Here is a 55975-nt window from a genome sequence, read left to right on the forward strand (position 1 = left end):
CCTTGTCGAGATGTTGATTGCGCTCTGTGCTCTGTGTTATCTTGGTATCGCTCTGGGTCACTCGCCGATGATCACTAATCTGATGCCAGGTCCGATCCGCCTGATCAAGCAAGGCGGGGAAGCCGAGGTGTTCTACATCTCCGGTGGTTTCCTTGAGGTTCAGCCGAACATGGTCAAAGTGCTTGCCGATACCGTGCAACGCGCCGCCGACCTGGATGAAGCTCAGGCTCAAGCAGCTCTCAAGGCTGCCGAGCATGCTCTGCATGAAAAGGGCGCTGATTTCGACTACAGCGCTGCGTCAGCTCGTCTGGCCGAGGCTGCAGCTCAGCTGCGCACCGTCCAGCAGATCCGCAAGAAGTTTGGCGGTTAATCCGTCAGCCGCTTGTTGTGCGATTGATAAAAAAGGGTAGCCTCGGCTACCCTTTTTTCTTTTTCCGAATTCAAACCCGGTCGCAGTTGCTGACCACCCAGGATTGGTAGCCAGTCATGTCTCTTGAAATCGTTATCCTCGCGGCCGGTCAAGGCACTCGTATGCGTTCGGCCCTGCCGAAGGTTTTGCACCCGATTGCCGGAAATTCCATGCTGGGCCATGTTATCCACAGCGCCCGCCAACTCGATCCACAACGCATCCATGTAGTCATCGGTCATGGCGCCGATGTGGTGCGCGAACGTCTGGCGGCTGACGATCTGAACTTCGTTCTGCAGGACAAGCAGCTCGGCACCGGCCACGCCACCGCCCAGGCTGTGCCATTCATTACTGCTGACACCGTGCTGATCCTTTACGGTGACGTGCCGCTGATCGAAGTCGAAACCCTGCAACGTCTGCTCAAGCACGTAGTGCCGGGGCAGATGGGTTTGCTCACCGTCGAACTCGACGACCCGACCGGTTACGGCCGTATCGTGCGCGACTCTGACGGTAAGGTCGCGGCCATCGTTGAGCACAAAGACGCCAGCGAAGCGCAGCGCGCAATCACCGAAGGCAACACCGGCATTCTCGCCGTCCCGGCCGATCGTCTGGCCGATTGGATGAGCCGCCTGTCGAACAACAACGCTCAGGGCGAGTATTACCTTACTGACGTGATTGAAATGGCGGTCAGCGATGGTCTGGTAGTGGCCACCGAACAACCGCACGACCCGATGGAAGTGCAGGGCGCCAACGATCGCAAACAACTGTCCGAGCTGGAGCGTCATTACCAGTTGCGCGCCGGCCGCCGTTTGATGGCGCAAGGCGTGACCCTGCGTGACCCGGCGCGTTTTGATGTGCGCGGTGAAGTGACCGTGGGTCGCGATGTGCTGATCGACATCAATGTGATCCTCGAAGGCAACGTTGTTATCGAAGACGACGTGGTGATCGGCCCGAACTGCGTGATCAAGGACAGCACCCTGCGCAAAGGCGTGGTGATCAAGGCCAACAGTCATATCGAAGGTGCCGTAATGGGCGAGGGCAGCGATGCCGGTCCGTTCGCGCGTCTGCGTCCGGGCACCGTGCTTGAAGCGCGCGCGCATGTGGGTAACTTTGTTGAACTGAAGAATGCGCACATGGGCGAGGGCGCCAAGGCCGGTCACTTGACCTATTTGGGCGATGCCGAAATCGGTGCGCGCACCAATGTGGGTGCTGGCACCATCACCTGCAACTATGACGGCGCCAACAAGTGGAAAACCGTGTTAGGTGCAGATGTGTTCATCGGCTCCAATAACTCGTTGGTCGCGCCTGTGGATATCTCCGACGGTGCAACCACGGCGGCCGGCTCGACGATTACGCAGAATGTGGATAACGCGCAGTTGGCGGTTGGTCGCGCGCGGCAGAAGAATATTGATGGCTGGAAGCGTCCGGTGAAAATCAAAAAAGACTGAGTTATCCACAGCGGCTTTTTGAAGATCAAAAGATCGCAGCCTTCGGCAGCTCCTACACGAGCTCCCGGGGCTGCGATTTTTTTTTGTTGGGCGGGTTGACGATTTATAGCCAATAGGTTTTGATTGCTTCCGTTATCTTTCGAATCGAAACTTAAGCCGCCATGTCGAAACGCAACACGCCCCAACGCCGCCACAACATTCTCGCCTTGCTCAACGAGCAGGGCGAAGTCAGTGTGGATGAGCTAGCCAAGCGCTTCGAAACCTCTGAAGTTACGATTCGCAAGGATCTCGCCGCACTGGAAAGCCATGGCTTGTTGCTGCGCCGTTACGGCGGGGCGATCACCATGCCGCAGGAGCTGGTCGCGGAAACCGCGCAGAGCGTTTCCAAATACAAACAGGCGATTGCCCGCGCGGCGGTGAAACGCATCCGCGAGCACGCGCGCATCATCATCGACAGCGGCAGCACCACCGCCGCGATGATCCCCGAACTTGGCCAGCAGCCAGGTCTGGTGGTGATGACCAATTCCCTGCACGTCGCCAATGCCTTGAGCGAACTCGAACACGAACCGGTGTTGTTGATGACCGGTGGTACCTGGGATCCGCATTCGGAATCCTTCCAGGGCCAGGTTGCCGAGCAGGTACTACGCTCTTACGACTTCGACCAGTTGTTCATCGGCGCCGACGGTATCGACCTGGTACGCGGCACCACGACCTTCAATGAACTGCTCGGTTTGAGCCGGGTCATGGCTGACGTGGCGCGGGAAGTTATCGTCATGGTCGAGGCCGACAAGATCGGCCGCAAGATTCCCAATCTGGAGCTGCCATGGAGCAGCGTCCATACCCTAATTACCGATGATCGCCTGCCTATCGATGCACGCGATCAGATCCAGGCCCGCGGTATCAACGTGATTTGCGCGGCTGTCAGTCAGGAGAAATAAGCATGTGTGGAATTGTCGGCGCAGTCGCTGAACGCAACATCACCGCCATCCTGCTCGAAGGCCTCAAGCGCCTCGAATACCGTGGTTACGACAGCGCCGGTGTGGCGGTGTACACCAATGACGAAACCCTCGAGCGCATGCGTCGCCCGGGCAAAGTCAGCGAACTCGAAGCCGCGTTGGCCGAGCACCCGCTGGTGGGTCGTCTGGGTATCGCCCACACCCGTTGGGCCACCCACGGCGCCCCGTGCGAGCGTAACGCTCACCCGCATTTCTCCGGCGACATCGCGGTGGTGCACAACGGCATCATCGAGAACCACGAAGCTTTGCGTGAACAACTGAAAGCGCTGGGTTACGTGTTTACCTCGGACACCGACACCGAAGTCATCGCCCACCTGCTCAACCATAAACTCAAGGATCAGCCTGATCTGACCGTGGCACTCAAAGCCACCGTCAAAGAACTGCACGGCGCTTATGGTTTGGCGGTGATCAACGCCAAGCAGCCGGATCGTCTGGTGGCCGCGCGCAGTGGCAGCCCGTTGGTGATTGGTCTGGGCCTAGGCGAGAACTTCCTCGCTTCCGACCAGTTGGCGTTGCGTCAGGTCACTGACCGCTTCATGTACCTGGAAGAAGGCGATATCGCCGAGATTCGCCGCGATAACGTGCAGATCTGGGATGTCGATGGCAAAGCAGTCGAGCGCCAGACCGTGCAATACACCGACGGTGCCGAAGCTGCCGACAAAGGCGAATTCCGCCACTACATGCTCAAGGAAATCCACGAGCAACCGGCCGTTGTCCAGCGCACCCTCGAAGGTCGACTGAGCAATGATCAAGTGCTGGTGCAAGCTTTCGGTCCGCAAGCCGCCGAGCTGTTCGCCAAAGTGCGCAACGTGCAGATCGTCGCCTGCGGCACCAGCTACCACGCCGGTATGGTCGCGCGTTATTGGCTGGAAGAACTGGCCGGCATTCCGTGCCAGGTCGAAGTCGCCAGCGAATTCCGCTACCGCAAAGTCGTGGTGCAGCCGGACACCTTGTTCGTGACCATCTCGCAGTCCGGCGAAACCGCCGACACCCTGGCCGCCCTGCGCAATGCCAAAGAGCTGGGTTTCCTCGCCAGCCTGGCGATCTGCAACGTCAGCATCAGTTCGCTGGTGCGTGAATCCGATCTGACCCTGCTGACCCAGGCCGGCCGCGAAATCGGCGTCGCTTCGACCAAAGCCTTCACCACGCAACTGGTCGGCCTGCTGCTGCTGACCCTGTCGCTGGGTCAGGTTCGCGGCACGTTGGCCAAAGGCGTTGAAGCCACTTTGGTCGAAGAACTGCGCCGCTTGCCAACCCGCCTCGGCGAAGCACTGGCGATGGACAGCACCGTGGAAAAAATCGCCGAACTGTTCGCCGAGAAAAACCACACCCTGTTCCTCGGCCGTGGCGCGCAATTCCCGGTCGCGATGGAAGGTGCCTTGAAGCTCAAGGAAATCTCCTACATCCACGCCGAAGCCTACCCGGCCGGCGAACTGAAACACGGCCCGCTGGCGCTGGTGGATAACGACATGCCAGTGGTCACCGTTGCGCCCAACAACGAACTGCTGGAAAAGCTCAAATCCAACCTGCAGGAAGTCCGCGCCCGTGGCGGCGAACTGATCGTGTTCGCCGACGAAAAAGCCGGGATGACCAACGGCGAAGGCACCCACGTGGTGCAAATGCCGCACATCCACGACATCCTCTCGCCGATCCTCTACACGATCCCGCTGCAGTTGCTGTCGTACTACGTTGCGGTGCTGAAGGGCACGGACGTGGATCAGCCGCGTAATCTGGCGAAGTCGGTGACGGTGGAGTAATTGGTCTTACGCGGGGGCGAGAATTTTCTTGCTCCTGCGTTGCTTTTTAGGCTCCAACACTCTCGCTATTTATCTTCAAAAAATCCGCAAATAAATCCGCGTACTACTCGAAGTTCCGACTATTCCTACATTACCTATGGCTAGGTAAACCGGGGGTTGTGGCGTACTCTGAAATCCGCGAGAAAATCCGCGAATCTTGGAGGTCGAATGAGCGCTGAAGCTATCTTGGGGAATCATTGGCTGGAGCCGCTGGTTCCGACATTTCCCAGTGAAATTCTGCAATTGGCAGAGCAAGTGCCATTTCAGGCAGGAAAACTCAGCGCCATCGTTGCTCCGCAAATGGTTCGGCGAGTGGGTGGATTGCTGCGGGTCACCAGCAGCTTTTACAGCAATTTGATTGAGGGCCAATTTACTGAGCCGGTAACGCTTGCGCCGACAGCCCCGAGACGTAATCCCAAAGAGCTGACTGAGCTGGCGGTGACGCATATCGGTACACAGCAAGCTTTTGAACGAGCGCTGTCACTGCACAACAAACTGCCTTGGGAGGCAATGTTTAGCAGCGCATTTGTTTCCCGGGTACATAAGCGCCTGTTTCAGGGGGCCAGCGGTGACCAATTGCATTTGCGCGACGCAAGTCGATTGGTGCCTGGCCAGCTTCGAGATGTAGCGGCCCAGGAAGTTCTCGTCGGCAATCATGCCGCGCCGTCCAGTCAATCCGTAACACCGATGCTCAATCGTATGCAGCAGGTCTACGGCCGCTTGCCCGATGCGCGGAGCCGCTTGCTCGCGGTCATGGCTTATCACCATCGATTAGCCTGGGTGCATCCTTTCGTTGATGGAAACGGTCGCACCGGCAGGCTGATCACCCACCTGCAACTGCAGAAACTGGGACTTGTATCGCCCTTGTGGTCGTTATCGCGAGGACTTGCTCGCCAGCAGGATACTTATTACGCGCGTTTGGCCAATGCGGACAAATCGCGTCGCGGTGATCTGGATGGGCGTGGTCAACTCACCCAAGCCGGGCTGTTCGAATTTGTCGGTTTCATGCTGGAGACCTGTCTGGATCAGATGCGCTATACCGAGCAGGCTCTGAACGTCTCCAACATGCGTGAAAGACTTCACACCATTTTTGCGTGGGACGAGCGTATTAAAAGGGCCGGTCTCAAGCCCGAGGCAGCGCGTGCTTTGCACATTCTGCTGACTCAGGGCGTGCTGAGTCGGGCGGATTTCAAGATATTCACCGGACTGTCTGACCGGGTCGCGACTGATCAACTTAGAAGTCTTGTCCAGCTGGGACTTGTGGAAAGTGCTACGCCTAAAGCCCGAGATCTTTATCCGGGATTGCCCGTGTGGTTTGCACAGCTTCTATTTCCGGACTTGCATCAACGAATGATGGCTGCAAGCTAAGGAGTTGTTGGATGGATCGCTTCCAGGAAATGCACATCTTCACCACCGTAGCTCAGGAGCAAGGCTTCTCTGCGGCCGCACGGCGTCTGGGGTTGTCGGCCGCCAGCGCCACGCGGGCGATGGCGGCGCTGGATTTGAGAATCACCACGCCGCCGATAGTCTCGCCCTAGCCATCGAATTCGGTGATGCCACGACGAATTCCTGGCCCTATTTCAAAACAGGTATTTAAATAAAAATGGGCGCATTAGGTTTTTTAAAGAATAAGAACGATAACCTATTTTATTCCCTATCAATTTTTATGAGCTTGGATGTTCAGAGAAGTTTATTTGTACTCTATTTGCTGCAACTTGGAATTACACAGGGAGAAATAGGTATTCTCCAGTCTTTTTTGTTTTTTTCTGCCGTAGCGTTAGAAATTCCATCTGGTTTGCTCGCCGATCGGTTTGGTCGTAAAGTTTCTCTTATAATCGGTTTCTTAGGGTTATTTATAAGCGGTATCGGTTTTTTGTTGTTTTCAGATTTTGTTCCTTTCGCCATTGTATTTTGCCTGTTCGGCGCCAGTATTGCTATGGGTTCCGGTTCAGACAGGGCGTTATTGTATGATAACTTGCTAGCTGAAAATCGGGCTCAAGAATATCCTAAAATAATATCGCGTGCCCGTGCTGTTGGCGCAATATCATTAGGGTTGTCTATGCTACTGGGTGGCGTATTACAAGATACTTGGTCATGGAATGCCGTGTATGTTTTCTTTGCGATATCAAAACTTATTGGCGCTATTGTTGTTACATTCATTCCCGAAACCAAGCTCCCGTCTATTTCTCAGGTTGCCCATAAGGTAAACACTGTTAGCGACGAAAAAACAGTGGGGGTTCTTACGTCATTAATTACCTTTTTTCGCTCCAAGAAAGGCGCTTTCCTTATGCCTTTATTTGTTGGATATGCTTTATTCGAACTTTCTACGATCCCGTTGTTTATCTATGGTCAGCCATTTTTTTCAATGCAAGGCTTAGAGATTCCTGTCATTGCAGGGATTTATGCTGCCGTTGAAGCTCTCTCAGCAGGTATGTTCGTAGCTGCGGGCTTTATTTGTTCCAGATTCTCTCTCGGGACTATTGCTTTCACTACCACTATTATTGCGGCTTTCCTTCTTTTTATTTTGTCGTTGAATATCGGAACAATTACTTCTGTCGTGACTTTTCTACTGATCATGTCACTCCCTGCAATCTACGAGACCTCATATGAAACTTATATTCATGATAATGTCGAGTCGCGTATCCGCGCATCTTGTATCTCTGTAGCAAACTTGATTAACTCAGTTGTTATCGGCATCTCCTATACTGTATTCGGTGGTTTATTGGATCTATATGGTTTCTCGTTGACGTTGATTGTAGTTGCAGTCACGTGTTTTGTTGGCTTGTTTGGTGTAGCTACAACATTGCTTTTAAGTGAGAAAGAACGCCCTTTAAAAAAACAAGAAGCTTAAATCGTCTCGAATTTTCCAGGCACCTTCCGCTGGTGTAATCGTTTTGAAAAAGCCTATTGCCCACAGAGAGGTACTAAATGGATCGCTTCCAGGAAATGCACATCTTCACCACCGTCGCCCAAGAGCAGGGCTTCTCCTCGGCCGCGCGGCGTTTGGGCCTTTCCGCGGCCAGCGTAACGCGGGCGGTGGCGGCGCTGGAGTTGCGCATTGGTACGCAGTTGTTGATTCGTACCACGCGCAGTGTGCATTTGAGCGAGGCGGGGCAGCGTTATCTGGAGGATTGTCGGAGAATTCTCGCGGAGGTGCAGGAAGCCGAGGATTCGGCGGCGGGCAGTCATGCGCAGCCGCGTGGGCAATTGACGGTGACGGCGCCGGTGTTGTTCGGCGATCTGTTTGTGACGCCGGTGATGGCGGGTTATCTCGCGCAGTATCCGGAAGTCACGATCAACGCGGTGCTGGTCGACCGGATCGTCAACATGGTCGAAGAGGGTATCGATGTGGCGGTGCGCATCGGTGATCTGCCCGACAGCAGCCAGCATGCGATCCGGGTCGGTGAGGTGCGTCGGGTGATTTGTGGTTCGCCGGACTATTTCGCCAGGCACGGTCGGCCGATTCATCCTCATGCGCTGGCAGGCGTGCCCGTTGTGGCGACTTCAGCAATTGGCCAGCAACGCACCTGGCCGTTTCTCGATGGCGGCGAACCGTTCAGCGTGCGACCTGAACCGCGTCTGATCGTCACGGCCAATCAGGCTGCGATTACGGCAGCGGCCATGGGCTTGGGGATGACGCGGGTTTTGTCTTATCAGGTGGCGAGCAAGGTGGCCGCCGGTGAACTGGAAATCGTCCTCGCCGAATTCGAACTGCCCGCATTACCGATCCATGTGGTCTATCAGGGAGGGCGGAAGGCGCCGGCGCGGATCCGCAGTTTTGTCGATTTCGCGGTACAGGCTTTGCGCGAACATCCCGCGTTGAAAAATGCAGCGTTATTGCACGAGCTGAAATAATCGTTTGCAGTTACTGGTGATTCTGTTGTTTTCGCGATCAGGGGAAGATGGCCCCCTCGGCGCGCTCATCCCCGCAGCGGCGCCCCTGTTCAGCGGAGTCGACCATGCAAGCGATCAAACTCTACAACTTCCCGCGTTCTGGCCACGCTCATCGCGTCGAGTTGATGCTGTCCCTGCTGCAATTGCCGACCGAGCTGATTTTCGTCGATCTGGCCAAGGGTGAGCACAAGCAGCCCGCGTATCTGGCCATCAACAGCTTCGGCCAAGTCCCGGCGATTGATGATGGCGGCGTGGTGCTCGCCGATTCCAACGCTATTCTGGTGTATCTGGCGCAGAAGTATGGCAACGGACGTTGGCTGCCTGCGGATCCGGTCGGTGCCGCCCATGTGCAGCGTTGGTTGTCGGCAGCCGCCGGGCCGATTGCTTTCGGCCCTGCTGCCGCACGCTTGGTCACGGTATTCGGCGCGCAACTGAATGCTGATGAAGCCATCACCCGTGCGCACAACCTGCTGAAAGTGATGGACATCGAACTGGGCAAAACTCCGTATCTGGCCGGCGAAGAACCGACCATCGCCGACGTCTCGGCCTACAGTTACATCGCTCATGCGCCGGAAGGCAATGTGTCGCTGGATGATTACGGCAACGTTCGCGCCTGGCTGGCCCGGGTCGAAGCCTTGCCCGGTTTTGTCGGCATGCCGCGCACCGTCGCCGGCCTGCAAACCGCAGTCTGATTCCCGCAATCCACACTGTGCCGACGGTGCAGGGGAGAGGTCGTGATGGAACGTTCACCGTGGCACGCTGGCGAGCAACAGTTGCAGGCGAAAGTCGGGGTTGCCGAACGCATGGAGGCGTTCGGGCGTAAGGTGATTCGCACGTGGATGCCGGATCAGCACCGTGAGTTCTATCAGCAATTGCCCTTCATGTTGTACGGCGCCGTCGATGCGCAGGGCCGGCCGTGGGCCAGTGTGCTTGAAGGTGCGCCGGGCTTTGCTCATTCGCCGGATCCCGAGCACCTGCATTTCGCCAGCCAAACCTCGGCCGATGACCCGGCGCAACTGCGCAATGGCGAGCCGATCGGTTTGCTCGGCATCGAACTGCACACCCGCCGGCGCAATCGCCTCAACGGTCATGTCGATAATCTGACCGCGCAGGGTTTCGACGTCAGCGTGGATCAGGCTTTCGGCAACTGCCCGCAATACATTCAGTTGCGCCAGTTTCAGCGCGTGCCACTGACGGATCCACAGACCCGCCCGGCTCAGCATCTGGACGCTCTCGATGAGACGGCCACGGCGTTGATCGAAGGCGCCGACACGTTCTTCGTCGCCAGTTATGTCGATGTTGATGGTCAGCGCGCGGTGGATGTTTCCCACCGAGGCGGCCAGCCAGGTTTCGTACGGGTGGAAGGGAATCGTCTGACCATCCCCGACTTTGCCGGCAACCTGCATTTCAATACCCTCGGCAATTTATTGCTAAACCCCAAGGCCGGCCTGCTGTTTATCGACTTTTCCACAGGCGATGTACTGCAACTCAGCGGGCGCACCGAGATCACTCTTGAAGGGCCGCAAATCGAGGCGTTTCAAGGCGCGGAACGCCTGTGGACATTTGCTGTGGAAAACCTGGTGCGGCGCCCGGCGGCATTAGCCTTGCGCTGGCGCTTCGACGGCATGTCGCCGACCAGTCTGTTGACCGGTAACTGGGCCGAGGCGGACGCACGTTTGCAGGCGCAGGCACTCGGCAATCAATGGCGGCCGCTACGGGTGACGAAGATCGAAGCGGAGAGTCAGCACATTCGCTCGATCTATCTGGAGCCCGCCGATGGCGCCGGTTTGCCGGTGTTTCTTGCCGGTCAGCATTTGCCGCTGCGTTTCACCGTGGATGGCGAGGTACACATTCGTACTTACAGCCTTTCGAGTGCGCCATCGGATGGTTTCTACCGGATCAGCGTCAAGCGTGAGGGCCTGATTTCGTCGCATCTGCATGAGCAGATTAATGTTGGCGATGTACTCGAAGCGCGTGCGCCGCAGGGGCATTTCACCGTCGCACCGCTGGAGCAGCGACCGTTGGTGCTATTGGCTGCTGGTGTGGGAATCACGCCGTTGCTGTCGATGCTGCGCGAGGTGGTGTACCAAGGCTTACGGACGAGGAGGATTCGTCCGACGCTGTTGTTGCAGAGTTCACGCAGCCTGGCCGATCAACCGTTTCGCAAGGAACTGGATCGCTTGCTGGAAACGTCTGGCGATGCGGTGCGGGTGTTGCGTTTGCTCAGCCAGCCGGAAGCCGATGTGCAGGAAGGTGCGGACTTCGATTTGCCGGGGCGGATTGACGGCGAGGTGTTGAGGAATGTGCTGGAGGTCGATGATTTCGACCAGATCGATTTTGTCCTGTGTGGCCCCGGTGGTTTTACCCAAGGGCTGTACGACACCCTGCGCGAACTGGATGTACGCGACGCGCAGATTTATGCGGAAACCTTTGGCCCGTCGACACTGAAACGTCAGGCCGATCCGGATGCAATCGTGATTGAGCAACCGCCCGTAGCGACCACTTCGGTTCCGGTGGTGTTCGAGCGTTCGGCGAAAGAGGCGCGTTGGCAGCCGGATGGTGGCAGTTTGCTGGAACTGGCGGAGAGCCGTGGATTGCGTCCGGAGTTCAGTTGCCGGGGTGGTTCATGTGGAACCTGCAAGACGCGGCTGGTCAGCGGCGCGGTGAATTATCCACAGGTGCCGGCGGATATGCCGGAGGCGGGGCATGTGCTGATTTGTTGTGCGGTACCGGCGCAAAGCAGCCAACCCTTGGTCTTGGATTTATAAACCGATCCCTGTAGGAGCTGCCGAAGGCTCGGGCCGCGATCGGACGATCTTTTGATCTTGAAAACAAAAGTCAAAAGATCGCAGCCTTCGGCAGCTCCTACAGTGGAATGTGTTTCAGGCCGAAGTCAGGCGTAGGACAGGGATTTTTCTTCGAGCAATTCCTGATACAGCTCCGTCCATTTGCGGCCCATTTCATCGGCTGTGAATAACTGCCGATACCGCGCTTCCGCTTTTACCCCCATCGCCGCCGCGCGCACCGGATCATCCCAGAGCGTACGCATCGCCTCGCGAAATGCCTGTGGATGACTCGGCGGCACCACCAATCCGGTCTCGTTGTGAATATTGATGTAACTGGTACCCGTGCCAATCTCGCTGGAGATCATCGGTTTGCCGTACATCGCGCCTTCCAGCAGCGAAATACCGAACGCTTCCGAACGCAGGTGCGACGGGAAGACGATCGCGTAGCTCAATTGCAGCAAGGCAACTTTGTCTTCATCACCCAAGCGCCCGAGGAAATGAATGTTGCGCAGTCCCAACGCAGCGGCTTGCGCATGCAACTCTTGCTCGAGCGGGCCGGCGCCGACGATCACCACCGGGTAATCCACGTCTTTCAGCGCATCGAGCAGGATGTGCAGGCCTTTGTAATAACGCATCACTCCGACAAACAGGAAAAACTTATCCCCAAGCTGCTGGCGCCAGCGGTTCATGCGCTCGCTATCGGCCTGTGGATAACCGGCCTTGTTCAAACCGTAGGGGATGACTCGAGTCTTGTCCTGAAACTGCTGCAGCACATCGCTGGTGTGCAGGTAGTTTGGCGACGCCGCGACAATACGATCGGCGCTGGCGAGGAAGCGGTTCATCAGTGGCCGGTAAAGTTTCAGCAGGTGCTTCTGGCGAATGATGTCCGAGTGATAGGTCACGACGCTGGGTTTGTGCGTGGCGCTGGCGAAATGCACCAGATCCATGAACGGCCACGGGAAGTGATAGTTGACCACGTCGGCCTCGGCGGCCATTTCGCGAAACTGTTTGAACACACTCCAGGAAAAACCGGTGGAGGCGAACTGAATGTCGAGTTTGGCGCGGTGCACTTCGTGGTGACCGAGTTTGACCACGGGCGGTGTCGGGTCGCTGCTGAGTGTCAGCACCTGACCATCGATACCGTGCTGGGCGCCGCTTTCGCAGAGCTGGAAGATCACTTGTTCGATGCCGCCGACCGAGTCAGGCAGGTACGTTTTGAAAAAGTGAAGTACGCGCATATCAACCTCCCATGGCCTGGCGGTAGGCACCGGCCGTGGCCTGTGCACAACGCTCCCAGGAAAAAAGCCGTGCCTGCTGCAATCCGGCTTCTCGGCATGCCTGCCAATGTGCTTGATCGTCGATCAAAAGGCTCATCGCATCGCGCAAGCCTTGTGCATCGTCAGCTTGAATATAGTTGCCGGCCGGGCCCGCTACTTCCGGCATCGCCGAAGAACCGGTGACCACCACCGGCGTGCCACTGGCCATTGCCTCCAGCACCGGCAGACCGAAACCTTCGTACAGCGAAGGAAAAATCAGTGCCCGTGCACCGGCGAGCAATTGCGCCACGTGTTCATCGGGCAAGTAACCGAGCAGGCACACATGACCGCTGGCCAGGGCCTGACGCAACTCGTCACTGAATTGATCGCGCTGCCAACCGGCCATGCCGACGATCAGCAGCGGAAAGCGCTCGCGCACGGCTTCTGGCAACAAGGCGTGGGCGCGCAGGGCCAGCGTCAGGTTTTTGCGCGGCTCCAACGTGCCGACGCAGAGGAAATACTCACGCGCCGTTACCGCGTGCGTTTTGAGCACCGCGTCGATCGCCAATGGCTCACGCGGACGAAAGCGTGCCGCGACGCCCAACGGGGCGACCACAAAGCGCTCGGCCGGCAAGCCGAAATAATCCTGAGCCTCATCGGCGATGGCTTGCGAGTCAGTGAGAATCAGCTGCGCCTGCGCAACGCCGATCGCCAGTCGTCGCTCGATTTCCTTGAGCCGCGCGGCGGGCTGTGTGTCGGGGAAATGCAGGTGCGTGAGGTCGTGCAAAGTAATCACCGTCGGGCCGTCGAAGGCCAGCGGCCACAGGCTCGGCTCGTGGTACAGATCGATGCCTTGCGCGCGGCCCTGATCGAAACTCTTCTGCTCCAGCCAGCGCCGCGCCTGATAGGCTCCGGGGATTTGCCGCAGCAGTGGCGTCAATCGCGAGTAACCGGGCATGGCCGCTTCCGGCAACGCCGAACTCCAGCCCCAGCCGTGGAACAGCGTGACTTCGACGTCGGGCTCATTGCGCAAGGCGTTGACCAGTTCGGCGACGTAATGGCCGATGCCGGTACGCGGCGCCTGCAGAATTCTGGCGTTAAGCGCTATGCGCATGCTGCTTCTCTTCGGTAGGCAGCGATGTGTTCAGGTTGCGCTCGATCCGCTGAACCAATTGCGCGCTCGCTTCGCGCCAACTGAGCCAACGCCATTGTTCAAGGCTCAGGGCGGCCGGAAACTTGCCGGAGTGCTCCATACCGGTCACCAGATCGGTCAGGCTTTGCGGGTCGTCCAGATCGAAATAGGCCATGTAGTCGCCGCCGATTTCGCGGAACACCGGAATATCGCTGGCCATTGCCGGTAATCCACGTTGCATGGCTTCCACCAGTGGCAAGCCGAAACCTTCGACGTAAGACGGGAACACCAGCGCGGTGGCGTGGGAGTAGGCATGTTCCAGACTTCTGTCGGACAGTGAGTTGTACATGAACAAGCGGCGGTTCAGTTCAGGGTGCTTGCGAATGCGCTCGACCAAGGCATCACACTTCCAGCCAATTTTCCCGACAATGCACAAGCGTGCCGTGGATCCCGTGGCCCAGGCGCGTTCGAAGGCATCCAGCAGATAAGCGTGATTTTTGCGCGGCTCGATGGTGCTGACCATGAGGAACACCGGCTCTGCCGTTTTGAACATCTGCAGCAAGGCTCGATCAACCTCGGCACCGGCATCGCTCAGATCCAGCTCTGAACCCAGGTGGAAATAATCAAACCAGCGTTGTTCGACTTGTTGCGCGCCAATCCGGCGCAGCATCTCCTCGCGCACTTGGTCGCGGATAGTCGTCGAAATCGCCACGTAGCCATCGGCCGTGCGGGCGATCCAGTCGAACCAGTCGTTGAAAACCTTGACCAGGCCGGCATCGCAGAACTGCGGATGGGTCAGGGGGATCAGGTCGTAAATCACCGAGATGATACCGACGCCGTCACGCTTGAGTTGCTCGGCCAAGGGGAAAAAATTGGCGTGCCATGACGAGTCGAGCAACACCAATTGATCGCCCGCCCGGTGGGCTAACGGGACGCAACGTTCGGGAATGGTTTTACCTTTCAGGACTCGTTCGAGCACGCGCATAGGCAAACTGAAACAGGCAAATGCGCTGAGCCGGCAGCCGACGTAGAGCACTCGGCGGGCGAAATGCGACTGGCTGAACGGACGACGTCGCTCCAGTGCACGGTGGCGCAGCCAGAAGGTGTTGGCCCATTGCTCCAGCTTCACGCGCAGGCTCACCAGGTCGAGCTTGGGTGATTTCAGCGGGGCCAGACTTTTCACTTCATAAAGACCGCCATCAATCATCACCACCGGGATGCATTCGACGGTTTCATCGGCCGCCGGCAGTTGCTGGATGACGTTGCGCACCACGCGTTGAATGCCGGAGTTGGCGGTCGGGTGTTCGAAAACGTAAGTGCACTCCACCAACAGTCGCGTCATCGCAAGATCTCCATATCGGGCGTTTGTACAAGGGGTTCACTGGAGCGGGTGATGTCGGTTTGCGCTTGCAGCCACGAGCAGCCGACGAAGTCTTCCTGGCGATTGTTGATGACGTGGAAGACCAGGCCGTAATCGCGCCATTCGAAGTTGCGATCCAGGTGCGAGTCGAGACGTGACAGGCTCAACGCGACCGAATAACTGCCCTTGCCCAGACGCATGTCGAAGGCGAAGCGGAAGGTCACGCGCTCGCCGGCGCTCAGGTCGGTGACGGCTTTGTCGAGGCGATGGGTGTTGATACCGTAGATGGCCTGACCCAGGCGATCCTTGATCATGAAACCGAGAATCAGCCGTTCGATGTCTTTACGAACTTCGGTCTGCACCTCCAGCACCACAGGCTGACCGACTTCTGCAACTTCCAGACTGCGCCCGCGTGCATCGAGCAGGCGCACGCTGATAATCCCCGCTTCACCGGTGCCGGAAATGGTTTGCACCTGACCGTTGGCAAGCATTTCCTGGCGTACCGTCTGCCCCTCGCGCTGAGCGAGCATGGCGTTGTAATAGTCCATGACTTCTTCGGGTTTGCCGCGCATGGCCAGACGCCCGTTTTCGAGAAGAATGGCGCTGTCGCAGATCGACTGAATGGCCGAGCGGTCATGGGAGACGATCAGCAGAGTGGTACCGGCCGCGCGGAAGCTGCGTATGCGTTCGAAGCTTTTGTGCTGGAAGTAGGCATCACCGACCGACAAGGCTTCGTCGACGATCAGAATGTCCGGGCGTCGCGCGGTGGCGACACTGAACGCCAGACGCATCTGCATCCCGCTGGAATAGGTGCGCACGGGTTGATCGATGGCTTCGCCGATTTCGGCAAAGCTTTCGATTTGCGGCATCAGTTGTTCAATCTCTTCGACTTGCATGCCCAGTAACTGACCTGACATGAAGGCGTTCTGTCGGCCGGTGAAGTCCGGGTGAAAACCCATGCCCAGTTCCAGCAGCGCGGCAACCCGGCCTTCCAGTTGAATGTGGCCACAGGTCGGCTGGGTGGTGCCGGTGATCATTTTCAGCAGGGTACTTTTACCCGCGCCGTTGACGCCGACGATGCCGACGGCCTCCCCGGGTTTGATCTCGAAGTCGACGTCTTGCAGGATCCAGTGCTGATGGTGGCGGGTTCCGGAAAACGGCACCAGCCATTCAAACAGGCGGCTCCAGCGATTCGGGTACTGTTTGTAGGCCTTGCCCAGGCCGGTAACGCGTATATGTCCCATCAGAGCTCGTCCACCATTTCACCGACGCGATGACGAAACAGCCGCAACGCCATGGCACAGAGCAACAGACCGATGATCAGCAGCGGAATCAGCGAGGACCAGTCCGGCCATTGGTTATAGAGAAACACATTCTGGTAACTGGTCATCAGGGGGGTCATCGGGTTCAGTCCGATAACGTGTTGAATGCCCGGCGGCAGAATCGACAGCGGGTAAACGATCGGTGTCAGCCAGAACCAGAATTGCAGGCAAATTCCGAACATCTGACCGACGTCGCGAAAGAACACGTTGAGAATGCCAAGCAGCATCCCGAGCCCGGCGGCGAAGATCACTTGCAGGATCAGCAGCGGGATCAACGCCAGCAAAGCCATGCCAGGCAAGCGTCCGCTGATCAGCAGGAAGCCGAAGAACAATCCCAGAATGATCGCGAAGTTGATGCCGGCATTGAGGAGCGCAATCACCGGCAGACAGATACGCGGGAAGCTGATTTTTTTCAGCAGGTTCGCGTTTTCGAGGAACATGCCCTGGCTGCGCGAGGTAATTTCGGCGAACAGTCCCCAGGTCAGCAGGCCTGCACACAGGTAGACGCTGTAGGCCAGGCCGTCATCAACACCCGGCAGGCGCGCGCGCATGATCTGGGAAAAAATCACTGTGTAGACCACGATCATCGACAGCGGGTTGAGCACAGTCCACAGCGCACCGAACAGCGAGTTGCGATACCGCGATTGAAACTCCCGCTTGACGCTACCGAGGATGAATCCCCGATAGCTGTACAACGAGCGGTACAGGGAAAGCAGCATTTAAACCGTCCTGCCGTATTGGTCTTCGAAGCGGACGATGTCGTCCTCTCCCAGGTATTCGCCGCTTTGCACTTCGATGATCACCAGATCGATCACCCCGGGGTTTTCCAGGCGATGTTTGTGGCCGGCGGCAATAAAGGTCGATTCATTTTTCGCCACCAGCGTGGTGCCGGTGCCGTTGTTGGTGACCTTGGCCATGCCTTCGACGACCACCCAGTGTTCGTTGCGGTGATGGTGCATTTGCAGGGACAGCTTGCCACCGGGTTTGACCACGATGCGCTTGATCTTGAAGCGTGGGCCTTCTTCGAGAACCGTGTAAGTCCCCCACGGGCGGCTGACGGTACGGTGCAGCCGATAGGCTTCGTGGGATTTGTCCTTGAGTTGCTTGGCCACCCGACGCACGTCCTGCGCACGGTCGGCGTGGGCCACCAGCACCGCGTCGGCGGTGTCGACGATGATCAGGTTATCCACACCCACCGTTGCCACCAGCCGGTCTTCGCTCTGCACGAAGTTATTGTGGCTATCAATGAAGATCGCGTCGCCGCTGGCGCGGTTGTTGTCGGCATCGGCGGGCACCAGAGCCGCGACGGCGCCCCACGAACCGATGTCGCTCCAGTCAAAACCGGCCGGCACCACCACGACTTTTTCCGAGCGTTCCATCAGCGCGTAGTCGATGGAGATGTCGGTGATTTCCGCGAACAGCGCCGGTGACAGCTCTTGTTGCAGGCAACCGACGGTTTCGATCGGTGCGCTGGCGGCCATGCAGGCGCGGGTCTGTTCCAGCAGTTCAGGCGCGTGCAATTGCAGTTCGGCAATCACCGCCGCCGTGGTGAAGCAGAACATCCCCGAGTTCCACAGGAAGTTGCCGCTTTCCAGGTAATGCGTGGCGGTTTGCAGATCGGGTTTCTCGACGAAACGCTGCACTTTCGCCGCGCCTTTGGCGTCCAGCGGCGCGCCGGTTTCGATGTAGCCGAAGCCGGTTTCCGGCGCGGTCGGGATCACACCGAAAGTCACCAGATAACCGTCCTTGGCCAGATTGACCGCGTGCTCGACGGCGGTCTTCAGCGCGTCCTGATTGACGATCAAATGGTCGGCCGGCATCACCACCATGATCGCGTCATCACCGTGCAGCGCTTGCAGCGACAACGCTGCGGCAGCAATCGCCGGCGCGGTGTTGCGCCCGGTTGGCTCCAGCAGGAAGTGCCCGCGATGGCGCGAGACGTGGGCGGCGCAATAGTGATCCTTGCTCTGGAAGTAGTACTCGCGATTGGTCACCGTGACGATGTCGCCCCAGCCGTCGAGCAAAGCTGCGGCGCGCTGGTAGGTCTTGCCGAGCAGCGACTGGCCGTCGGGCAAATTCATGAACGGTTTCGGATGGCCCTCGCGGGACACCGGCCACAAACGAGTGCCGGCACCGCCGGACAAAATCACGGGGATCAGCATGGCCTACTCCTTGGCGACGCGTTTCATGTCCGCATCCATCATCATGCGGATCAAGGTATCCAGGTCGGTTTTCGGCTTCCAGCCCAGCACGCGCTGAGCCTTGGCCGGATTGCCGAGCAGCACTTCAACTTCGGCCGGGCGGAAAAACGCCGGGTCGATCTTCACGTAATCGCGGTAGTTGAGGCCGACGTGATCGAAGGCGATGCGGCACATCTCGCGCACCGTGGTGGTGACGCCAGTGGCAACCACGAAATCGTCAGGCTTGTCCTGTTGCAGCATCAGCCACATGGCTTCGACGTAATCGCCGGCAAAACCCCAGTCGCGTTTCGCATCGATGTTGCCCAGCGCCAGCTCCTGCTGTTTGCCTTGCTTGATGCGAGCAGCGGCGTCGGTGACCTTGCGGGTGACGAACTCAATGCCACGCAGGGGCGATTCATGGTTGAAGAGGATGCCGCTGCTGGCGTGCAGGTTGAAGCTTTCGCGATAGTTGACGGTGATCCAGTGGCCGTAGAGCTTGGCCACGCCGTACGGGCTGCGCGGATAGAACGGGGTGTTCTCATCCTGCTGCTCAGCCTGAATCAGGCCGAACATTTCGCTGGTCGAGGCCTGATAGAAGCGCGTGTGCGGGCTGAACTGACGGATCGCTTCGAGCAAGTGCGTGACGCCCAGGCCATCAACGATGCCGGTGGTCACCGGTTGATCCCAGGAGGCGGCAACAAAACTTTGCGCGGCGAGGTTATAGACTTCGTCCGGCGCCGATTTGATGACCGCGCGCTGTACCGAGCAGGCATCGGCCATGTCGCCGTCGAGATAAGCGATGTCGGCTTCGACACCCATCTCGCGCAGGCGCCAGCGCGAATCGCTGCTGCGTCGTGCGACCAGGCCATGAACCTTGTAGCCCTTGTCGAGCAACAGTTTCGCCAGATAAGCGCCGTCCTGGCCGGTGATCCCTGTGATCAGTGCACTTTTAGTCATTCTTGTTTTACTCGCTTCTCCCAGTCGGACAGGATCGCCCGCAGGGATTGTTGTGTGGTGATGTCAGGCGTCCATCCTGTGGTTTTGGTCAGCCGTTCATGGCTGCCGCAAACGCGACGCTGATCGGCGCGTCGCATACGTGCCGGATCCTGAACCAGTTGCATGGTTACTTCGGCCAGATCGGCCAGTTGTTCAATCAGACTGCGGATGCTCTGCTCCCGCCCCGAGCAGATGTTGTAAACCTGTCCTGCCTGGCCCTTTTCCAGCAACGCGAAATACGCCGAGACCACGTCGCCAACATCGAGAAAATCGCGGCTGACGTCAATATCGCCGACTTCCAGTTGCGGCGCTTGCAGACCTTGCTTGATGCGAATGATCTGTCGCGCCGCGCTGGCGATGACAAAACTGTCTTTCTGCCCGCTGCCGATGTGGTTGAACGGCCGCGCGACCAGTACCGGCCAGCCCTCACTCAAACCCCATTGCAGGCTGAGAAACTCGGCCGAGATTTTGCTCACCGCGTACGGGTTGCGCGGGCAGGGCGCTTGTTGTTCGGTGATTGGCAGATCGTTCTCGCTGACCTGACCGTAAACGTCGCCAGAGCTGACATACAGAAAGGTGCCCTGAAAACCACGGGCCTTGAGGGCCTGTAACAGGTTGAGGGTGCCGAGCAGATTGATGTCGAAGGTGCGGGCCGGGTCGCGGAAGGCTTCGGGGACGAATGTCTGGCCAGCCAGATGAATGACCGCGTCAGGCATGTGCGGCCACAGGTCGATGAGGCTGTGCGGATCCGTCAGGTCGAAACGTGAGGCCGCAGGCAGCAGTTCCCACGCAGCGTCGGGCGAGGCCAAACGTGACTGAATATGTTGTCCAACGAATCCACTGAGACCCGTGACGAACAGACGCTTTTTCAAACAGCGACCCCTTGGTCTTGGTTTTCGCAGCACTTCCTACAGGCTTTAGAGAAGGGTCTGTCAGATCGGTTGGAAAATCCGCTAAGACGACAGGCGAAAACGTTGTTGTAGTTATTTGCTGTCAATCTGTGCCAATTGCCGAGCAATTTCAACCGGCCAAACCGTGACCGGTCAGTTCTCGTCAGCGTAGCCAAATTTATTCTCGCCGGGCGGTTCACGAATCCTTGATGGATGTGTTTAGAATGCCCCTCGCCGCCATTCTTCAAAGTTTGTCGCAAGGGTCGCGAGCCAGAGTGAAACCAACCACTAAAACAAGAACGAAGACGTCTCCCATGACGAAGGACGAAGGCCGGTAAAACCGATTCGATCCGACGCTTGGCCGTCATAGCATGAGACTGCCGGGATGGTGGTTTCATCGTGGAATGCCATGAATTTCATTCTTTACTCGGACGTCAACGACCGCTCCATCAGCCAGAGTCTTGGGCGTCCCGAATACAGCTATTACTTCGTGCTCAAGGCCTATCGCCCTGTGCTGGAAAGCCTTGGGCGGGTGCATGTCGTGGCATCGGCGGCTGAAGTCGATCCGCTGTATCGACACCTGCAAGAGGCTGGTGAAGAGTGTCTGTTTCTTTCGTTCTCGCCACCGCATAAAACCCCGACTGACCTGCAATGCCCGACGGTGTGCGTGATCGCGTGGGAGTATGACTCGATCCCTTCCGAGTGCCACCCCGATGATCCCCGCCAGGACTGGAGCCAGACGCTGGCGCGGCATGGCCGGGTGATCACGCTGTCCAGCCACACGGCCGAAGCGATCCGCCGCACCTTGGGTGAAGACTTTCCTGTACTGGTTCTGCCCACGCCATTGTGGGAAGGTTTTGCCGCTGTGCGTCAGCAATTTCCGCCCGCAGCGGTGAACGCCGGAGCGACGTTGCAGATCAAGGGTTGCATCATCGACAGCCGCGCTCTGGGGTTGTCTGCCGACGGTCTGATCGCCCCCATTCACAACGAGCAGGAACTGGAAACCCGTGGTCTGGCCGAGCCGGTCGAGGAGATGCCGGCAGAGCCTGAGCCACCTCCCGAGCTGACCCCGCGCCGTCGGGCATTCATCACCAGGCATTATCTGCGTGAAGGCGTTCGAGCTTTCACCCGTCCTTCCGAGCATCGGCCGCTGTTTCTGCTCAAGCACAACCTGCTGATGTGGTATCGCGAAGCCGTCAGCGATTTATTGCCCGATGCGCTGCGCCAAAAGCTTTCCGGTCTGCGTACGCCGGCCCCCGAGCCCTTGCCTCTGGCGACGACGGTCGCGCAAGCCATGGAGCAAGTCGAACATCCTCAAGCGGTGTTGCCCGATACCAGCGAGTACGCACAGATCGACGTCAGTGGCGTGGTCTACGTGAGCGTGTTCAACCCTGATGACGGGCGCAAGAACTGGCATCACTTGATCACGGCATTCTGCTGGGCCATGCGCGATGTCGAAGACGCGACGCTGGTGCTGAAAATCACCCAGAACGACCTGTCGAGTTACTACGTTCATCTGATCACGTTGCTGTCGCAACTCTCGCCCTTTGCCTGCCGCGTGGTGGTCATGCATGGCTATCTGGAAGACGAGGAATTCGCCCGGTTGTATGGCGCGGCGAGTTTCTATGTCAACGCGTCACGCTGCGAAGGGTTGTGCCTGCCGTTGATGGAATTCATGTCGTGCGCCCGTCCGGTGATCGCGCCAAACCACACGGCCATGCGCGATTACATCGACGAGAAAGTCGGGTTCATTGTCAAGTCCAGCCGCGAGCCGACCATCTGGCCGGAGGACGTGCGGATTCTGTATCGCACGCTGCGCCATCGCCCGGACTGGGGCTCGTTGAAAACCGCTTACGAGGACAGCTACGCGATGGCTAAAAATCATCCGCAGGCTTACCAGACCATGGCCGCCGCCGCTGATCAGCGTATGCACGATTACTGCGGATTCGCGCCTGTGCAGCAGCGCCTGGCAGCGTTTCTCGGGCTGACACCTGTCCGTGACGTCGCTTCGCAGCCAATCGAAGCGGGGGCTGCCTCATGCTGATCATCATTCATTCGGAAACCAACAAGAGCAATATCCAGCAAAACCTCGGCCGGCCCGAGTACAGCTATTACTTCGTGCTCAAGGAATTCCGCCCGGTGCTGGAACGCATCGGTCAGGTCATCGAGGTAAGTAATCCCGACGAATTGGTCGATCGCCTGTATTTCGATTGCCTGAGCCGTGGCGAAGCATGTGTTTACCTGTCGTTCTCGCCGCCGCATCGCACGCCGATTCATTATGCATGCCCGACCATTCCGGTATTTGCCTGGGAATTCAGTACCATTCCGACCGAGAGCTGGCAGGGTGAACCGCGCCATGACTGGCGTGTGGTGCTGGAGGCCTGCGGCAGGGCGATCACCCATTCGACGTTCACGGTCAATACCGTGCGCGATGTGATGGGGGCCGATTATCCGGTGTGTGCAATCCCTGCGCCGGTGTGGGATCGCTTCGCTGCGCGTGGTCAGTCATTGAGCAAAAGCTCAGTGGTGGAAAACGTGCAGTTGAACTTGCGAGGTCTGTTGATCGACAGCCGCACCGTCGACTTGCGGCCGTATGGCCCAAGCGAGCTGCAAGAGGGGACGCCGATGTCGTTCAGCGGTCCACCGCAGGATTGCACGGTGCAACTTGAGGGCGTGGTCTACACCTCGGTGTTCAATCCCTATGACGGGCGCAAGAATTGGCATGACATGATCAGTGCATTCTGCAGCACTTTTCGTGACGTGCCCGATGCAACGCTGGTGCTGAAACTCACCCACCATGACATCGCCAATGCGCTGTACGACATGGTGCATCATCTCTACAAGAATCAGACGTACCAATGCCGGATCGTGTTGATCCACGGCTATCTGGCTGATGTTGATTATGAAGCGCTGGTGCAGGCCACCAGTTACGTGGTCAACAGCTCCTACGGCGAAGGGCAGTGCCTGCCGTTGATGGAATTCATGTCGTGCGGCAAACCGGCGATTGCACCGCTGAACACGGCAATGGCCGATTACATCGACAGCGATTGTGCGTTCATCGTCGATTTCACTGAAGAGCTCACGGCCTGGCCGCACGATCCCCGCGCGGCGTATCGGACGATGCGCTACATGACCGACTGGGATTCGCTGTGTACGGCCTATCGCGCCAGCTATGACGTGGCGAAAACCGATGGTCAGCGCTACGCCAGAATGTCGGCCCACGCCGTCAGCAATCTGCAGCGTTTTTGCAGTCAGGACAACACCGAACAGCGTTTGCGGGCATTTTTTGAACAACGTCTGCAATCGGCTCAGACGCCTCCTGCACAAGTCTCGCGCGCATGATTCGGCGACTGCTCGCACGATGGTTACCCGCGCCCCCACCGATGCCCGAGCCTGCGCCGCTCCCCAGCGTTTCGCCTGCTGATGTCGGTTTGCATGACGCCGTGCTCGACGGCTGGTTTTTAGGCGCCTCGGGCGAATTGCTCAAAGGTTTTGCAATCACGGCGGATGACACGCTGCTCGACGTTGGTTGCGGCGAAGGCGTGGCAACATTGTTCGCTGTCCGTCAGGGCGCCTCGGTGATTTTCACTGACAGTGAACACCACAAGGTGCGCGATCTTGCCCGGCAGGTCGACGCGCAAAGCCATCAACTGAACCTGGGCCTGGTCAGCAACAGCCTGCCGCTGCCATTGGCCGATGGCTGCGCCAGCAAAGTGGTGTGCATGGAAGTGCTGGAGCACATCGACCACCCGGAACCGTTCATGGCCGAATTGGTGCGCATGGGGCGCCCCGGCGCGCAATACCTGCTCAGCGTACCGGCACCGGTGGGTGAGCATTTGCAGAAGGGCATCGCCCCGGCCAGCTATTACCAATCGCCCAATCATGTGCAGATTTTTACCGCGGAGCGTTTCGCCGCATTGGTAGAGGACGCGGGTCTGGTAATCGAGCATCGCCAGGCCAATGGATTTTTCTGGGTGATGGGGATGATTTTTTTCTGGGCGAGCGAGCGCGCGGCCGGCAGAGATCCCGGCGGCGCGGTGCGTGATCGTATTCAGGCGCCGTATCCACCGTTGATGGAAAGCTGGGCCCGCACCTGGCAAGACCTGCTGGCCCAGCCCGATGGCCATGCGATCAAACAGACCCTCGATCAATTGATGCCGAAAAGTCAGGTCATCATCGCCCGCAAACCTCTGGATGCAGGGCGCACGTCATGACCGGCAAACGGATCATGGCCATCGAAAAATTGCGCGCCATCGCTGTGCCGGGCGTTTTGTTCCATCACTTGCCAGGCAACCGGTTCGCCGATGCCAGCCGATCCTCTGGAGCGTTTTCATGCTGCAACTTTTGAAAAAATTATTGCCGACAGCACCGGCTCCAGTTGCCGAGCCGCCTGCCGCTGTGATCCCCGAGAAAAAAGATTCTTACATGGTCGGCCTGCACGATGCGGTGCTCAGCGGCTGGTACACAGAGGCGACCGGCGAGCTGTTCAAAGGTTTTGTGGTGAGCCCTGACGACGTATTGCTCGACGTCGGCTGCGGTGATGGCGGCAATGTGCATTTCTGCGGCATGCGCGGGGCGAAGATCATCATCGCCGACATCGACGCGGCCAAGGTCGAAGCGACCCGCCAGCGCCTGAGCGACACGCCGGCGCGCGATATCGAATGCCATGTCACTGACTGCAATCCGTTACCGATTGCCGACGCCACAGCAACGCGGGTGGTTTCCACCGAAGTGATCGAGCATGTCGATGACCCGGCGCAATTTCTTTCTGAACTGGTACGGGTCGGCAAGCCGGGTGCCATGTACCTGCTGAGCGTGCCGCATTCAAGTTCCGAAAACCTGCAAATAGGCATCGCCGCCGATGAGTATTTCCAGAAGCCCAACCACATTCGGATCATCAGCGAAGAGCAGTTCAAGACGATGGTCAGCGATGCCGGGCTGGAGATCATCAGCCACAGCCAGCACGGGTTTTACTGGTCGGTGTGGATGCTGTTGTTCTGGGAAGCCAAGGTTGATTTGAACAACCCGGATCATCCGTTGCTCAATCACTGGGCGGATACCTGGCAGGCGTTGCTCAGCTCGCCACGTGGTGCGCAGATCAAACAGGCGCTGGACTCGGTGATTGCCAAAAGCCAGATCATCATTGCCCGTAAACCCGGAGTACCTCTGTAGGAGCTGCGGCACGCTGCGATCTTTTGATCTTGATTTTAAAAAACAGGATTAAAAGATCGCAGCCTCGTTTCACTCGACAGCTCCTACAGGGTTTTTGTGTAACCTTGCAGCCTTGTGGTGTTCGGGGGTTGGAAGGTATGCGGTTTATTGTCGGTCTGTTCTTGGGCATCTTGCTTGTGGGTTGCAAGCAGCAAGACGCGCCACCCCTCGACCAACAACTCTACATCTGGCAACGCCAATGGACGCCAGCCCATGAGTCGGCGTTGCGCGACAGCCACAATGATTTCTCGACGCTGCGCGTGTTAGCCCTGCAAGCCTTCCCGAATGCCGGATGGAGCCGCGCGCGAATCGATGCGCCGTTGTTGAAAGCCGATGGCCGTGCGTTGATCGCGGTGATTCGTCTCGATGGCCAACTCAAGTCGCTGGATCAGGATCAGGTCACTGCACAGATTCTCCAAGTGCTCGCCGATTGGCAGGCGCAAGGCTTGACGCTGAGCGGCGTCGAGATTGATCACGACGCCGGTAATGCGCGGTTACCGGCCTACGCTGAATTCCTCAAACAGCTGCGCTCGGCATTGCCGAAAGAAATCCCGCTGAGCATCACTGCACTGCCAGCCTGGCTCGACAGCGCGCAATTGCCGACACTCCTGCAAACCGTCGACAGCAGCGTGCTGCAAGTCCATGCGGTCAGCGATCCGCGTCGAGGGCTGTTCGATTCTGATCAGGCATTGAAGTGGGCGAAGGCCTGGGCGCGGATCACCGACAAACCTTTTTATCTCGCGCTGCCGGCCTACGGTGTCGCGCTGTTGCCGGACGACGGTGGGGCGCCGCTGGTGGAAAGTGAGGTGCAGCTTGAGCGCGGTGGCGAGCGTCAGGAACTGCTCGCCGATCCGCTGCAATTGAGCCAACTCGGCAAGACCCTTCGTGAAGGCCCGCCGGCGCATCTGGCCGGGTTGATCTGGTTTCGCTTGCCGCTGGCCAATGATCGCCGCGCCTGGAGCCTGACCACGTTGCGCGCGGTTGCCCGAGGCGATCAACTCGTCAGCCAGCTCGGCGTGACGTTCAGCGAAAACGATGGTCTCTACGACATCAAACTCGACAACCCCGGCAACCTCGACAGTGCCTGGCCCGCGCAAATCACCTTGAAGGCGCAAAGCTGCGAAGGCGCCGATGCGCTCGCCGGTTATGCATTGCAACAAGGCCCGGATCTGCTTACCTTCACCCGCCTGCACGACGGCCGATTGCCGGCGGGCGGACAACGCGCCATCGGTTGGGCGCGTTGCGCACATATTGATCAAGGAGGTTCGCATGTTGACCCGTAACTGGCCCCGCCATCTGCTCTGCCTGAGCCTCTGCTTGCCATTGGGCTCGGCGCTGGCCTGCGGCCCGGACTTCCCGATGCGCCTGCTCGACAATCGCGGGCAAACCCTGGCGGATCTGCCGGAGGGCAACTTCAACTTCGAACTCAGCCGCCTCGGCAAAGCCATTGCCGGGCTGAAGAACGTCACGGCGGCGACGCACAATCCCAACGACCTGTACGGCGAAGAAAACGCAGCCGCCGACGCGCGCGATAAGGCTGAACAGCTGGGTTTGAGCGCCGATCAGCAAACGCTGGTCAAGCAACTGCGCGGCCTGACCGATGCCCATCAGGTCGAAGTGCAGGGCGCCAGCCTGCCGGCAGAAATCCGCTTGTACGTGGCCGGCGCGGTCGCATTTGCCACGGGCGATCATCAACTCGCCGTCGAGTATTTCAACAAGTTGCTGGCGTTGCCGGCAGATCAGCGTCCGTTGCGCAGCACCTGGGCTGCGTATTCTCTCGGGCGCACGTTGTTCGCCATGAGCAGCGAAGCCGGGGATAAGGTCGTCGCGCTGGAGCGATCGCGTGATGCGTTCCGTCAGGCTCGGCAACTGAGCATCGACGGTTTCAGCGATCCGTTGGAGCTGGGTGTCGCCAGCCTCGGCGAAGAGGCGCGAGTGGTGCGCGCCGCTGGCGACTGGAACGGCGCCATCGAATTGTATGAAGCGCAGAACCTGCACGGTTCTGCCGTGGGTTACACCTCGCTCAAGCAATTGATGAATGAGTTGGCGGAATTGCCCGAGGCCGAACTGGCCGAGTTGCTTCAGCACACATCGGTGCAGCAACTGGTCACGGCTTCGTTGGTCAGCCGTCAGGGCTGGTCGTTTGGCGACGAACCGCCGAACGAGAAGAAACTGGTGAAGCTGCTGCAAAACAGCACCCGTGGCAGCCTGGAAAATGCTGATCGTCTGGCAGCGATGAGTTATCAACAGGGCGATTACGCCGGTGCCAAAGCTTTTCTCGAAAATGCCGGCGACGGCGGACTCGCGTGGTGGCTGCGCGCGAAACTGGCGGTGCGTGACGGCGACAAAAATGCCGCCGCCGCAGCCTATTCGAAAGCCGCGCAGGCCTTCCCGCAGAAAGAAGATTGGGGTTATCGCCGCACGCCGGACTGGGCGTACGAAAGCCTGCAGCCGAAATGCCGGGTCGAAGGCGAAAGCGCGATTCTCGCCTTGCAGCGCGGCGAATACCTGCAAGCGTTCGTGCAGTTGTATCGCAGCAACAGCACCTATTGGTTCGATGCGGCGACCGTGGCCGAACGTGTGCTGACGGTCGAAGAGCTGAAAAAATACGTCGACGATAACGTCCCGGCACCGCCCGCACTGACTCAACAGGAGCGCGACAACTACGTGCCGCTGCCGGTCGCCGCCAGCCTGCGCAATCTGCTCGGTCGGCGCTTGCTGCGCGAAGGGCATTACGCCGAAGCGGTCGCGTATTTCGACAATTCCGACCTGCAAAACAAGGCGCGGCTCTACGGTGAGCAACGCTTGAAAGCCGATTCCGCATGGTGGCCGACCAAGCGTGCCAGTGCGCTGTACAACGCCGCGTGGACGGCGCGCGAGTGGGGCATGGACATCCTCGGTTACGAGATGGCCCCGGATTACGCCACGTTCGGCGGCAACTTCAGCCTGGAAACCACCGAGCTGACAGTCGGCCCGCTGGTCAGCGAAGCCGAAGTGCAGCGCCAGAAGGCCAGCGAAGCGAAACCGGATCAGCGCTATCACTACCGTTTCGTCGCCACCGAATTGGCCAGCCGCGCCGCCGACAACCTGCCGCACACCAGCCAGGCATTTGCTGCCGTGCTGTGCAACGCGGCGGGTTGGAACAGCAGCCTCGAAGAGCAGAGCGTGCTGTATCAGCGTTACATCAAGGAAGGCCCGTACGTGTTGTGGGCGGTGGATTTCGGCAATCAGTGCCCGTACCCGGATTTCGAAAACGCCGACAAGCGTTACGTCACCCAGGTCACGGACTCCGTACGCACGACGCTGCGACCATACAAGTGGCCGGTGCAGGTTGGCGCGATTGTCTTGGTCACGGCCGCCGCGTTGCTGTTGATCAGCCGTCGTCAGCGCAAGGCCCGCAAAGGCTAAGCCTGCTGGACGAAGGTCAGGCGCACGGCGAAACCGATCAACAGGCTGCCGAACAACCATTGCTGCACCCGTTGCGCCGTTGGACTGTGTTGCAGCCAACGGCCCAGCGCGGCGCCGGTCAGCGCATAGGCGCTGTCGAACAGCAGACCGACGCCGACCAGCAGCGCACCGAGCTGGGCGAACTGGCTCAGCACCGGCGCGCCGTCGGCGACGATGAACTGCGGCAACAGCACCGAGCAGAACAACAGGGCTTTAGGGTTGAGCAGGTTGGTCAGCAAACCTCGGCGGATCGCTGCGCGCCATTGGCCGTGGCTATCGGCAGTTTCACCTGTCGTCAGGTTCGGCAGCAGTGTGCTGCGCAGGCATTGAATGCCGATCCACAGCAGATACGCCGCACCGGCGAGCCGCACCACTTCGAACGTCCACGGCGCTGCTTTGAATAGCGCCGCCAGCCCCAACGCCGCCAATGCCACATGACAACCTCGGGCAATCGCCAGGCCTATCGCCGTGGCTAATGCGGCGCCGCGGCCCTGACGCGCCCCAGTTTGCAGGAGCAGGATCATGTCTGGGCCGGGCAGCAGAAAAACCACCGCCAATGCCAGGAAAAACAGCCAGAGACTCGCCACGGTTCAGTCCTTTCGTTGTCGATTCGGTAGCGCCAGTCTAGGGCTGAAGGGCGGGGCAGGTGCTTGCGTAGTCGGCTTCAAAAGCTTCTGCAATTGGCATAACCTGCTAGCTTTATGCGCGATAACTATTGGGATCTGCCAAACATGAAACTGGATGCCTTCGACCGCAAAATCCTCGCCGCCCTGCAACGGGACGGGCGCCTGAGCAACGTCGAGCTGGCGGATGAAATCGGCTTGTCGGCATCGCCGTGTTTGCGCCGGGTGCGCATGCTGGAAGAGGCGGGGGTGATTCGCGGCTATCAGGCCAATCTTGATCGCGATGAAGTCGGGTTGGGGCTGACGGTGTTTGTCGGGGTCAAGGTCGAACGCCACAACGACGAACAGGCCGAGGCGTTTTATGCGGCGGTGACGGCGCTGCCGGAGGTGATATCGGCGTTTCTGGTGTCGGGGGAATCGGATTTTCTGCTGCAAGTGGTGGTGCCGGATCTGCGCGCGTATGACCGCTTTCTCAGCGGCTGCCTGTTGAAGTTGCCGGGGGTGAGTGACATCCGCAGCAACTTTGCGATTCACACGGTGAAGACACCGGGGGCTTTGCCTTTGGGACATCTTCCGACCTGACAAGCAAAGATCGCAGCCTTCGGCAGCTCCTACAGGGGGCGCATCTCATGTAGGAGCTGCCGAAGGCTGCGATCTTTTGATCTTCTACATCTGCGTCGCCATCCCCTCGACATTCATCGCCGCCTGGCGCAACGCTTCCGAACGTGTCGGGTGCGGATGACAGGTCAAGGCAATGTCCTCCGCCGAAGCACTGAATTCCATCGCCACACAAAACTCACCAATCATCTCACTCACGCTCGGCCCCACAAGATGCACGCCGAGCACTTCGTCCGTGCGTTCATCGGCGAGGACTTTGGCAAAACCCTCAGTCTCATGGTTGATCTTCGCCCGGCTGTTGGCGGTGAACGGGAATTTGCCGACCTTGTAGGCGCGGCCCTCAGCCTTGAGTTGCTCTTCAGTCTTGCCGACGCTGGCCAGTTCCGGCTTGGTGTAGATGACGTTGGGGATCAGGTCGTAATTGACCTCGCCAGCCTTGCCATGGATCTGCTCGACGCAGGCCATCGCTTCATCCTCAGCCTTGTGCGCGAGCATCGGCCCGGACGTCACGTCGCCAATCACCCAGACGCCAGCCGCTTCGGTGCGATGCTGTTTATTGGCGAGCATGCCGCGCTTGTCGGTGCTCAGACCGACGTTTTCCAGGCCCAGGCCTTGGGTGTAAGGGCGACGACCAATCGCCACCAGCACGTAATCGGCTTCGAGCAGTTCCGCCGTGCCGCCCGCCGCCGGCTCAACGCTGAGCTGCACGCCGTTCTCCGACGTCGTCGCGCTGGTGACTTTCGAACTCAACTTGAAGGCGATGCCCTGTTTGCTCAGCGAGCGCTGCAGGGTTTTGCCGGCTTCGGCATCAACACCGGGGCAGATGCGGTCGAGGTATTCGACCACGGTCACCTGCGCGCCGAGTCGCCGCCACACCGAACCCAATTCCAGACCGATCACGCCGGCCCCGATGACCACCAGATGCTTGGGCACTTCGCTCAGCGACAACGCGCCCGTGGAATCGAGGATGCGCTTGTTGTCGATCTCGACGCCGGGCAGGGGAGTGGGCTCGGAGCCGGTGGCGATGATGATGTCTTTGGCAGTCAGCTCGACCTTATTGCCCTGATCGTCAGTCACCGTGACCTTGCCCGGCCCATCGATGTGGCCCCAGCCCTTGATCCAGTCGACCTTGTTCTTGCGAAAGAGAAACTCGATGCCTTTGGTCAGGGCGGTCACGCTTTCGTCTTTCTGTTTCATCATTTGCGCTAGGTTCAGCGTCGGTTTGACTTCGATGCCGAGGTTGGCGAATTCCGCACCCATCGCTGCGTCGTACAGCTCAGAGGCGTGCAACAGGGCTTTGGACGGCATGCAACCGACGTTCAGGCAGGTGCCGCCAAGGGTCGCCCGACCTTCGACGCAAGCGGCCTTGAGGCCCAACTGGCCGGCGCGGATCGCCGCGTTATAACCACCGGGGCCGCCGCCCAGAATCACTACGTCATAGTTGCTCATGCGCTTGCTCCTGATGAATGGATGCGGATCGCTAAAAGTAGCTGTCGATAAAAATTACGAACGTAATATGTGCGTTTCCAGACATTTCGGTCAAGGCTTCAGGCAAGCGACAGGTTGAGCATCTTTGAATACGGGTAATTGTGTACGAATATTTCACGCTTTTCGTTATATCGTAACGATATGAACCGTGAGCCAATGATTTTGGGGTGATATGCAAGTTGATCTGGAGGTGGATGGCACGCAGGTGACCGGACTGCCGCGTTTTCAGCAGGCGACCACGCAGGGCAGGCGACTGCGGCGTTGGGCGTTCGGTCTTGGCGGATTGGCCGGGGCGGGCTGGGTGTCGGCGTTTTTCGTCGGGTTGTTTGCGCCGCAGGCATTGTGGCTGCCGCTGCTGGTCAATCAGAGCGCGGCGTTGCTGGTGCTGGTCGCCGGGCTGCAATCGGCGTGGTGGGTGACGCAATGGCGCGCGCGGGTGATCAATCCTGTTGTGCTGACGCCGACTGCCGACGATCAAGCGATTGCGCCAGAAGGTTGGTACGAACGCCTGCTGGATCGCCTCAGTCAGCGCGGTTTGCATGTGCTTGGCCAGATCGGTGCAGCGACGCTGTGGTTGGGCGGTTGGGCGTTGCTGGTGGCGCTGAGCATCGAACAGGTGTGGAACCTGACGTTGCCCGCCGCAACCGTTGGAGTGTCCGCCTCCGTCGGTGCGGCGTTGGCGTTGCTGCTGGCGTTTGGTTTGCTGGTGCTGGAGCGGCAACTCGCTCAGGAGAATCCAGCGCAATGGCCAGAAGCGGGAGCACTGGCGCAACTGACGCGCGTGGCGATCATCAGTCTGGTGCTCGGCGCGCTGTGTTTATTGTTCGCTGGCGAGAACACGGTTTGGCCGGTTCGCGTGGCGGTACTCATCGGCATCTTGCCGGGATTGGTCGCGATCGAGCTGCTATTGCGCGCGGTACTCTCGGTCTTCAGCCCACGCCGCCAACAGCTCGAACCGACGCTATTGGCGCGCAGTTTCGTCGCCGACATGCTGCGCTGGCCGCCGCAGCCGTTGCTCGCGTTGCAGCATGAACTGCACAACCGTTTTGGTATCGATTTGCGTCAAATCTGGGCGTTCAGTTACATGCGCCGAGCGTTTCTGCCGGTGCTGGCGCTGGTCGCAGCGGTGGGTTGGTTGCTTACTGGCATCCATGAAATCCCGCTGCAGGGCCGAGGCATTTATGAGCGTTTCGGCAAACCGGTGCAGGTCTTTGGCCCCGGTTTGCACACAGGTTTGCCGTGGCCGTTGGGTCGCGTGTTGATCGTCGAAAACGGCGTGGTGCATGAACTCGCTACCAGCGTCGGCGAGAACCCGGCACCGCCACAAGCCGATCCTGCTGAAGGCCCGGCACCGATGACGGCCAACCGTTTGTGGGACGCCAGTCACGTCAACGACAAGTCGCAAGTGATCGCCAGCAGCCGCGGCGATCAGCAGAGCTTTCAAATCGTCAACATGGACGTGCGCTTCGTCTATCGCATCGGCCTGACTGATCAGGCGGCGCTGGCCGCGACGTACAACAGCGCTGATGTGCCAACGCTGATCCGCAGCACCGCCAGCCGGATTCTGGTGCACGACTTTGCTTCGCGTACGCTCGACGGTTTGCTCGGTGAAGACCGGGTAGGGCTGGGCGAGGAGATCGGTCGCGCGGTGCAAAGCGATCTGCAACAACTCAACAGTGGTGTGGAGATTCTCGCCACGGTGGTTGAAGCCATTCACCCGCCGGCCGGTGCCGCCAATGCTTATCACGCGGTGCAAGCAGCGCAAATCGGCGCGCAGGCGTTGATCTCCCGTGAGCGTGGCGCGGCGGCCGAAGCGAGTAATCAGGCGCAATTGCAGGCCAGCCTCGCTCGCGATCAGGCCAGCGCCAACGCCCGCGAAACCAGTGCCACGGCGCAAGCGGCGGATCTGAAATTCAGCGCCGAACAAAAAGCCTACGCCAGTGCCGGTCAGGCCTTTGTGCTGGAGCAATACCTCGCGCAGCTCAGCCAAGGCCTGAGCAAAGCCCAATTGCTGGTACTCGATCATCGCCTCGGTGGCAGCAGCAATGCGCCGACCATCGACCTGCGTACCTTCACGCTGCCGGCTGACCCGACGCCCGCGCGCACCATCGCTCAACCAGGAGTCGCCCATTGAGCCAGTCGCACACGCACGAACCGCATGATCACAGCGGCCACGATCACGGCCACGGCGGACATCACCATCATCATGGGCATCACCACCACGGAGCGTCGGAAGAGGCGGGGCCTTTCCCGTGGCGGCGCATGGGCTGGGCAGTGTTGCTGGTGGCGTTCGCTATCGCGGCGGCGAGCCTGGTGCAAGTGCGCTCCGGTGAAGCCACGGTCATTACTCGCTTCGGTAATCCATCGCGGGTATTGCTTGAACCGGGTTTGAGCTGGCGCTGGCCGGCGCCATTCGAAGCGGCGATTCCGGTGGATCTACGTTTGCGCACTACCTCCAGCGGCTTGCAGGATGTCGGCACCCGCGATGGTTTGCGCATCATCGTTCAGGCCTACGTGGCGTGGCAGGTGCAGGGCGATCCAAGCAACGTGCAGCGTTTCATGCGCGCAGTGCAAAACCAGCCCGACGAAGCGGCGCGGCAGATTCGTACTTTTGTTGGCTCCGCGCTGGAAACCACCGCGAGTAGTTTCGATCTGGCAAATCTGGTCAACACCGATGCCAGCCAAGTGGATATCGCTGAATTCGAAGCGCAGTTGCGTCAGCAGATTGATCAGCAATTGCTGGCGACCTATGGCGTGCGTGTTGTGCAAGTCGGCATCGAGCGTTTGACCTTGCCGTCGGTAACTCTCACCGCCACGGTCGATCGCATGCGCGCCGAGCGTGAAACAATTGCTACCGAACGCACGGCGATCGGCAAACGCGAAGCGGCGCAAATCCGTTCCGCTGCCGAACGCGATGCGCGAATTGTGCAAGCTGACGCCACCGTGAAAGCCGCAGAAATCGAAGCGCAATCTCGCGTCGAAGCCGCGCAGATTTATGGCCGCGCCTACGCCAGTTCGCCGCAGCTGTATAACTTGCTGCGCTCGCTGGATACGCTCGGCACCATTGTTACGCCGGACACCAAACTGATTCTGCGCACCGACGCCGCGCCATTCCGCGTATTGGTCGATGGCCCGCCGACACTCGACAGCAAATCCGGATCGCAGCCATGAGTGAAGAAGTTCCACGTGGAACACATTCGCTAAACAGCCCTTGGATTCAGGCCGGTCGTTTGGCATTTTTTGCCCTGTATGCGGTAACGGTGCTGGCCGCGCTCGCGTGGGCATTCTCCAACGTGCGGCAGATCGACCCGCAGAATCGCGCCGTGGTTTTGCACTTTGGCGCTCTGGATCGTGTGCAAAACGCCGGTCTGTTGTTGGCCTGGCCGCAGCCATTCGAACAGGTGATTTTGCTGCCCGCAGCGGATCGAGTCATCGAACGCCGAGTGGAAAATCTGTTGCGCAGCGATGAGGCGTTGAAGGCTGATCGTGTTGCTTCGTTCGCCACACCGCTGAGCGATGCGCTGGCGGGGTCTGGTTATTTATTGACCGGTGATGCTGGCGTGGTGCAACTGGATGTGCGGGTCTTTTACAAAGTCACCGACCCTTACGACTTCGTCTTGCAGGCCGATCATGTGCTGCCGGCGCTGGATCGATTGGTCACCCGCAGCGCCGTCGCACTGACGGCCGCGCGCGATCTCGACACAATTCTTGTCGCTCGTCCGGAGTTGATCGGCGCTGACAATCAAGCCGCCGAACGCCGTGAAAGGCTGCGCGGTGATCTGGTGCAAGGCATCAACAAACGCCTCGCCGAGTTGAAGGCGAGCGGGCAGGGCATCGGCATCGAAGTGGCGCGGGTCGATGTGCAATCGAGTCTGCCTGACCCTGCCGTAAGTGCGTTCAACGCCGTGCTGACTGCCAGTCAGCAAGCCGATAAAGCCGTGGCCAACGCGCGCACCGACGCCGAGAAACTCACCCAGACCGCCAACGAACAAGCCGACCGCACGCTGCAAGTGGCTCACGCACAGGCGGGTGAACGCCTGGCCAAAGCCTCGGCCGACACCGCCACGGTGTCGAGTCTGGCCAGCAGCACCGACCCGCAAATGCTCTTGCGCCTGTACCGCGAGCGCATGCCGAAGATTCTCGGCCAGGCCGGATCGGTGACCACGGTCGATCCGAAAGACGATTCCCGCCTGATCATTCAGGGAGCCAGTAAATGACTGCGACGACCGCCGCACCGAGCCTGTTGTCCTCGGCCGAACAACGCCGCGCCGCTCGGCAACTGACCCTCGCGATGCTTGCGTTGGGGTTGCTCGGTCTCGGTTTGATCTGGCGTTGGCTGGTGCCGGAGCAAACCGGTGTCAGTCAGTTGCTGCTCGGTTTTGCTTCTTTATTAGTCGCCGTGCCGGTGATGCGTTCGGCATGGTTCAGCCTGCGTTATCCAAGCCTGCATGGCATCACCGATCAACTGATTGCCTTGGCCATGCTCGGCGCGTGGGCGACTGGTGATCTGCTCACGGCGGCGCTGTTGCCGATCATCATGATCTTCGGCCACGTGCTGGAGGAGCGCAGTGTCATCGGTTCGCAGGAAGCGATCCATGCGCTTGGCCAACTGACGCGCAGTCACGCGCGCAAGGTTCAGGCCGATGGTTCGATCCTCGAAGTGGACAATGGCACGCTGAAATCTGGCGACACTGTTGAGGTGCGCGCCGGTGATCGGGTGCCGGCGGATGGTCGGGTACTGTCCGGCCAGGCCAGTCTCGATACCGCTTCGATTACCGGCGAGTCAGTGCCGGTCGAGGCGGCTGTCGGCATGACGGTGTTCGGCGGCGCGATCAACCTTGATGGACTGCTGCGCATTGAAGTCACCCGCACCGGCGATGAATCGACCCTCGGCAAAGTCATCGCCCTGATGCAAAACGCCGAGCGTTCGAAACCACCGATCACTCGTTTGCTCGAGCGTTATGCTGGCAGCTACATGGTGCTGGTGTTGTTGCTGGCGGCGGTGACCTGGTTCGTTACCAACGATGCGCAGGCGATGCTTGCGGTGTTGGTGGCGGCGTGTCCGTGCGCGTTGGTGTTGTCTGCCCCGGCGACGGCGATTGCCGGTGTCGCGGTGGCGGCGCGGCACGGGATTCTGATCCGCAGTTCGGCGTTTCTTGAAGAACTGGCTGACCTGACCTCGCTGGTCGTCGACAAGACCGGCACGCTGACTTACGGCACGTTGCGTTTGCAGTCGATCGACAGTTCTCACACAGACACCTCTGCAATTACCGCACTGGCTGCCAGCCTCGGAGCGGCGAGCAGTCATCCGGTGAGTCGAGCGTTGGCGGGGTTGGTCAGTCAGGAACAGTCGGTGGCCCTGAGTGAGATACACGAGCGTCAGGGTCTTGGTGTGGTTGCCATGACGGAGCAGGGCGAGGCGGCGCTGGGGCGACCGGAGTTGTTCGCGCAATTGGGCATCATTACTACGACCGTTCCCGAGCACGACGGCCCGATTGCCGGGTTGTCCTTGAACGGTGAATTTCTTGCGTGGTTGTTGCTGGCTGACAGCGTCAAACCGGAGGCGCGTTTTGCCCTCAGCGAGTTGCGCGAATTGGGTTTGGGTCGGCAACTGTTGCTGACCGGTGATCGGCAGAGTGTCGCTCAGACTTTGGCGCGTGATGTTGGTTTGCAAGAGGTTCAAGCCCAGGCCTTACCCGAGGACAAACTCAATCGTGTGCTCAAGGAAATCGACAACGGTTTCCGGCCGATGGTGGTGGGTGACGGCATCAACGATTCGCTGGCACTCAAGGCCGGCGTGGTCGGTGTGGCGATGGGCGCGGGCGGTGCGGACATCGCGTTGGCCTCGGCTGACATCGTGCTGATCGGCAGCGATCTGCGCAGGCTCGGTACGTGCGTGCGGCTCAGTCGACAGTGTCGCCGAACCTTGCAGGTCAACGTGGTCATCGGTCTGGGCTGGACGCTGGCCATCGTTGTGTTCGCCGCATTCGGTTGGTTGGGTGCCGCCGGGGCGATGATCGCGGCGCTGTTGCATAACCTCAGTACGCTACTGGTGTTGGGCAATGCCGGGCGGCTGCTGCGCTTTCAGGAACCACTGCTAAAGCTCAAGGACGATCATTGAAATTATTTTTGACCCTCGTGTAACGCCATCCGGGTGGCTCTCTCTAGTGCTATGTCGGCACTGAACAAACCGTTCAGCCGACATCCCTGACGATGACCGAGGAAAACAAAAATGACTATCAAGACCGCTGCTGCTGGTGCTGCTCTCGCTTTTGCCGCTGCTACGATGTTTGCCGGTGTTTCGACTACCGCTACGGCTGCTGATGCCAACGTTCACTGCTACGGCGTCAATGCCTGCAAAGGCCAGAACGACTGCAAGACCAAAGATCACGCCTGCAAAGGTCTGGGCACCTGCAAAGGCATGGGCTTCAAGGCCATGACTCAAGCGGCTTGCGAAAAAGCAGGTGGCAAGGTCGGCGAATAACTGACCGCAAGTGCCGCCGCAGTGGTTCACGCCACTGCGGCCACTTTTAGCAGGAGTCCGACATGTCCGCTTCGCTTCCTTTCCTGGGTTACGGCCTCGGTTTACGCAGCGCTTATTATCAGCAGATCCTCGAACAGTCGCCGGACGTCGACTGGTTTGAAGTGGTCTCCGAGAATTTCATGGTGCAGGGCGGCAAGGCTCTGTACTACCTGGACGCCATCGCCGAGCGCTATCCACTGGTGATGCATGGTGTGTCCCTCTCCATCGGTGGGCCGCATGCCCTCGATCCGGACTATCTAAAAAAACTCAAGCAACTGGCTGAGCGGGTCAAACCGGCATGGGTCTCCGATCACCTGTGCTGGAGCCGTGGCAACGCCCATCAGTTGCACGACTTGTTGCCGCTGCCCTATACCGCAGAAAGCCTTGAATACATCGCCGGCCGTGTGGCGCAGGTTCAAGATGTCTTGCAGCGGCCGCTGGTGCTGGAGAACGTCTCCAGCTATGTGCGCGCCGCGTCGGACGAGTTCAGCGAATGGGAATTTCTCGCGGCCCTGAGCCGGGAGAGCGGCTGCGAGTTATTGCTCGACGTTAATAATGTCTACGTCAGCTCACGCAATCACGGCTTCGATCCATGGGCGTTCATTCAAGGTTTGCCGGCAGAAAAAGTACGTCAACTGCATCTGGCCGGGCACAACGATTACGGCGATTACGTCATCGACACCCACGACCATCCGGTGAGCGATCCGGTCTGGGCGCTGTATAAACGCACGCTGGAACACATCGGCCCGGTGGCGACGTTGCTGGAACGCGACGATCATTTCCCGCCGTTCGAAGAGCTGCTCGCCGAGCTGCACAAGGCCCGCGAGTTGGGTGACGCGGTTCTGGCCGGGAGACAGCAATGCGCTTGAAGGAATGGCAACTGGCGTTCGAAGCGTTTCTGCTGGATGCCGCGCCGGCCGATCAGGCCTTGGCCGACAGCCTGATCGGTGGGCCGACGCTCGATGTCGGTACTGGCCTGGCGATTTATCACAACGCTTACGCGGCGCGTTTGCTGGAAGTGCTGACCCACGATTTCCCGGCCATTCATTATTGGATGGGCGATGAAGAATTCGATCTGCTCGCCACCGCGTATATCCGCCAATGTCCGTCGGCGCATTACAGTCTGCGTTGGCTGGGTAAAGGTTTTGAAGCGTTTATCCGCGAGCATCTGGTGCCCGAGCAAAGCGCGCCGCTGGCGGAACTGGCCGCACTCGAATGGGCGTTCACCCTGGCATTCGATTCCCCGGCCGGCGCGCCGCTGACGATCAATGCGATGGCGACACTGGCGCCGGAAGAGTGGCCGACCTTGCAGTTCAAACCGACGCCTTCGCTGCAATGGCTGGCGTGTGAATTCAACAGCGTCGCGATTTGGCGCTCGGTAAAGGATGAAGCGGATTTCCCGCACAGCGTGGCACTCGAAACACCTCAGGTCTGCGTGATCTGGCGTCACGAGTTGGTCTGCAACTATCGCAGTCTGGACAGCGCTGAAGCGAATGCGCTGAATGGGTTGTTAAACGAAGGCTGGAGTTTCTCCGAACTGTGCGAAGCGTTAGCAGTCATCTATGGTGAGGGCGCGCCGCTGCAAGCTGTTACGTGGTTGAAACAGTGGGTTCAGGATGGCTTGCTGGAGCGTCTGCAACGATAGTTTTGGCTAATTAAATCGATAGCCTGCTATTTTTTCAGGATGGTCTACCCTCAGATCTGACGGTCTGAAACAAGGGGGATTTTCCATGCTCGCGCAACTTCCACCGGCCTTACAGAATCTGCAGCTTCCGCTTCGCCTGCGACTCTGGGACGGCCATGAGTTCAATCTGGGGCCGGCGCCCAGCGTCACCATCGTGGTCAAGGACCCGCAGATGGTCACCCAGTTCACTCATCCAAGCCTCGATGCGCTCGGAGCGGCATTCGTTGAAGGCAAGCTCGAACTGGAGGGCTCGATCAGCGAGGTCATCCGGGTTTGCGACGAATTGAGCAACGCATTGCTTGGTGACGATGACGATAATCAGCCGGTGCGCGCCTTGCACGACAAGGAAACCGACGCCAAAGCCATTTCCTACCACTACGACCTGTCCAACGCGTTTTACCAGCTCTGGCTGGACAGCGACATGGCGTATTCCTGCGCGTATTTCGAAACGGGCAGCGAAACCCTCGAGCAGGCGCAGCAAGCCAAATTCCGCCATTTATGCCGCAAGCTGCGTTTGCAGCCGGGCGAATACCTGTTGGATGTCGGTTGCGGTTGGGGTGGTCTGGCACGTTTTGCCGCACGCGAATTCGGTGCGAAAGTCTTCGGCATCACCTTGAGCAAAGAACAACTGGAACTGGCGCGCGAGCGAGTAAAAGCCGAGGGCCTCGAAGACCAGGTCGAACTGCAACTCCTCGACTATCGCGACCTGCCGCAGGATGGCCGTTTCGATAAGGTGGTCAGCGTCGGCATGTTCGAGCATGTCGGCCACGCCAATCTCGCCGAGTACTGCAAAACCCTGTTCGGCGCGGTGAAGGAGGGCGGTCTGGTGATGAACCACGGCATCACCGCCAAGCATACGGATGGCCGTCCGGTGGGACGCGGCGCCGGCGACTTTATCGAGAAATACGTATTCCCCAACGGCGAGCTGCCGCACCTGTCGATGATCTCGGCGGAGATCAGCGAAGCGGGGCTGGAGATTGTCGACGTCGAAAGCCTGCGCCTGCACTACGCGCGCACACTGGATCACTGGAGCGAACGGCTCGAGGACAACCTTGAAGCCGCGGGCAAACTGGTGCCGGATCAGGCGCTGCGCATCTGGCGTTTGTACCTGGCCGGCTGTGCTTACGCCTTCGCGCGCGGCTGGATCAATCTGCACCAGATTCTCGCGGTGAAAGCGCATCCGGATGGTAGCCATGAACTGCCATGGACACGCGACGACATCTATAACCCCTAAACCCTTTTCCTCTCCTTAGGGAGAGGGGGCTTTAGAGAATCGGTGAAATAAGCCGGGCGATCCGCATGCCGAGTTGTTGCAGGCGGTGGATCTCCCGGCTTTCTTCTTTGGCGACTTCATCAGACTGCGCGAAGTCGTCGTTGAGCATCTGTTCCACGTCGGCGGCGAACGCACTGTCGACCGTCAGCAACATCACTTCGAAATTCAGCCGGAACGAACGGTTGTCCAGATTGGCGCTGCCAATCGCGCTGATCTCGCTGTCGATCAACACCACTTTCTGATGCAGAAACCCTGGACGGTAACGGAACACCCGCACGCCGGCGCGCACCGCTTCGAATGCATAAAGGCTGGAAGCGGCGTAGACGATGCGGTGGTCGGGGCGCGAAGGCAGTAGCAATCGCACATCGACACCGCGCAACACCGCCAGTCTTAACGCGGCGAAAACCGCTTCATCGGGGATGAAATACGGGCTGGTGATCCACACCCGTTCTGTCGCCGCGTGGATCGCTTCGACGAAGAACAGCGAGCAGGTTTCGTACGCATCGGCCGGGCCGCTGGCGAGCAATTGGCAGAGCACGCCGTCTTCGGGGTATTCATCCGGCAGGATCAGCGGCGGCAGGGTGCGTGCGGCCCAGAACCAGTCTTCGGCAAACGATTCCTGCATGCACGCCACCACCGGACCACGCACTTTGACGTGGGTATCGCGCCACGGTGCCAGCGGTGGTTTTTCGCCCATGTATTCATCGCCGACGTTGTGCCCGCCGACGAAACCGACCACGCCATCGACCACGACGATCTTGCGGTGGTTACGGAAGTTGACCTGAAAGCGGTTGAGCCAGCCGCTGCGCGTGGCGAAAGCTTTGACCTCGACACCGCCATCACGCAGCGCCTGCACATAACTGTGGGGCAGGGCATGGCTGCCGATGCGGTCGTAGAGCAGGTGAATGGTCACGCCATCGGCAGCTTTCTTCAGCAGCAGATCACGCAGGCGCTGGCCGAGGCGGTCATCGTGGATGATGAAAAACTGGATCAGCACCGCTTCCTTGGCCTGCTCGATGGCGTGGAAAATCGACTCGAATGTCGCCGTGCCGTTGATCAGCAGCTGCACTTCGTTGTTCGCCAGACACGGCATGCGCCCAAGCTTGGGCATCGCCCGCAGTGACGCGTAGGCATTCGAGGCGCGCGCAGTCAGGGCTTCTTCCACCCAAGGGCGCCAGTTCAGCTCGGAAATGGCCTGACGCATTTGTTCGTTGGCTTGGCGCCGTGCCTTGATGTAACCATCAAACGTGCTGCGGCCGAACACCAGGTACGGAATTAGCGTGAGGTAGGGAATAAAGATCAGCGACAATGCCCAGGCGATCGAGCCTTGAGCCGTGCGCACGGTGAGCACCGCGTGAAGGGCGGCGATCAAGCCGAGGGTGTGTATCAGGGCGATCAGGTAACCGAAAATGTGCGGTCCAAAATAATCCATGGGGCAGCCTTGCTCCGGAAGATTCAATGCTTAACAGACCATGTTCTGTCGCGATTGTCGCTATTTAATTGGTGCATGAACCGAAGCAATCGGCCGACGTCTAACGGCCACTACTGATCAGGAGTTTTTCGATGAACGTTCGTCTGCTGGGTTTGGCGCTGGGTCTGGGTTTGGCTTTGCCGGTGGTTGCTCAGGCGCAGATGCTGCAGCCGGGTCTGTGGGAAATGACATCGAGCAACGTCAAGGTCGATGACCAGCCTATGGATGTGCAATCGATCCTCGGTCAACTGCAAGGGCAGATGACCCCGCAACAGCGCGCGGCGCTGGAGAAAAACGGCATCAATATCGGCGGCAAAGGCATCCGCGCCTGCCTGACGCCAGAGCAGGTGGCGACCAACGATATTCCATTGGCCGACCCGCAGTCGGGCTGCAGACAGCAGATCACCGATCGCACCGGCAACCAGTGGAAATTCCGCTTCAGCTGCCCGAAAGCACAGGGCACCGGCGTGGCGACGTTCCTCAGTGATCGTGAATTCACCACGGTGGCGAACGGCACGTTCAATGCGATCGGGATCAACCAGAAGGGCAGTCTGGAAACCCGAGCGGTCTGGCTGGGCCAGGATTGCGGCGCTGTGAAACCCCGCGCTTAATGCGATCCCTGTAGGAGCTGCGGCACGCTGCGATCTTTTGATCTTGATTGCCAAAAACAAGATCAAAAGATCGCAGCCTCGTTGCACTCGTCAGCTCCTACAGGGTTTTTGAATCAGCGCATGAATCGTAGCGCTAGCCCGCGACACCCCTCATTCACCCGTCCCTCTCGCCACGCAATCTGCCCCGACACAATCGTCGCATTCACCCGATGCCGAAAGCTGCGCCCGGCAAACGGCGTCCATCCGCACTGCGACAGAATCGGCTGCCGATCGACCTCCAGCCTCTGCGCTTCAACCAACACCAGATCCGCCCAATACCCTTCACGCAAATAACCCCGATCCGGAATCGCAAACAGATCCGCGACGCGATGGCTGGTCTTCGCCACTAACGTCGTGACCGGCAAAACCCCATCCGCCACCAACTCCATCAGCGCCGGCAACGCATGCTGCACCAGTGGCAATCCGGACGGCGCCTGTGCGTAAGGCCGCTGCTTTTCTTCCCAGGTATGCGGTGCATGATCGCTGCCAATAACGTCCAGCCGATTGCTGTTCAACGCTTCGCGCAGTGCGTCGCGATCCGCTTGGGTTTTGATCGCCGGGTTGCACTTGATCAGGTTGCCGAGCCTTGGATAGTCGCGGTCATCGAACAACAAATGATGCAGACACACTTCAGCGGTGATGCGTTTCTGCGCCAACGGTTTGTCCTCAAACAACGCCAACTCTCGCGCGGTGGTCAGGTGCAAAACGTGCAGGCGTGTGCCGTGACGTTTCGCCAGCTCCACCGCCAGTGATGAGGATCGATGACACGCCTCGGCATTACGAATGAGCGGGTGAGCGGCGGAAGGAATACGATCGCCGAACAGCTCGCGCAGATTGGCCGCGTTAGCGTCGATGCTTGGTGTGTGTTCGCAATGCGCCAGCAGGATGGTCGGCACTTCGGCGAACAGTCGCTCAAGGATCTGCGGATCATCCACCAGCATGTTGCCGGTCGACGCGCCCATGAACACTTTCACCCCGGCCACTTCACACGGATTGAGCGCAGCCACCGTATCGAGATTGTCCCGGCTCACGCCAAAGTGAAATCCGTAATTGGCCACCGAGTTGATCGCCGCCCGACGCTTTTTATCCGCCAGTGCTTCGAGGGTGAGGGTGGCCGGGTTGGTGTTGGGCATGTCAATGAAGCTGGTGATGCCACCGGCGACCGCCGCGCGCGACTCGGTGAGAATGCTGCCCTTGGCCGGCGCACCCGGTTCACGGAAATGCACCTGATCATCGATCATCCCCGGCAGTAACCATTGGCCGTTGGCGTCGATTTCTACCGTGGCGTTTTCACCTTCAATGCTTCGCGCAATTTTGACGATGCGCCCGTTGCTGACCAACAGATCGCCGTCAAACTCGCGTCCTTCGTTGACCAGCCTGGCGTTGCGAATCAGCACGCTGCTCATGGTTCAGAACTCGTTCTGCAAGGCTTTGTAGCCGCGCACCAGATCGACATTGGTGCGCGCCACGTCTTCGGAAAACTCCGAAGCGCTGACGCTCACCGGCGGGAATAACGAAAGGTCGGTGTTCGGGCCGATGCGGGTGGTGGAGGGCACGTAGAACGCGTCCGGCAAATCGCGACCATCGACCACCGAGTTGTGCCGTACCACGCAACCGTTGCCGACGATGCAGTTGAACAGCACGCTGTTGAAACCGATGAACACGCGGTCGCCGACCACGCATGGGCCATGCACGATCGAGCGGTGGGCGATGGAACTGAACTCGCCGATGGTCACCGCCGCACCGGATTTTGAGTGGATCACCACGCCGTCCTGAATGTTCGAATTGGCGCCGATGGTGATCGGCTCCATCTCGCCTGAGGCGTCCACTTCGTCGGCGCGGATCACCGCGTAGGGGCCGACGAACACGTTCTCGCCAATCACCACTTTGCCGCAGATGATCGCGGTTTTATCGACGTAAGCCGACTCGGCGATTTGCGGCAAATCGCCTGAAGGATTCTTGCGAATCATGGTTTGCTCAGCGCGTCGTAAAGGGTGTTGAGGTTGTATTCGAACAGGCCGGCGAAGGTGCTGGCCGGGCCACTGGCAGCGAGGGCGTCGGAGTACAACGTGCCGCCAATGTGCGCGCCGCTTTCATCAGCGATCTGCTTGAGCAAGCGAGCGTCCTTGATGTTTTCCATGAACACCGCTTTGACCTTGGCCTGACGAATCTGGGTGATCAGCGCAGCGACTTCGGCGGCCGAGGGTTCACGCTCGGTGGACAAACCCTGTGGCGCCATAAAGTCGATGCCATAGGCCTGACCGAGATAACCGAAAGCATCGTGGCTGGTGACGATCTTGCGATTGCCCGGCGGCAGCGAACCAAGCTTGGTTTTTGCTTCGGCGAGCAGCGCGTAGATCTGCTTCAGATAGGCTTGGCTGTTACGTTGGTAGTCGGCCTTGTTCGCCGGGTCGGCAGCGATCAGCGCCTTGGTGATGTTGGCAATGTACAACTCGGTGTTCGCCAGATTGTGCCAGGCGTGCGGGTCGGGAACGGTTTCGCCGTCCTCATCCAGCGAGCGTGGAATCACGCCATGGCTGGCACTGATGACCCTAGCTTTGGTCTCGGTGCTGGTCACCAGTCGATCCAGCCACGGCTCGAAACCGAGGCCGTTCTTGATGATCAGTTTGGCGCCGAGCAACGCTTTGGCATCGTCCGGCGTCGGCTCGTAAGTGTGTGCGTCGGCGTCCGGGCCGACCATGTTGGTGATCTGGATATGCTCGCCGCCGACCTGATGCACCATGTCGCCGAGAATGCTGAAGCTGGTCACCACCGGTAATTTTTCTGCCGCCGACAATGACATCGACAGCAGCAGGCTGAACAACACGAGTAGAGCGCGCATCGGGAAACACCTCATTGGGATGTGAGCAAGGGCGGGCGGCGCAGCAGACCGTGAACCGGCCCGAACACCACCGACAGCAGATAGCCGACGCCGGCGACCAGCACGATGGCCGGGCCGCTTGGCAGCGAGTAGTAGAACGACAGAAGCAAACCGAACCACACCGAGAGGCAACCGATGACGGCGGCGATGGCGATCAGGATCGGTAAGCGGCGGCTCCAGAATCGCGAAGCAGCGGCGGGGAGCATCATCAGCCCGACGACCATCAGCGCACCGATGGCCTGGAAGCCGATCACCAGATTGAGCACCACCAGCGTCAGGAACACGCCGTGGGCAAGTGGGCCGAGGCGGCTGACGGTTCTCAGGAACAGTGGGTCGAGGGTGTCGAGCAGTAGCGGTTTGTAGATCAACGCCATGGCGATCAGGCTGAATCCCGAGACCCACAACATGCCGGTTAGGGTCGGGCCGTCGACGGCCAATGCTGAGCCGAACAGCAGGTGAAGCAGGTCGAGGCGTTTGCCGGCGATGCCGAGAATCAGCACACCGCTGGCGAGGGAGATCGGGTAGATCGCGGCGAGGCTGGCGTCTTCGCGCAGACCGGTGCGGCGGGTGATCCATGCGGCGAGTCCGGCCATGCTCAGACCGGCGCCGAGGCCGCCGAGTGTGAGTGCGGGAAGGCTCAGGCCGGCGAACCAGAATCCCAGCGCCGCGCCGGGAAGGATGCCGTGGGCGACGGCGTCACCGATCAGGCTCATCCTTCGCAGGATCAAAAACACACCGAGTGGTGCCGTGCTGCACGCCAAGACCAGGCCGCCGAGCAGGGCGCGGCGCATGAACACGAACTCGTTGAACGGTTGCCATAAGTGGGCGACGGCGAGCATCAGGCCACCTGCGTGTGAGGGGTTTGCTGGATCAGTTCGACGCTGGCGCCGAATACGCATTCACGGTTTTTGATCAGCAAGGTGTGCGGAATGTGTTGGCGTACGGCGGCGAGGTCATGGCAGACCACGACGATAGTTCGACCTTGGTTATGCCAGGCGTGGATGTGTTGCCAGAGCAATTGTTGGCCGAGTTCATCGAGGGCGGCGTGGGGTTCGTCGAGGAGCAGAACCGGGGCGTCGGTCAGGCTCAAACGAGCGAGCAGGGCGCGTTGTAATTCGCCGCCGGAGAGGGCCATGAGTGGGCGGTGTTCGAGTCCGCTCAGGTGCCAGTTTTCCAGTGCGTCTTTCAGGCGTTGTGCGCGCAGTTGGGTTGAGAGTCGGCGTCCCCAGAAACCGGCGGCGATCAGTTCCTCGAGGCTGATGGGGAATTGGCGGTCGAGGTGCTGCTGTTGTGGCAGGAACGACAAGCCGCTTTGACGTGGAACACTCAGGCTGACGTTGCCTGCCAAAGGTTTTTGCAGGCCGGCGATGACTTTCAGAAGGCTGCTTTTGCCACAGCCGTTGGCACCGACGATTGCTGTGAGGCTACCGCTTTCCAGCTCTAGATTGAGGGGCGTGGTCAGCGGTTGACCGGGAGCGCCCCAGCTCAGGGATTGGCAACGGATCATGCTTGCTCACGCTGCCAGTGGCTTTCGGCGACGGCGTCGTGGGCGTGCAGACTTTCGGCGTGGATCACTCGCAAATGGAATTGGTTAACCCCGGGTGTACGGCGAAGGGCGAGATTCAGTCGGCGGGCGGCGTCTTCGCAGAACATCAGGTTCTGCCCGTTGGCGAGGGCGAAGGCTTGCTCGTCGGCGCGTTTAACTGCGGTTTGTACGGCGGTGCCGAGGGCGGCTTCGGCGTCGTTGATGATCGCGCTCAGCGGTAATTCATCGATGAATTCGTCGAGGTGCACATGCAGTTGTGCGGTGCTGCGTTGGCTGTGAGGTGTGGCGATGATGCCCTGGGTCGAGCCGAGCCAGGCCAGAATGTCTGCGTGCTGAAGGGCTTTATTGGCGAAGTCGTCGACGAATTGTTGCTGGATTAACTGCCGAGCCAGGGCCGCTGAACAAGGGCAGGTTGAGGAGTAGGGCACTTCTATTTTGAGTTCCACGTGGAACATCTTGTTTTTCAGGCTGGCTGAAATGGTCGCTGGATAGGATTTCCAACCGGCCAATGGGCTAATCAACGCAGGGCGTTTCAGCAGTAAATCGGTGTGGATATTCAAGTAGGCACAGTTGGATAAACCTTCGTGGCTATCCAGAAAATGTTTGAGCACCTGGTGCAGCAGAGCAGGGGAAAGGCTCTGCTGTTCCAGGGCTTCCAGCGCCAGATAGAGGCGTGACATGTGAATCCCGCGAGCCTCGCCGTCATCCAGACTCACTCCCGCATCAGCCTTCGCACTCAAGCGTTGGCCTTCCAATAAAACAGGTAATGCGATGCCATGCATGCCCACCCATTCGAGGGGTAAGGCTTGGCGAGCGGACTGCGCGGCGATATCCGGAAGTGTCAGCGAATTCATGTTCGGAACCATCGTGTTGAATGAATTGGATGTTACATTATAACAATGCAATCCACGATGCCTTTTTCATGAACAGGTTTTCATATGCACAGACGCCATCTGCTCAATTTGATTCTGGCGAGCGCTGCCTTCGCCCTTCCGTTCAGTGTTTCGGCCGCGCAAATTCGCAGCGCGCGGCTGTGGCGTTCTGATGAGAAGTTGCGATTGGTCTTCGATTTGAGCGAGCCTGTGCGCTACAAGACCTTCACGCTCAGTGCTCCGGAACGGCTGATCATCGATGTGTCCGGCGCAAATCTGAGCGGGGATTTCAGTCAGTTGACGCTGAACGGCACGGTAATCCGGTCGATTCGATCCGGGCCTTTTGGTCAGGGAGACACTCGGATTGTTCTCGATCTGAGCAATCCAGTGCTGCTGAATAGCTTCCTTTTGGCGCCGCAGGATGGCCAAAGTCATCGGTTGGTTCTGGATTTAGTCACTGCGAAAACGTCGCCAGTGACCACAATGGTTCCACGTGAAACACCCAAGATCGGCGCTCACCCCAAGCGCGACATCATCGTAGTCGTCGATCCAGGGCATGGCGGAAAGGATCCCGGTGCGGTCGGCGCGAAAGGTGAGCGGGAGAAAGATGTGGTGCTTTCCATTGCTCAGCTACTCGGCAAACGCCTGAAAAAGGAAAAAGGATTCGATGTAAAACTGGTGCGCAATGACGACTTCTTCGTGCCTTTACGTAAGCGCGTGGAGATTGCCCGTCAGCATAAAGCCGACATGTTTATCTCGGTGCATGCCGATGCGGCGCCACGGCTGACAGCCTCCGGCGCCTCTGTGTATTGCTTGTCTGAAGGTGGTGCGACATCGGCGACGGCGCGCTTTATGGCGCAGCGGGAGAACGGCGCGGATCTACTTGGCGCTACCCGCCTTCTCAATCTCAAGGATAAAGATCCAATGCTCGCCGGGGTGATTCTTGATATGTCGATGAACGCGACGATCGCCGCCAGTCTGCAACTGGGCAACACCGTGCTGGGCAGTCTGGCCAGTATCACTACGCTGCATCAGAAGCGCGTGGAACAGGCTGGATTTGCCGTGTTGAAGTCGCCCGATGTGCCGTCGATTCTGGTGGAAACCGGCTTCATTTCCAATGTTCGCGACAGTCAGCGACTGGTCACGGCGCGGCATCAACAGGCCGTGGCGGATGGTTTGTTTGAGGGATTGCAGCGCTATTTCGAGAAAAATCCACCGATGGACAGCTATCTCGCCTGGCGACAGGAGCAGCATAAAGCGTCGGTCTAGCAGCCGAGGATTCGGCTGCAAGTAAATTTCGCACTGCTGCCGCCCGAGCTGGAGAAGCGATTAATGGTCGTCCAGCCGACGCGGCGGGTGTAGCCAACCCACGCTTCGCCATCAGAGGCGACACCGGTGAAGAATGTCAGTTGGCCAAAGCGACTGTTGGTTTGCGCCCAATAACGCGGCCCAATTTTTTCAAATCCACGCAGGTAAAGCGTATTGCCGACAGTGTTGACGCTATACGCATTGCCCTCGGCATCGATGCACGCCAGCAGATTAGCGCTACGTGTGCAGCTGGCCAGCGTCGGCAACTGCGCCGACGCATTGCCAGCAATCAGCAATCCAAGGCTCAACAACGAGCATTTCAGCGCAGTTTTCATTACCAATTCCGCGTGTGGGATGGGCTCAGCTTCCTGCTGTTTATCGCTCAGGACAAGAGCAGGGCTGGTTTATTCATGTTGTTATACTATAACATAAATAATAACTGAGCCTGAGCAGGCCGATTTCAAGCGTTTAGCTTCAACGAAACCCTCGTATGAAGCCTCAAAAACGCCAAGCGCTAGTAAAAGCGTCAATCGGCTACCTTCCTATGAGGATTATCCAATGTCAGCCGAATTGCCCGTCACCGTACTTTCAGGATTTTTGGGCGCCGGAAAAAGTACACTTTTGAATTACGTACTACGTAATCGAAAGGGCCTTCGCGTCGCAGTCATCGTCAACGATATGAGCGAGATCAACATTGATGGCAGCGAAGTCCAGCGTGATGTCAGCTTAAACCGCGCAGAAGAAAAAATAGTCGAAATGAGCAACGGCTGTATCTGCTGTACGTTACGCGAAGACTTGCTCGAAGAAGTCAGCAAACTCGCCCGGGAAGGGCGCTTCGATTATTTGCTGATCGAATCCACCGGTATCTCCGAGCCGTTACCGGTCGCTGAAACCTTCACCTTCCGCGATGAACACGGGCAAAGCCTCTCCGACATCGCGCGTCTCGACACCATGGTCACTGTAGTCGACGGTGTGAATTTCCTGCCGGACTACCAGGCGGCAGAAAGCCTCGCCTCCCGTGGCGAAATTCTTGGCGAGGAAGACGAGCGCTCGATCACCGACCTGTTGATCGAACAGATCGAGTTCGCCGACGTGCTGTTGATCAGCAAGATCGACCTGATCAGCCAGCCCGAGCGTGAGGAATTGATCGCCATCCTCAAACGCCTCAACGCTCAAGCCGAGATCATTCCGATGGTGATGGGCGAAGTGCCGTTGGAGAAGATACTCAACACTGGCCGCTTCGATTTCGACCGAGCCGCGCAAGCACCGGGCTGGCTGCGGGAATTACGCGGTGAGCACGTTCCGGAAACCGATGAATACGGCATCGCTTCCACAGCCTATCGCGCGCGCAGACCCTTTCACCCTGAGCGCTTCTTCAATTTCATCGATCGTCCGTGGCTGAACGGCAAATTGCTGCGCTCCAAAGGATTCTTCTGGCTGGCGAGCAAACCCACAGACGCCGGTAGCTGGTCGCAGGCCGGCGGCTTGATGCGCCACGGTTTTGCCGGGCGCTGGTGGCGTTTCGTAGCGAAAAACCAGTGGCCACAGGATCAGGAAAGCACCGTCGCGATCATGGAAAACTGGATACCGAGCGTAGGAGACTGCCGCCAGGAACTGGTTTTCATCGGTCAGAACATCGATTTCCTACAGCTCTCCGACGAATTGGACGACTGCCTGCTCACCGATGAAGAGATGGCCCTCGGTGTAGAAGGCTGGCGATTGCTGCCGGATCCGTTCGGCCCTTGGCATGAAGAGGCCGCCTGATGCTCGCCCTCAAACTCATGCAAAACCGTACGCGCTATCAGCATCAAGGATCGACACCTGAAACGCTGACGAAAATCCTCCAGGACGACACCAACCTCGCCGTGTGGCAGCGGCAATTGCCGTTGCACATCAGCGATTTCGCTCAGTTACTGCTATCGCTCAACGAACCGTTGGCGGAATCACTGTGCCTGGAGTTGCCGAAAGAGGACGCCGAGCCTGACCTGACCGGGTTGGCCTCAGGCTTCCGTGATCTGGAAGGTTACGAAGGCTTTATCGCTGACCTGAAATGGCTGGTCAGCGCCTTCGCCTGTTTGCTGGGCGCCAAGCGCATCGGCCTGCGCCTGCGGGTGCTCGATAAAGCCATGTGCCCGCGATTTCATGTCGATCACGTGCCGGTGCGACTGATCACCACCTACGCCGGCGTCGGCAGCCAATGGCTCAAGGAAGGCACGATGGATCGCCAGCAACTGGGCCAGGCCAACGCCGAACCCCAAGCGCAAATCCAGCAACTCAACAGCGGCGACGTCGCGCTATTGAAAGGCGAGAAATGGCACGGCAATGAAGGCTTCGGTCTCATCCATCGCTCACCGCAACCGGCCGCCGGCGAGCGTCGTTTGATACTGACCCTCGACTGGCTCGGTTAAGGCTTGAGCCACGACCCTTGGCTCTGGCCTTCGCAATACGGCTTTAAATATGCGGCATCGGTGGCGACGCCGTAATAGTGGATGTCCTGGCGATAAGGCATATTGGCGACTTGCGCGTTGCTGCACACACCGAAGGCACCGCTCGGGCACTGATCGACGTACTGCACGTCGACTTTCTGCCCGGCCAGCGTCGGTTGGCAGAAGCCATCGTTGAACAGTTTCTGCGGAATGTTGCGGTTCTGCTGACAGACTTTGACGTCGAGCCGCTCGCCCTGACTGTGCACCACGCAGGCCTGAGCCCACGCTTCGCTCGACAGCAGCGCCAACAGCAACGACCATCCCATCCAACGCATCTTCGAATCTCCCAAGAAAACTCCCGGCCATGTTGCAGAACATTCCTACCCATGTCATTGCTGGCCCTTTGGGCGCCGGCAAGACCAGCCTGATTCGCCAGCTCATGGCCCAGCGGCCAGAGGGCGAGCGTTGGGCAGTGCTGATCAATGAATTCGGCCAGATCGGCCTCGACGCCGCGCTGCTGACCAGCCACACCGATGGTATCGCACTGGGCGAAGTGGCCGGGGGCTGCTTGTGTTGCGTCAATGGCGCGCCGTTTCAGATCGGCCTCGGGCGTTTGTTGCGTAAGGCCAAACCCGATCGATTGTTTATCGAACCGTCTGGACTGGGGCACCCGGCGCAGTTGCTCAAGCAATTGAATGAGGCGCCATGGCTGGGTGTGTTGGCGGTGCAGCCGTGTGTGTTGGTGCTGGATGCTCAGGCGCTTGAGGCGGGGAAAGCGTTGCCGGCGGCGCAGCGGGAAGCGTTGGAAAGCGCAGGCCTGTTGCTGTTGAACAAGGCTGAAAACTTGGGCGAAATGGCCCGGGCAAGAATCGCCAGCGAGTTGCCGGCAGTCCCGCTGATCTGGACGCAACAGGCGCAACTATCGCTCAGCGAATTGCCGGGCCTGGCTGCACAAGCGGTCAGCGGTGTGGATAACTTGGTCGTACCCAAGGGATTAGGGCAGATGCCGGCCGTCTGGAGCGATCCGACGCTGCCGATTTGCCTGAGTCAGGCGCAGGAGGGAGGCTGGAGCATTGGCTGGCGTTGGCATCCGGGGCAGATATTCGACAAGCAGCGCATTGCTGAGTGGCTGGCCAGCCTCAATTGGCAGCGGGCGAAACTGGTTATCCACAGCGCGGAGGGCTGGGCGTCTGCGAATGCTTTGGATAATGCCGAGTTGAATTGGCAGGTCAGTGAGTGGCGGAGGGATTCGCGGATCGAGTTGATCTTCGGTGAGGTGCTGGATGTTGAGGTGTTGCAGCGGGGGTTATCGGGGTGTCGGGAGGGTTAGATCAAAAGATCGCAGCCTTCGGCAGCTCCTACAGGGTATACATAAATCCCATGTAGGAGCTGCCGAAGGCTGCGATCTTTTGATCTTTAGGGTTTCCACTTGGTATGTTCCTGCCGCCACTGGCTCAGCTCGATAACTTCCGCCCGCGGCCGCTGCACCTCAACCACCGGCGGCGTATCGTCGAACGGTGCCGGGTAGGGCGCCAGCTCGATCTGCGCACTGTGCGCACCAAACTGGGTAATCGTGCCGTTATGCCGGGATTCGCCAGTCACGGTGAATTCGAAGTTGTAGACCCGCGCCAGCCGTCGGCGACCGTTGGCGTCCTTGATCAAACCGATCTTTTTCAGCGCGACGTTACCGTCCAGCAGCTCGACGCCGACGTTGATGCAATGCTGTTTGACCCGCGCCAGCGCGCGCTCGCGCAAGCCGTGGTTGTGCCACAGCCACGCGCCGGCCACGGCGAACAGCATCAGCACGAAGATGTTTTCGAGGGTCAGCATCAACATCAAACTCCAAAAGATAGCGTCAGCTTAACTGCGTCGCCGGTCTGTCGTACAGGCTGCGTTTCGTCGCATACTGCGCGGCTTGAATTTCAATCGTTTTACGGAATGCCCCGAATGAAACGTACGCCTCATCTGCTCGCCATTCAGTCCCACGTGGTGTTCGGCCACGCCGGCAACAGCGCTGCGGTTTTTCCGATGCAGCGGGTCGGCGTCAACGTCTGGCCGCTGAACACGGTGCAGTTTTCCAACCACACTCAGTATGGCCAGTGGACGGGTGAAGTGCTGGCGCCGCAGCAGATTCCCGAGCTGGTCGAAGGCATTGCCGCGATTGGCGAGTTGGGCAACTGCGATGCGGTGCTGTCCGGTTATCTCGGCAGCGCGGCGCAGGGCCGGGCGATTCTCAGCGGTGTCGAGCGGATCAAAGCGGTCAATCCGAAAGCCCTCTATCTATGTGATCCAGTGATGGGCCATCCGGAGAAGGGTTGCAGCGTGCCGACCGAAGTCAGCGACTTCCTGTTGGAAGAAGCGGCGGCCGTGGCCGACATCATGTGCCCGAACCAGTTGGAGCTGGACAGCTTTTCCGGGCGTAAACCGCAGTCGCTGTTTGATTGCCTGGCCATGGCGCGGGCGTTGCTGGCGCGTGGGCCGAAAGCGGTGCTGGTCAAACATCTGGATTATCCGGGCAAACCGGCGGATGGCTTCGAGATGTTGCTGGTGACGGCTGAAGGCAGCTGGCATCTGCGTCGTCCGCTGCTGGCGTTTCCGCGTCAGCCGGTGGGCGTGGGCGATCTGACGTCCGGCCTGTTTCTGGCGCGGGTGCTGTTGGGCGATAGCCTGGTGGCAGCGTTCGAATTCACGGCGGCGGCGGTGCATGAAGTGTTGCTGGAGACCCAGGCGTGCGCTAGTTACGAGCTGCAGCTGGTGCGGGCGCAGGATCGGATTGCGCATCCGCGGGTGAAGTTTGAGGCGACGGCGATCAGTCTGTAATCGCGTTATCGTTCAAAAAAGATCGCAGCCTGCGGCAGCTCCTACAGGGGAATACAAAACCCTGTAGGAGCTGCCGAAGGCTGCGATCTTTTGCTTTTGATCTCAGGCGTCGCCCTTGATCTCCTGATAGCGCTTCTCCAGCTCCTGACGAATCTGCCGACGCTGCTGCGCCTGCATATACCGACGCTTGTCTTCACTGTTCTGCGGTTGCAGCGGCGGCACGGCGGCCGGCTTGCGCTGGTCATCGACCGCGACCATGGTGAAAAAGCAGCTATTGGTGTGGCGCACCGAGCGCTCGCGGATGTTTTCGGTCACCACTTTGATGCCGACTTCCATCGAGGTATTACCGGTGTAGTTGACCGAAGCGAGGAAGGTCACCAGTTCGCCGACATGGATCGGCTCGCGGAAAATCACCTGATCCACCGACAGCGTCACTACGTAACGGCCGGCATAACGGCTTGCGCAGGCGTAGGCCACTTCGTCGAGGTATTTGAGCAGGGTGCCGCCGTGGACATTGCCAGAGAAGTTGGCCATGTCGGGGGTCATCAGTACCGTCATCGACAGCTGGGCGTTTCCGGGTTCCATAACGTTCTCACGGATCAAGGCTGAATTCTGGAAGCACCTCTGCGGGTGCCTGGTCGCTTTTCAAAAG

52 protein-coding genes and 1 pseudogene are annotated in these 55975 nt (G+C 59.2%); 32 read left to right on the forward strand and 21 right to left on the reverse strand.

Annotated features, from left to right (window positions below):
• The 10 genes and pseudogenes from ACIOMO_RS15210 to ACIOMO_RS15255 form a co-directional block, all read left to right on the forward strand.
• Positions 1–370 (forward strand): F0F1 ATP synthase subunit epsilon (locus ACIOMO_RS15210; RefSeq protein ID WP_401241713.1); only part of this gene is annotated, 370 nt, incomplete at its 5' end.
• A 116-nt stretch (positions 371–486) separates the two neighbouring features.
• Entirely contained in the window at positions 487–1854 is a 1368-nt protein-coding gene (gene glmU / locus ACIOMO_RS15215; protein WP_401241716.1) for a bifunctional UDP-N-acetylglucosamine diphosphorylase/glucosamine-1-phosphate N-acetyltransferase GlmU, read from the forward strand.
• 161 nt (positions 1855–2015) lie between these two features.
• Positions 2016–2792, forward strand: coding sequence for a DeoR/GlpR family DNA-binding transcription regulator (locus ACIOMO_RS15220; protein WP_053125280.1), 777 nt, complete (start codon positions 2016–2018; stop codon positions 2790–2792).
• A 2-nt stretch (positions 2793–2794) separates the two neighbouring features.
• Entirely contained in the window at positions 2795–4627 is a 1833-nt protein-coding gene (gene glmS / locus ACIOMO_RS15225) for a glutamine--fructose-6-phosphate transaminase (isomerizing) (protein ID WP_401241720.1), read from the forward strand.
• A 207-nt stretch (positions 4628–4834) separates the two neighbouring features.
• A complete protein-coding gene (locus ACIOMO_RS15230) occupies positions 4835–6034 on the forward strand; it encodes a Fic family protein (RefSeq protein WP_282351446.1) in 1200 nt (399 codons plus the stop codon).
• An 11-nt stretch (positions 6035–6045) separates the two neighbouring features.
• Positions 6046–6195: pseudogene (locus ACIOMO_RS15235) on the forward strand (LysR family transcriptional regulator); the annotation flags it as partial.
• Positions 6196–6269: 74 nt separating this feature from the next.
• On the forward strand, positions 6270–7517 hold the full coding sequence (locus ACIOMO_RS15240; RefSeq protein ID WP_401241724.1) for an MFS transporter: 1248 nt from the start codon (positions 6270–6272) through the stop codon (positions 7515–7517).
• Positions 7518–7594: 77 nt separating this feature from the next.
• Positions 7595–8521 (forward strand): LysR family transcriptional regulator, encoded by a 927-nt coding sequence (locus ACIOMO_RS15245; protein ID WP_053125278.1) that lies wholly within the window; start codon positions 7595–7597, stop codon positions 8519–8521.
• 104 nt (positions 8522–8625) lie between these two features.
• Positions 8626–9252, forward strand: a complete 627-nt coding sequence (locus ACIOMO_RS15250; protein ID WP_401241727.1) for a glutathione S-transferase family protein — start codon at positions 8626–8628, stop codon at positions 9250–9252.
• A gap of 45 nt (positions 9253–9297) precedes the next feature.
• Positions 9298–11328, forward strand: coding sequence for a pyridoxamine 5'-phosphate oxidase family protein (locus tag ACIOMO_RS15255; RefSeq protein WP_401241730.1), 2031 nt, complete (start codon positions 9298–9300; stop codon positions 11326–11328).
• 125 nt (positions 11329–11453) lie between these two features.
• Here the strand turns inward: ACIOMO_RS15255 and ACIOMO_RS15260 are convergent, their stop codons facing one another.
• From ACIOMO_RS15260 to ACIOMO_RS15295, 8 genes are read right to left on the reverse strand one after another with little or no spacing between them, the layout of a single operon-like run.
• A complete protein-coding gene (locus tag ACIOMO_RS15260; RefSeq protein WP_401241733.1) occupies positions 11454–12584 on the reverse strand; it encodes a glycosyltransferase family 4 protein in 1131 nt (376 codons plus the stop codon).
• A 1-nt stretch (position 12585) separates the two neighbouring features.
• Positions 12586–13716 carry a glycosyltransferase family 4 protein gene (locus ACIOMO_RS15265; RefSeq protein WP_401241736.1) on the reverse strand — a complete coding sequence of 377 codons (1131 nt, stop codon included), beginning with the start codon at positions 13714–13716 and terminating at the stop codon, positions 12586–12588.
• Positions 13700–15076, reverse strand: coding sequence for a glycosyltransferase family 4 protein (locus ACIOMO_RS15270; RefSeq protein WP_401241738.1), 1377 nt, complete (start codon positions 15074–15076; stop codon positions 13700–13702). Before ACIOMO_RS15270 ends, ACIOMO_RS15265 begins: the two co-directional genes overlap by 17 nt.
• Entirely contained in the window at positions 15073–16338 is a 1266-nt protein-coding gene (locus ACIOMO_RS15275; RefSeq protein ID WP_053125265.1) for an ABC transporter ATP-binding protein, read from the reverse strand. The genes ACIOMO_RS15270 and ACIOMO_RS15275 overlap by 4 nt, the downstream gene beginning before the upstream one ends.
• Positions 16338–17135 (reverse strand): ABC transporter permease, encoded by a 798-nt coding sequence (locus tag ACIOMO_RS15280; protein ID WP_053125263.1) that lies wholly within the window; start codon positions 17133–17135, stop codon positions 16338–16340. The genes ACIOMO_RS15275 and ACIOMO_RS15280 overlap by 1 nt, the downstream gene beginning before the upstream one ends.
• The gene (locus ACIOMO_RS15285; protein ID WP_159813279.1) at positions 17136–18578 is read right to left on the reverse strand and encodes a mannose-1-phosphate guanylyltransferase/mannose-6-phosphate isomerase; all 1443 of its coding nucleotides are present in this window, start codon (positions 18576–18578) and stop codon (positions 17136–17138) included.
• A 3-nt stretch (positions 18579–18581) separates the two neighbouring features.
• Positions 18582–19553, reverse strand: coding sequence for a GDP-mannose 4,6-dehydratase (gene gmd, locus ACIOMO_RS15290; protein ID WP_401241743.1), 972 nt, complete (start codon positions 19551–19553; stop codon positions 18582–18584).
• Entirely contained in the window at positions 19550–20464 is a 915-nt protein-coding gene (locus tag ACIOMO_RS15295; RefSeq protein ID WP_212545415.1) for a GDP-mannose 4,6-dehydratase, read from the reverse strand. The genes gmd and ACIOMO_RS15295 overlap by 4 nt, the downstream gene beginning before the upstream one ends.
• Before the next feature lie 427 nt (positions 20465–20891).
• Between ACIOMO_RS15295 and ACIOMO_RS15300 the strand changes: the two genes are divergently transcribed.
• The 7 genes from ACIOMO_RS15300 to ACIOMO_RS15330 all read left to right on the forward strand — a co-directional run bounded on the left by ACIOMO_RS15300 (position 20892) and on the right by ACIOMO_RS15330 (position 29101).
• Positions 20892–22526, forward strand: a complete 1635-nt coding sequence (locus ACIOMO_RS15300) for a glycosyltransferase (protein ID WP_401241746.1) — start codon at positions 20892–20894, stop codon at positions 22524–22526.
• Positions 22520–23824, forward strand: coding sequence for a glycosyltransferase family 1 protein (locus tag ACIOMO_RS15305; RefSeq protein WP_401241749.1), 1305 nt, complete (start codon positions 22520–22522; stop codon positions 23822–23824). The genes ACIOMO_RS15300 and ACIOMO_RS15305 overlap by 7 nt, the downstream gene beginning before the upstream one ends.
• A complete protein-coding gene (locus ACIOMO_RS15310) occupies positions 23821–24696 on the forward strand; it encodes a class I SAM-dependent methyltransferase (RefSeq protein ID WP_400648238.1) in 876 nt (291 codons plus the stop codon). The genes ACIOMO_RS15305 and ACIOMO_RS15310 overlap by 4 nt, the downstream gene beginning before the upstream one ends.
• Positions 24693–24830 carry a hypothetical protein gene (locus ACIOMO_RS15315; RefSeq protein WP_159813270.1) on the forward strand — a complete coding sequence of 46 codons (138 nt, stop codon included), beginning with the start codon at positions 24693–24695 and terminating at the stop codon, positions 24828–24830. The genes ACIOMO_RS15310 and ACIOMO_RS15315 overlap by 4 nt, the downstream gene beginning before the upstream one ends.
• Positions 24815–25654: a class I SAM-dependent methyltransferase gene (locus ACIOMO_RS15320; protein ID WP_053125253.1), complete on the forward strand. Its 840-nt coding sequence runs from the start codon at positions 24815–24817 to the stop codon at positions 25652–25654. The genes ACIOMO_RS15315 and ACIOMO_RS15320 overlap by 16 nt, the downstream gene beginning before the upstream one ends.
• 137 nt (positions 25655–25791) lie before the next feature.
• Positions 25792–26976 carry a DUF3142 domain-containing protein gene (locus tag ACIOMO_RS15325; protein ID WP_401241752.1) on the forward strand — a complete coding sequence of 395 codons (1185 nt, stop codon included), beginning with the start codon at positions 25792–25794 and terminating at the stop codon, positions 26974–26976.
• Positions 26963–29101: a hypothetical protein gene (locus ACIOMO_RS15330; RefSeq protein WP_401241755.1), complete on the forward strand. Its 2139-nt coding sequence runs from the start codon at positions 26963–26965 to the stop codon at positions 29099–29101. The genes ACIOMO_RS15325 and ACIOMO_RS15330 overlap by 14 nt, the downstream gene beginning before the upstream one ends.
• Here the strand turns inward: ACIOMO_RS15330 and ACIOMO_RS15335 are convergent.
• On the reverse strand, positions 29098–29727 hold the full coding sequence (locus ACIOMO_RS15335; protein WP_401241758.1) for a LysE family translocator: 630 nt from the start codon (positions 29725–29727) through the stop codon (positions 29098–29100). The two genes, ACIOMO_RS15330 and ACIOMO_RS15335, sit on opposite strands and share 4 nt — an antisense overlap.
• Positions 29728–29871: 144 nt before the next feature.
• Between ACIOMO_RS15335 and ACIOMO_RS15340 the strand changes: the two genes are divergently transcribed.
• Positions 29872–30345, forward strand: a complete 474-nt coding sequence (locus ACIOMO_RS15340; RefSeq protein WP_159813241.1) for an Lrp/AsnC family transcriptional regulator — start codon at positions 29872–29874, stop codon at positions 30343–30345.
• Between the two features lie 84 nt (positions 30346–30429).
• Here ACIOMO_RS15340 and lpdA read toward each other — a convergent pair whose 3' ends face one another.
• On the reverse strand, positions 30430–31830 hold the full coding sequence (lpdA, locus tag ACIOMO_RS15345; RefSeq protein ID WP_159813239.1) for a dihydrolipoyl dehydrogenase: 1401 nt from the start codon (positions 31828–31830) through the stop codon (positions 30430–30432).
• A gap of 211 nt (positions 31831–32041) precedes the next feature.
• Between lpdA and hflK (ACIOMO_RS15350) the strand changes: the two genes are divergently transcribed.
• The 8 genes from hflK (ACIOMO_RS15350) to cfaB all read left to right on the forward strand — a co-directional run bounded on the left by hflK (ACIOMO_RS15350) (position 32042) and on the right by cfaB (position 41310).
• Positions 32042–34003: a protease modulator HflK gene (gene hflK / locus ACIOMO_RS15350; RefSeq protein WP_401241763.1), complete on the forward strand. Its 1962-nt coding sequence runs from the start codon at positions 32042–32044 to the stop codon at positions 34001–34003.
• On the forward strand, positions 34000–35040 hold the full coding sequence (hflC, locus tag ACIOMO_RS15355) for a protease modulator HflC (protein WP_401241766.1): 1041 nt from the start codon (positions 34000–34002) through the stop codon (positions 35038–35040). The genes hflK (ACIOMO_RS15350) and hflC overlap by 4 nt, the downstream gene beginning before the upstream one ends.
• On the forward strand, positions 35037–36086 hold the full coding sequence (hflK, locus tag ACIOMO_RS15360; protein ID WP_401241769.1) for a protease modulator HflK: 1050 nt from the start codon (positions 35037–35039) through the stop codon (positions 36084–36086). The genes hflC and hflK (ACIOMO_RS15360) overlap by 4 nt, the downstream gene beginning before the upstream one ends.
• Positions 36083–37990, forward strand: a complete 1908-nt coding sequence (locus ACIOMO_RS15365) for a heavy metal translocating P-type ATPase (RefSeq protein WP_401241771.1) — start codon at positions 36083–36085, stop codon at positions 37988–37990. The genes hflK (ACIOMO_RS15360) and ACIOMO_RS15365 overlap by 4 nt, the downstream gene beginning before the upstream one ends.
• A gap of 111 nt (positions 37991–38101) precedes the next feature.
• On the forward strand, positions 38102–38353 hold the full coding sequence (locus ACIOMO_RS15370; protein WP_053125233.1) for a hypothetical protein: 252 nt from the start codon (positions 38102–38104) through the stop codon (positions 38351–38353).
• 62 nt (positions 38354–38415) lie between these two features.
• A complete protein-coding gene (locus tag ACIOMO_RS15375; RefSeq protein WP_401241774.1) occupies positions 38416–39261 on the forward strand; it encodes a DUF692 domain-containing protein in 846 nt (281 codons plus the stop codon).
• Positions 39252–40037: a putative DNA-binding domain-containing protein gene (locus ACIOMO_RS15380; RefSeq protein ID WP_401241777.1), complete on the forward strand. Its 786-nt coding sequence runs from the start codon at positions 39252–39254 to the stop codon at positions 40035–40037. Before ACIOMO_RS15375 ends, ACIOMO_RS15380 begins: the two co-directional genes overlap by 10 nt.
• 85 nt (positions 40038–40122) lie before the next feature.
• Positions 40123–41310, forward strand: coding sequence for a C17 cyclopropane fatty acid synthase CfaB (cfaB, locus tag ACIOMO_RS15385; protein ID WP_159813225.1), 1188 nt, complete (start codon positions 40123–40125; stop codon positions 41308–41310).
• A gap of 31 nt (positions 41311–41341) precedes the next feature.
• On the opposite strand, the gene cls is transcribed toward cfaB, so the two are convergent.
• Positions 41342–42781, reverse strand: a complete 1440-nt coding sequence (gene cls / locus ACIOMO_RS15390) for a cardiolipin synthase (RefSeq protein WP_053125224.1) — start codon at positions 42779–42781, stop codon at positions 41342–41344.
• A 131-nt stretch (positions 42782–42912) separates the two neighbouring features.
• Here cls and ACIOMO_RS15395 point away from each other — a divergent pair, with 131 nt between their 5' ends.
• Positions 42913–43431, forward strand: coding sequence for a DUF3617 domain-containing protein (locus ACIOMO_RS15395; protein WP_401241780.1), 519 nt, complete (start codon positions 42913–42915; stop codon positions 43429–43431).
• 113 nt (positions 43432–43544) lie between these two features.
• Here the strand turns inward: ACIOMO_RS15395 and ACIOMO_RS15400 are convergent, their stop codons facing one another.
• Genes ACIOMO_RS15400 through folE2 form a run of 6 tightly spaced genes read right to left on the reverse strand, consistent with a single transcriptional unit; the run spans position 43545 to position 48751 of the window.
• A complete protein-coding gene (locus tag ACIOMO_RS15400) occupies positions 43545–44876 on the reverse strand; it encodes a dihydroorotase (RefSeq protein ID WP_401241783.1) in 1332 nt (443 codons plus the stop codon).
• Between the two features lie 3 nt (positions 44877–44879).
• Positions 44880–45440, reverse strand: coding sequence for a carbonate dehydratase (locus ACIOMO_RS15405; RefSeq protein WP_053125220.1), 561 nt, complete (start codon positions 45438–45440; stop codon positions 44880–44882).
• Positions 45437–46312, reverse strand: a complete 876-nt coding sequence (locus ACIOMO_RS15410; RefSeq protein WP_401241786.1) for a metal ABC transporter substrate-binding protein — start codon at positions 46310–46312, stop codon at positions 45437–45439. Before ACIOMO_RS15410 ends, ACIOMO_RS15405 begins: the two co-directional genes overlap by 4 nt.
• A gap of 11 nt (positions 46313–46323) precedes the next feature.
• Entirely contained in the window at positions 46324–47190 is an 867-nt protein-coding gene (locus ACIOMO_RS15415; protein ID WP_159813217.1) for a metal ABC transporter permease, read from the reverse strand.
• On the reverse strand, positions 47190–47858 hold the full coding sequence (locus ACIOMO_RS15420; protein WP_401241790.1) for a metal ABC transporter ATP-binding protein: 669 nt from the start codon (positions 47856–47858) through the stop codon (positions 47190–47192). The genes ACIOMO_RS15415 and ACIOMO_RS15420 overlap by 1 nt, the downstream gene beginning before the upstream one ends.
• Entirely contained in the window at positions 47855–48751 is an 897-nt protein-coding gene (folE2, locus tag ACIOMO_RS15425; RefSeq protein WP_401241792.1) for a GTP cyclohydrolase FolE2, read from the reverse strand. The genes ACIOMO_RS15420 and folE2 overlap by 4 nt, the downstream gene beginning before the upstream one ends.
• A gap of 84 nt (positions 48752–48835) precedes the next feature.
• Between folE2 and ACIOMO_RS15430 the strand changes: the two genes are divergently transcribed.
• Entirely contained in the window at positions 48836–50038 is a 1203-nt protein-coding gene (locus tag ACIOMO_RS15430; RefSeq protein ID WP_401241794.1) for an N-acetylmuramoyl-L-alanine amidase, read from the forward strand.
• On the opposite strand, the gene ACIOMO_RS15435 is transcribed toward ACIOMO_RS15430, so the two are convergent.
• Complete coding sequence (locus ACIOMO_RS15435; protein ID WP_401241797.1) at positions 50035–50412, reverse strand: glutamine synthetase; 378 nt, start codon at positions 50410–50412, stop codon at positions 50035–50037. The two genes, ACIOMO_RS15430 and ACIOMO_RS15435, sit on opposite strands and share 4 nt — an antisense overlap.
• Before the next feature lie 223 nt (positions 50413–50635).
• Between ACIOMO_RS15435 and zigA the strand changes: the two genes are divergently transcribed.
• Entirely contained in the window at positions 50636–51841 is a 1206-nt protein-coding gene (zigA, locus tag ACIOMO_RS15440; RefSeq protein ID WP_401241800.1) for a zinc metallochaperone GTPase ZigA, read from the forward strand.
• Positions 51841–52485, forward strand: coding sequence for a DUF1826 domain-containing protein (locus tag ACIOMO_RS15445; protein WP_401241803.1), 645 nt, complete (start codon positions 51841–51843; stop codon positions 52483–52485). The genes zigA and ACIOMO_RS15445 overlap by 1 nt, the downstream gene beginning before the upstream one ends.
• On the opposite strand, the gene ACIOMO_RS15450 is transcribed toward ACIOMO_RS15445, so the two are convergent.
• The gene (locus ACIOMO_RS15450; RefSeq protein ID WP_401241806.1) at positions 52482–52838 is read right to left on the reverse strand and encodes an NADH:ubiquinone oxidoreductase; all 357 of its coding nucleotides are present in this window, start codon (positions 52836–52838) and stop codon (positions 52482–52484) included. The genes ACIOMO_RS15445 and ACIOMO_RS15450 overlap by 4 nt on opposite strands.
• A gap of 29 nt (positions 52839–52867) precedes the next feature.
• Between ACIOMO_RS15450 and ACIOMO_RS15455 the strand changes: the two genes are divergently transcribed.
• On the forward strand, positions 52868–53833 hold the full coding sequence (locus ACIOMO_RS15455) for a CobW family GTP-binding protein (RefSeq protein WP_401241809.1): 966 nt from the start codon (positions 52868–52870) through the stop codon (positions 53831–53833).
• An 86-nt stretch (positions 53834–53919) separates the two neighbouring features.
• Here ACIOMO_RS15455 and ACIOMO_RS15460 read toward each other — a convergent pair whose 3' ends face one another.
• Positions 53920–54333 (reverse strand): DUF3301 domain-containing protein, encoded by a 414-nt coding sequence (locus ACIOMO_RS15460; protein WP_159813311.1) that lies wholly within the window; start codon positions 54331–54333, stop codon positions 53920–53922.
• Positions 54334–54450: 117 nt separating this feature from the next.
• Here ACIOMO_RS15460 and pdxY point away from each other — a divergent pair, with 117 nt between their 5' ends.
• Positions 54451–55323, forward strand: a complete 873-nt coding sequence (pdxY, locus tag ACIOMO_RS15465) for a pyridoxal kinase PdxY (protein WP_401241811.1) — start codon at positions 54451–54453, stop codon at positions 55321–55323.
• 102 nt (positions 55324–55425) lie between these two features.
• Here pdxY and ACIOMO_RS15470 read toward each other — a convergent pair whose 3' ends face one another.
• Complete coding sequence (locus ACIOMO_RS15470) at positions 55426–55908, reverse strand: acyl-CoA thioesterase (RefSeq protein ID WP_003229693.1); 483 nt, start codon at positions 55906–55908, stop codon at positions 55426–55428.
• Positions 55909–55975: the final 67 nt, after the last annotated feature.

Origin of the sequence: Pseudomonas sp. NPDC087804, from assembly GCF_044742965.1 — a bacterium.
Lineage (GTDB): Bacteria > Pseudomonadota > Gammaproteobacteria > Pseudomonadales > Pseudomonadaceae > Aquipseudomonas > Aquipseudomonas rustica.

Bases quoted from the DNA above. Each gene is read 5' to 3' on its own strand.
- glmU (WP_401241716.1), top strand. From the start codon at position 487: ATGTCTCTTGAAATCGTTATCCTCGCGGCCGGTCAAGGCACTCGTATG.
- ACIOMO_RS15220 (WP_053125280.1), top strand. From the start codon at position 2,016: ATGTCGAAACGCAACACGCCCCAACGCCGCCACAACATTCTCGCCTTG.
- glmS (WP_401241720.1), top strand. From the start codon at position 2,795: ATGTGTGGAATTGTCGGCGCAGTCGCTGAACGCAACATCACCGCCATC.
- ACIOMO_RS15230 (WP_282351446.1), top strand. From the start codon at position 4,835: ATGAGCGCTGAAGCTATCTTGGGGAATCATTGGCTGGAGCCGCTGGTT.
- ACIOMO_RS15240 (WP_401241724.1), top strand. From the start codon at position 6,270: ATGGGCGCATTAGGTTTTTTAAAGAATAAGAACGATAACCTATTTTAT.
- ACIOMO_RS15245 (WP_053125278.1), top strand. From the start codon at position 7,595: ATGGATCGCTTCCAGGAAATGCACATCTTCACCACCGTCGCCCAAGAG.
- ACIOMO_RS15250 (WP_401241727.1), top strand. From the start codon at position 8,626: ATGCAAGCGATCAAACTCTACAACTTCCCGCGTTCTGGCCACGCTCAT.
- ACIOMO_RS15255 (WP_401241730.1), top strand. From the start codon at position 9,298: ATGGAACGTTCACCGTGGCACGCTGGCGAGCAACAGTTGCAGGCGAAA.
- ACIOMO_RS15260 (WP_401241733.1), bottom strand. From the start codon at position 12,584: ATGCGCGTACTTCACTTTTTCAAAACGTACCTGCCTGACTCGGTCGGC.
- ACIOMO_RS15265 (WP_401241736.1), bottom strand. From the start codon at position 13,716: ATGCGCATAGCGCTTAACGCCAGAATTCTGCAGGCGCCGCGTACCGGC.
- ACIOMO_RS15270 (WP_401241738.1), bottom strand. From the start codon at position 15,076: ATGACGCGACTGTTGGTGGAGTGCACTTACGTTTTCGAACACCCGACC.
- ACIOMO_RS15275 (WP_053125265.1), bottom strand. From the start codon at position 16,338: ATGGGACATATACGCGTTACCGGCCTGGGCAAGGCCTACAAACAGTAC.
- ACIOMO_RS15280 (WP_053125263.1), bottom strand. From the start codon at position 17,135: ATGCTGCTTTCCCTGTACCGCTCGTTGTACAGCTATCGGGGATTCATC.
- ACIOMO_RS15285 (WP_159813279.1), bottom strand. From the start codon at position 18,578: ATGCTGATCCCCGTGATTTTGTCCGGCGGTGCCGGCACTCGTTTGTGG.
- gmd (WP_401241743.1), bottom strand. From the start codon at position 19,553: ATGACTAAAAGTGCACTGATCACAGGGATCACCGGCCAGGACGGCGCT.
- ACIOMO_RS15300 (WP_401241746.1), top strand. From the start codon at position 20,892: ATGAATTTCATTCTTTACTCGGACGTCAACGACCGCTCCATCAGCCAG.
- ACIOMO_RS15305 (WP_401241749.1), top strand. From the start codon at position 22,520: ATGCTGATCATCATTCATTCGGAAACCAACAAGAGCAATATCCAGCAA.
- ACIOMO_RS15310 (WP_400648238.1), top strand. From the start codon at position 23,821: ATGATTCGGCGACTGCTCGCACGATGGTTACCCGCGCCCCCACCGATG.
- ACIOMO_RS15315 (WP_159813270.1), top strand. From the start codon at position 24,693: ATGACCGGCAAACGGATCATGGCCATCGAAAAATTGCGCGCCATCGCT.
- ACIOMO_RS15320 (WP_053125253.1), top strand. From the start codon at position 24,815: ATGCTGCAACTTTTGAAAAAATTATTGCCGACAGCACCGGCTCCAGTT.
- ACIOMO_RS15325 (WP_401241752.1), top strand. From the start codon at position 25,792: ATGCGGTTTATTGTCGGTCTGTTCTTGGGCATCTTGCTTGTGGGTTGC.
- ACIOMO_RS15330 (WP_401241755.1), top strand. From the start codon at position 26,963: ATGTTGACCCGTAACTGGCCCCGCCATCTGCTCTGCCTGAGCCTCTGC.
- ACIOMO_RS15340 (WP_159813241.1), top strand. From the start codon at position 29,872: ATGAAACTGGATGCCTTCGACCGCAAAATCCTCGCCGCCCTGCAACGG.
- lpdA (WP_159813239.1), bottom strand. From the start codon at position 31,830: ATGAGCAACTATGACGTAGTGATTCTGGGCGGCGGCCCCGGTGGTTAT.
- hflK (WP_401241763.1), top strand. From the start codon at position 32,042: ATGCAAGTTGATCTGGAGGTGGATGGCACGCAGGTGACCGGACTGCCG.
- hflK (WP_401241769.1), top strand. From the start codon at position 35,037: ATGAGTGAAGAAGTTCCACGTGGAACACATTCGCTAAACAGCCCTTGG.
- ACIOMO_RS15365 (WP_401241771.1), top strand. From the start codon at position 36,083: ATGACTGCGACGACCGCCGCACCGAGCCTGTTGTCCTCGGCCGAACAA.
- ACIOMO_RS15370 (WP_053125233.1), top strand. From the start codon at position 38,102: ATGACTATCAAGACCGCTGCTGCTGGTGCTGCTCTCGCTTTTGCCGCT.
- ACIOMO_RS15375 (WP_401241774.1), top strand. From the start codon at position 38,416: ATGTCCGCTTCGCTTCCTTTCCTGGGTTACGGCCTCGGTTTACGCAGC.
- ACIOMO_RS15380 (WP_401241777.1), top strand. From the start codon at position 39,252: ATGCGCTTGAAGGAATGGCAACTGGCGTTCGAAGCGTTTCTGCTGGAT.
- cfaB (WP_159813225.1), top strand. From the start codon at position 40,123: ATGCTCGCGCAACTTCCACCGGCCTTACAGAATCTGCAGCTTCCGCTT.
- cls (WP_053125224.1), bottom strand. From the start codon at position 42,781: ATGGATTATTTTGGACCGCACATTTTCGGTTACCTGATCGCCCTGATA.
- ACIOMO_RS15395 (WP_401241780.1), top strand. From the start codon at position 42,913: ATGAACGTTCGTCTGCTGGGTTTGGCGCTGGGTCTGGGTTTGGCTTTG.
- ACIOMO_RS15400 (WP_401241783.1), bottom strand. From the start codon at position 44,876: ATGAGCAGCGTGCTGATTCGCAACGCCAGGCTGGTCAACGAAGGACGC.
- ACIOMO_RS15405 (WP_053125220.1), bottom strand. From the start codon at position 45,440: ATGATTCGCAAGAATCCTTCAGGCGATTTGCCGCAAATCGCCGAGTCG.
- ACIOMO_RS15410 (WP_401241786.1), bottom strand. From the start codon at position 46,312: ATGCGCGCTCTACTCGTGTTGTTCAGCCTGCTGCTGTCGATGTCATTG.
- ACIOMO_RS15415 (WP_159813217.1), bottom strand. From the start codon at position 47,190: ATGCTCGCCGTCGCCCACTTATGGCAACCGTTCAACGAGTTCGTGTTC.
- ACIOMO_RS15420 (WP_401241790.1), bottom strand. From the start codon at position 47,858: ATGATCCGTTGCCAATCCCTGAGCTGGGGCGCTCCCGGTCAACCGCTG.
- folE2 (WP_401241792.1), bottom strand. From the start codon at position 48,751: ATGAATTCGCTGACACTTCCGGATATCGCCGCGCAGTCCGCTCGCCAA.
- ACIOMO_RS15430 (WP_401241794.1), top strand. From the start codon at position 48,836: ATGCACAGACGCCATCTGCTCAATTTGATTCTGGCGAGCGCTGCCTTC.
- ACIOMO_RS15435 (WP_401241797.1), bottom strand. From the start codon at position 50,412: ATGAAAACTGCGCTGAAATGCTCGTTGTTGAGCCTTGGATTGCTGATT.
- zigA (WP_401241800.1), top strand. From the start codon at position 50,636: ATGTCAGCCGAATTGCCCGTCACCGTACTTTCAGGATTTTTGGGCGCC.
- ACIOMO_RS15445 (WP_401241803.1), top strand. From the start codon at position 51,841: ATGCTCGCCCTCAAACTCATGCAAAACCGTACGCGCTATCAGCATCAA.
- ACIOMO_RS15450 (WP_401241806.1), bottom strand. From the start codon at position 52,838: ATGCGTTGGATGGGATGGTCGTTGCTGTTGGCGCTGCTGTCGAGCGAA.
- ACIOMO_RS15455 (WP_401241809.1), top strand. From the start codon at position 52,868: ATGTTGCAGAACATTCCTACCCATGTCATTGCTGGCCCTTTGGGCGCC.
- ACIOMO_RS15460 (WP_159813311.1), bottom strand. From the start codon at position 54,333: ATGCTGACCCTCGAAAACATCTTCGTGCTGATGCTGTTCGCCGTGGCC.
- pdxY (WP_401241811.1), top strand. From the start codon at position 54,451: ATGAAACGTACGCCTCATCTGCTCGCCATTCAGTCCCACGTGGTGTTC.
- ACIOMO_RS15470 (WP_003229693.1), bottom strand. From the start codon at position 55,908: ATGGAACCCGGAAACGCCCAGCTGTCGATGACGGTACTGATGACCCCC.